General features: G+C 68.1%; 58 protein-coding genes, 1 tRNA gene and 2 pseudogenes (2 of these 61 running past the window's edge). 33 read left to right on the forward strand and 28 right to left on the reverse strand.

The window, feature by feature from the left end:
* Positions 1-14: the end of a sulfatase family protein gene (locus IMZ29_RS09110; protein WP_216182996.1), read on the forward strand. 1,321 nt of this gene lie to the left of the window's left edge; the window shows 14 of its 1,335 coding nt (coding positions 1,322-1,335); its start codon lies off the left edge, out of view; it ends in the stop codon at positions 12-14.
* Between the two features lie 42 nt (positions 15-56).
* Here IMZ29_RS09110 and IMZ29_RS22690 read toward each other — a convergent pair whose 3' ends face one another.
* From IMZ29_RS22690 to IMZ29_RS09130, 5 genes are all read right to left on the reverse strand, one after another.
* On the reverse strand, positions 57-212 hold the full coding sequence (locus IMZ29_RS22690) for a hypothetical protein (RefSeq protein ID WP_253206991.1): 156 nt from the start codon (positions 210-212) through the stop codon (positions 57-59).
* Positions 176-1,426: an APC family permease gene (locus tag IMZ29_RS09115; protein ID WP_253206992.1), complete on the reverse strand. Its 1,251-nt coding sequence runs from the start codon at positions 1,424-1,426 to the stop codon at positions 176-178. The genes IMZ29_RS22690 and IMZ29_RS09115 overlap by 37 nt, the downstream gene beginning before the upstream one ends.
* A gap of 183 nt (positions 1,427-1,609) precedes the next feature.
* A tRNA-Pro gene (locus IMZ29_RS09120) sits at positions 1,610-1,686 on the reverse strand.
* Between the two features lie 104 nt (positions 1,687-1,790).
* Positions 1,791-2,741, reverse strand: a complete 951-nt coding sequence (locus tag IMZ29_RS09125) for an NUDIX hydrolase (RefSeq protein WP_216182997.1) — start codon at positions 2,739-2,741, stop codon at positions 1,791-1,793.
* A 15-nt stretch (positions 2,742-2,756) separates the two neighbouring features.
* Positions 2,757-3,092 carry an STAS domain-containing protein gene (locus IMZ29_RS09130; RefSeq protein ID WP_216182998.1) on the reverse strand — a complete coding sequence of 112 codons (336 nt, stop codon included), beginning with the start codon at positions 3,090-3,092 and terminating at the stop codon, positions 2,757-2,759.
* A 102-nt stretch (positions 3,093-3,194) separates the two neighbouring features.
* On the opposite strand from IMZ29_RS09130, the gene IMZ29_RS09135 reads away from it, so the two are divergent.
* Entirely contained in the window at positions 3,195-4,958 is a 1,764-nt protein-coding gene (locus tag IMZ29_RS09135) for a solute carrier family 23 protein (protein ID WP_216182999.1), read from the forward strand.
* Positions 4,959-4,966: 8 nt separating this feature from the next.
* A complete protein-coding gene (locus IMZ29_RS09140; protein WP_216183000.1) occupies positions 4,967-5,398 on the forward strand; it encodes an ATP-binding protein in 432 nt (143 codons plus the stop codon).
* 48 nt (positions 5,399-5,446) lie between these two features.
* Here the strand turns inward: IMZ29_RS09140 and IMZ29_RS09145 are convergent, their stop codons facing one another.
* Both IMZ29_RS09145 and IMZ29_RS09150 read right to left on the reverse strand, forming a co-directional pair.
* Positions 5,447-6,352, reverse strand: coding sequence for a DMT family transporter (locus IMZ29_RS09145; protein WP_216183001.1), 906 nt, complete (start codon positions 6,350-6,352; stop codon positions 5,447-5,449).
* 97 nt (positions 6,353-6,449) lie between these two features.
* Complete coding sequence (locus IMZ29_RS09150) at positions 6,450-7,415, reverse strand: polyprenyl synthetase family protein (RefSeq protein ID WP_216183002.1); 966 nt, start codon at positions 7,413-7,415, stop codon at positions 6,450-6,452.
* A 201-nt stretch (positions 7,416-7,616) separates the two neighbouring features.
* Here IMZ29_RS09150 and rplU point away from each other — a divergent pair, with 201 nt between their 5' ends.
* The 5 genes from rplU (at position 7,617) to IMZ29_RS09175 (ending at position 11,129) form a co-directional block, all read left to right on the forward strand.
* Positions 7,617-7,928, forward strand: coding sequence for a 50S ribosomal protein L21 (rplU, locus tag IMZ29_RS09155; protein WP_216183003.1), 312 nt, complete (start codon positions 7,617-7,619; stop codon positions 7,926-7,928).
* 15 nt (positions 7,929-7,943) lie between these two features.
* Positions 7,944-8,201 carry a 50S ribosomal protein L27 gene (gene rpmA / locus IMZ29_RS09160; RefSeq protein ID WP_216183004.1) on the forward strand — a complete coding sequence of 86 codons (258 nt, stop codon included), beginning with the start codon at positions 7,944-7,946 and terminating at the stop codon, positions 8,199-8,201.
* 180 nt (positions 8,202-8,381) lie between these two features.
* On the forward strand, positions 8,382-9,503 hold the full coding sequence (gene obgE, locus IMZ29_RS09165; RefSeq protein ID WP_216183005.1) for a GTPase ObgE: 1,122 nt from the start codon (positions 8,382-8,384) through the stop codon (positions 9,501-9,503).
* A gap of 7 nt (positions 9,504-9,510) precedes the next feature.
* Positions 9,511-10,653 (forward strand): glutamate 5-kinase, encoded by a 1,143-nt coding sequence (gene proB, locus IMZ29_RS09170; protein ID WP_216183006.1) that lies wholly within the window; start codon positions 9,511-9,513, stop codon positions 10,651-10,653.
* Positions 10,650-11,129 carry a gamma-glutamylcyclotransferase family protein gene (locus tag IMZ29_RS09175; RefSeq protein WP_216183007.1) on the forward strand — a complete coding sequence of 160 codons (480 nt, stop codon included), beginning with the start codon at positions 10,650-10,652 and terminating at the stop codon, positions 11,127-11,129. Before proB ends, IMZ29_RS09175 begins: the two co-directional genes overlap by 4 nt.
* On the opposite strand, the gene IMZ29_RS09180 is transcribed toward IMZ29_RS09175, so the two are convergent.
* Entirely contained in the window at positions 11,095-12,573 is a 1,479-nt protein-coding gene (locus tag IMZ29_RS09180; RefSeq protein WP_216183008.1) for an aminotransferase-like domain-containing protein, read from the reverse strand. The genes IMZ29_RS09175 and IMZ29_RS09180 overlap by 35 nt on opposite strands.
* A 180-nt stretch (positions 12,574-12,753) precedes the next feature.
* Here IMZ29_RS09180 and IMZ29_RS09185 point away from each other — a divergent pair, with 180 nt between their 5' ends.
* Positions 12,754-13,113, forward strand: a complete 360-nt coding sequence (locus tag IMZ29_RS09185) for a hypothetical protein (RefSeq protein WP_216183009.1) — start codon at positions 12,754-12,756, stop codon at positions 13,111-13,113.
* 154 nt (positions 13,114-13,267) lie between these two features.
* Positions 13,268-13,852 carry a BPSL1445 family SYLF domain-containing lipoprotein gene (locus IMZ29_RS09190; RefSeq protein WP_216183011.1) on the forward strand — a complete coding sequence of 195 codons (585 nt, stop codon included), beginning with the start codon at positions 13,268-13,270 and terminating at the stop codon, positions 13,850-13,852.
* A 191-nt stretch (positions 13,853-14,043) separates the two neighbouring features.
* On the opposite strand, the gene IMZ29_RS09195 is transcribed toward IMZ29_RS09190, so the two are convergent.
* From IMZ29_RS09195 to IMZ29_RS09215, 5 genes are all read right to left on the reverse strand, one after another.
* Complete coding sequence (locus IMZ29_RS09195) at positions 14,044-15,570, reverse strand: tripartite tricarboxylate transporter permease (RefSeq protein ID WP_216183013.1); 1,527 nt, start codon at positions 15,568-15,570, stop codon at positions 14,044-14,046.
* A gap of 6 nt (positions 15,571-15,576) precedes the next feature.
* The gene (locus IMZ29_RS09200; RefSeq protein ID WP_253206993.1) at positions 15,577-16,050 is read right to left on the reverse strand and encodes a tripartite tricarboxylate transporter TctB family protein; all 474 of its coding nucleotides are present in this window, start codon (positions 16,048-16,050) and stop codon (positions 15,577-15,579) included.
* 118 nt (positions 16,051-16,168) lie between these two features.
* Positions 16,169-17,680: a sensor histidine kinase gene (locus tag IMZ29_RS09205; protein WP_216183017.1), complete on the reverse strand. Its 1,512-nt coding sequence runs from the start codon at positions 17,678-17,680 to the stop codon at positions 16,169-16,171.
* A gap of 8 nt (positions 17,681-17,688) precedes the next feature.
* The gene (locus tag IMZ29_RS09210; RefSeq protein ID WP_216183019.1) at positions 17,689-18,399 is read right to left on the reverse strand and encodes a response regulator; all 711 of its coding nucleotides are present in this window, start codon (positions 18,397-18,399) and stop codon (positions 17,689-17,691) included.
* 4 nt (positions 18,400-18,403) lie between these two features.
* Entirely contained in the window at positions 18,404-19,015 is a 612-nt protein-coding gene (locus IMZ29_RS09215) for an RNA pyrophosphohydrolase (protein WP_216183021.1), read from the reverse strand.
* Between the two features lie 107 nt (positions 19,016-19,122).
* Between IMZ29_RS09215 and IMZ29_RS09220 the strand changes: the two genes are divergently transcribed.
* The 4 genes from IMZ29_RS09220 to IMZ29_RS09235 all read left to right on the forward strand — a co-directional run bounded on the left by IMZ29_RS09220 (position 19,123) and on the right by IMZ29_RS09235 (position 23,355).
* On the forward strand, positions 19,123-20,850 hold the full coding sequence (locus IMZ29_RS09220; protein WP_216183096.1) for a proline--tRNA ligase: 1,728 nt from the start codon (positions 19,123-19,125) through the stop codon (positions 20,848-20,850).
* 242 nt (positions 20,851-21,092) lie between these two features.
* Positions 21,093-21,488: a DUF2306 domain-containing protein gene (locus IMZ29_RS09225; protein ID WP_216183022.1), complete on the forward strand. Its 396-nt coding sequence runs from the start codon at positions 21,093-21,095 to the stop codon at positions 21,486-21,488.
* On the forward strand, positions 21,467-22,573 hold the full coding sequence (locus tag IMZ29_RS09230; protein ID WP_216183023.1) for a sensor histidine kinase: 1,107 nt from the start codon (positions 21,467-21,469) through the stop codon (positions 22,571-22,573). The genes IMZ29_RS09225 and IMZ29_RS09230 overlap by 22 nt, the downstream gene beginning before the upstream one ends.
* Positions 22,570-23,355 (forward strand): LytR/AlgR family response regulator transcription factor, encoded by a 786-nt coding sequence (locus tag IMZ29_RS09235; protein WP_216183026.1) that lies wholly within the window; start codon positions 22,570-22,572, stop codon positions 23,353-23,355. Before IMZ29_RS09230 ends, IMZ29_RS09235 begins: the two co-directional genes overlap by 4 nt.
* A gap of 13 nt (positions 23,356-23,368) precedes the next feature.
* Here IMZ29_RS09235 and IMZ29_RS09240 read toward each other — a convergent pair whose 3' ends face one another.
* The 5 genes and pseudogenes from IMZ29_RS09240 to IMZ29_RS22705 form a co-directional block, all read right to left on the reverse strand.
* On the reverse strand, positions 23,369-23,872 hold the full coding sequence (locus tag IMZ29_RS09240; RefSeq protein ID WP_253206994.1) for a hypothetical protein: 504 nt from the start codon (positions 23,870-23,872) through the stop codon (positions 23,369-23,371).
* A complete protein-coding gene (locus IMZ29_RS09245) occupies positions 23,869-24,780 on the reverse strand; it encodes a hydroxymethylglutaryl-CoA lyase (protein WP_216183028.1) in 912 nt (303 codons plus the stop codon). Before IMZ29_RS09245 ends, IMZ29_RS09240 begins: the two co-directional genes overlap by 4 nt.
* Before the next feature lie 148 nt (positions 24,781-24,928).
* Positions 24,929-25,186, reverse strand: coding sequence for a DprA-like winged helix domain-containing protein (locus tag IMZ29_RS22695; protein ID WP_253206995.1), 258 nt, complete (start codon positions 25,184-25,186; stop codon positions 24,929-24,931).
* A gap of 167 nt (positions 25,187-25,353) precedes the next feature.
* Positions 25,354-25,653: pseudogene (locus IMZ29_RS22700) on the reverse strand (DNA-processing protein DprA); the annotation flags it as partial.
* Positions 25,623-26,189 (reverse strand): DNA-processing protein DprA, encoded by a 567-nt coding sequence (locus IMZ29_RS22705; protein ID WP_253206996.1) that lies wholly within the window; start codon positions 26,187-26,189, stop codon positions 25,623-25,625. The pseudogene IMZ29_RS22700 and the gene IMZ29_RS22705, both read right to left, overlap by 31 nt.
* A gap of 228 nt (positions 26,190-26,417) precedes the next feature.
* On the opposite strand from IMZ29_RS22705, the gene def reads away from it, so the two are divergent.
* The 10 genes and pseudogenes from def (at position 26,418) to IMZ29_RS09300 (ending at position 37,672) form a co-directional block, all read left to right on the forward strand.
* The gene (gene def / locus IMZ29_RS09255) at positions 26,418-26,930 is read left to right on the forward strand and encodes a peptide deformylase (protein ID WP_216183031.1); all 513 of its coding nucleotides are present in this window, start codon (positions 26,418-26,420) and stop codon (positions 26,928-26,930) included.
* An 89-nt stretch (positions 26,931-27,019) separates the two neighbouring features.
* Positions 27,020-27,963, forward strand: a pseudogene (fmt, locus tag IMZ29_RS09260) (methionyl-tRNA formyltransferase).
* Entirely contained in the window at positions 27,960-29,279 is a 1,320-nt protein-coding gene (gene rsmB / locus IMZ29_RS09265; protein ID WP_216183033.1) for a 16S rRNA (cytosine(967)-C(5))-methyltransferase RsmB, read from the forward strand. The pseudogene fmt and the gene rsmB overlap by 4 nt, the downstream one beginning before the upstream one ends.
* 4 nt (positions 29,280-29,283) lie before the next feature.
* Entirely contained in the window at positions 29,284-29,865 is a 582-nt protein-coding gene (locus IMZ29_RS09270) for a DUF4390 domain-containing protein (protein WP_216183035.1), read from the forward strand.
* Entirely contained in the window at positions 29,862-32,237 is a 2,376-nt protein-coding gene (locus tag IMZ29_RS09275) for a sensor histidine kinase (RefSeq protein WP_216183037.1), read from the forward strand. Before IMZ29_RS09270 ends, IMZ29_RS09275 begins: the two co-directional genes overlap by 4 nt.
* A gap of 8 nt (positions 32,238-32,245) precedes the next feature.
* Positions 32,246-32,989 (forward strand): response regulator, encoded by a 744-nt coding sequence (locus IMZ29_RS09280; protein ID WP_216183039.1) that lies wholly within the window; start codon positions 32,246-32,248, stop codon positions 32,987-32,989.
* Positions 32,990-33,025: 36 nt separating this feature from the next.
* Positions 33,026-34,405 (forward strand): Trk system potassium transporter TrkA, encoded by a 1,380-nt coding sequence (trkA, locus tag IMZ29_RS09285; RefSeq protein ID WP_216183041.1) that lies wholly within the window; start codon positions 33,026-33,028, stop codon positions 34,403-34,405.
* 5 nt (positions 34,406-34,410) lie between these two features.
* Positions 34,411-35,880, forward strand: coding sequence for a TrkH family potassium uptake protein (locus IMZ29_RS09290; protein ID WP_216183043.1), 1,470 nt, complete (start codon positions 34,411-34,413; stop codon positions 35,878-35,880).
* Positions 35,881-36,061: 181 nt separating this feature from the next.
* A complete protein-coding gene (locus IMZ29_RS09295; RefSeq protein WP_216183045.1) occupies positions 36,062-37,300 on the forward strand; it encodes a YbdK family carboxylate-amine ligase in 1,239 nt (412 codons plus the stop codon).
* A 144-nt stretch (positions 37,301-37,444) separates the two neighbouring features.
* Positions 37,445-37,672, forward strand: a complete 228-nt coding sequence (locus IMZ29_RS09300) for a YMGG-like glycine zipper-containing protein (protein WP_216183046.1) — start codon at positions 37,445-37,447, stop codon at positions 37,670-37,672.
* Between the two features lie 22 nt (positions 37,673-37,694).
* Here the strand turns inward: IMZ29_RS09300 and IMZ29_RS09305 are convergent, their stop codons facing one another.
* Genes IMZ29_RS09305 through IMZ29_RS09325 form a run of 5 tightly spaced genes read right to left on the reverse strand, consistent with a single transcriptional unit; the run spans position 37,695 to position 42,420 of the window.
* Positions 37,695-38,822 carry a VanZ family protein gene (locus IMZ29_RS09305; RefSeq protein ID WP_216183048.1) on the reverse strand — a complete coding sequence of 376 codons (1,128 nt, stop codon included), beginning with the start codon at positions 38,820-38,822 and terminating at the stop codon, positions 37,695-37,697.
* The gene (locus tag IMZ29_RS09310) at positions 38,822-39,490 is read right to left on the reverse strand and encodes an ABC-type transport auxiliary lipoprotein family protein (protein WP_216183050.1); all 669 of its coding nucleotides are present in this window, start codon (positions 39,488-39,490) and stop codon (positions 38,822-38,824) included. Before IMZ29_RS09310 ends, IMZ29_RS09305 begins: the two co-directional genes overlap by 1 nt.
* 44 nt (positions 39,491-39,534) lie before the next feature.
* Positions 39,535-40,482, reverse strand: coding sequence for an MlaD family protein (locus IMZ29_RS09315; protein ID WP_216183052.1), 948 nt, complete (start codon positions 40,480-40,482; stop codon positions 39,535-39,537).
* On the reverse strand, positions 40,469-41,317 hold the full coding sequence (locus tag IMZ29_RS09320) for an ABC transporter ATP-binding protein (RefSeq protein ID WP_216183054.1): 849 nt from the start codon (positions 41,315-41,317) through the stop codon (positions 40,469-40,471). Before IMZ29_RS09320 ends, IMZ29_RS09315 begins: the two co-directional genes overlap by 14 nt.
* Positions 41,314-42,420 (reverse strand): MlaE family ABC transporter permease, encoded by a 1,107-nt coding sequence (locus IMZ29_RS09325; protein ID WP_216183056.1) that lies wholly within the window; start codon positions 42,418-42,420, stop codon positions 41,314-41,316. The genes IMZ29_RS09320 and IMZ29_RS09325 overlap by 4 nt, the downstream gene beginning before the upstream one ends.
* A gap of 89 nt (positions 42,421-42,509) precedes the next feature.
* Here IMZ29_RS09325 and IMZ29_RS09330 point away from each other — a divergent pair, with 89 nt between their 5' ends.
* The 3 genes from IMZ29_RS09330 to IMZ29_RS09340 all read left to right on the forward strand — a co-directional run bounded on the left by IMZ29_RS09330 (position 42,510) and on the right by IMZ29_RS09340 (position 44,324).
* On the forward strand, positions 42,510-43,358 hold the full coding sequence (locus IMZ29_RS09330) for a biotin--[acetyl-CoA-carboxylase] ligase (protein ID WP_216183058.1): 849 nt from the start codon (positions 42,510-42,512) through the stop codon (positions 43,356-43,358).
* Positions 43,359-43,409: 51 nt separating this feature from the next.
* A complete protein-coding gene (locus IMZ29_RS09335; protein ID WP_371820190.1) occupies positions 43,410-44,063 on the forward strand; it encodes a type III pantothenate kinase in 654 nt (217 codons plus the stop codon).
* A 99-nt stretch (positions 44,064-44,162) separates the two neighbouring features.
* Positions 44,163-44,324 carry a hypothetical protein gene (locus tag IMZ29_RS09340; RefSeq protein ID WP_216183060.1) on the forward strand — a complete coding sequence of 54 codons (162 nt, stop codon included), beginning with the start codon at positions 44,163-44,165 and terminating at the stop codon, positions 44,322-44,324.
* On the opposite strand, the gene rfaE2 is transcribed toward IMZ29_RS09340, so the two are convergent.
* Positions 44,314-44,790 (reverse strand): D-glycero-beta-D-manno-heptose 1-phosphate adenylyltransferase, encoded by a 477-nt coding sequence (gene rfaE2 / locus IMZ29_RS09345; RefSeq protein WP_216183062.1) that lies wholly within the window; start codon positions 44,788-44,790, stop codon positions 44,314-44,316. The two genes, IMZ29_RS09340 and rfaE2, sit on opposite strands and share 11 nt — an antisense overlap.
* 108 nt (positions 44,791-44,898) lie before the next feature.
* Between rfaE2 and IMZ29_RS09350 the strand changes: the two genes are divergently transcribed.
* Positions 44,899-45,324 carry a DNA polymerase III subunit chi gene (locus IMZ29_RS09350; RefSeq protein WP_216183064.1) on the forward strand — a complete coding sequence of 142 codons (426 nt, stop codon included), beginning with the start codon at positions 44,899-44,901 and terminating at the stop codon, positions 45,322-45,324.
* A 7-nt stretch (positions 45,325-45,331) separates the two neighbouring features.
* Positions 45,332-45,973: a hypothetical protein gene (locus IMZ29_RS09355; RefSeq protein ID WP_216183066.1), complete on the forward strand. Its 642-nt coding sequence runs from the start codon at positions 45,332-45,334 to the stop codon at positions 45,971-45,973.
* A gap of 19 nt (positions 45,974-45,992) precedes the next feature.
* Here the strand turns inward: IMZ29_RS09355 and IMZ29_RS09360 are convergent, their stop codons facing one another.
* Entirely contained in the window at positions 45,993-47,285 is a 1,293-nt protein-coding gene (locus IMZ29_RS09360; RefSeq protein WP_216183069.1) for an MFS transporter, read from the reverse strand.
* 64 nt (positions 47,286-47,349) lie between these two features.
* Here IMZ29_RS09360 and IMZ29_RS09365 point away from each other — a divergent pair, with 64 nt between their 5' ends.
* The 3 genes from IMZ29_RS09365 to IMZ29_RS09375 all read left to right on the forward strand — a co-directional run bounded on the left by IMZ29_RS09365 (position 47,350) and on the right by IMZ29_RS09375 (position 51,869).
* Positions 47,350-48,180 (forward strand): AraC family transcriptional regulator, encoded by an 831-nt coding sequence (locus IMZ29_RS09365; protein ID WP_216183071.1) that lies wholly within the window; start codon positions 47,350-47,352, stop codon positions 48,178-48,180.
* Positions 48,181-48,217: 37 nt separating this feature from the next.
* On the forward strand, positions 48,218-51,067 hold the full coding sequence (locus IMZ29_RS09370; protein WP_216183073.1) for a valine--tRNA ligase: 2,850 nt from the start codon (positions 48,218-48,220) through the stop codon (positions 51,065-51,067).
* 235 nt (positions 51,068-51,302) lie between these two features.
* Entirely contained in the window at positions 51,303-51,869 is a 567-nt protein-coding gene (locus IMZ29_RS09375) for an antibiotic biosynthesis monooxygenase (RefSeq protein WP_216183075.1), read from the forward strand.
* A 113-nt stretch (positions 51,870-51,982) separates the two neighbouring features.
* Here the strand turns inward: IMZ29_RS09375 and infA are convergent, their stop codons facing one another.
* Positions 51,983-52,240 carry a translation initiation factor IF-1 gene (gene infA / locus IMZ29_RS09380; RefSeq protein WP_216183077.1) on the reverse strand — a complete coding sequence of 86 codons (258 nt, stop codon included), beginning with the start codon at positions 52,238-52,240 and terminating at the stop codon, positions 51,983-51,985.
* 213 nt (positions 52,241-52,453) lie between these two features.
* On the reverse strand, positions 52,454-53,038 hold the full coding sequence (locus IMZ29_RS09385; RefSeq protein ID WP_216183079.1) for a hypothetical protein: 585 nt from the start codon (positions 53,036-53,038) through the stop codon (positions 52,454-52,456).
* Between the two features lie 138 nt (positions 53,039-53,176).
* Here IMZ29_RS09385 and IMZ29_RS09390 point away from each other — a divergent pair, with 138 nt between their 5' ends.
* Positions 53,177-54,109 carry a 2-hydroxyacid dehydrogenase gene (locus IMZ29_RS09390; protein WP_216183080.1) on the forward strand — a complete coding sequence of 311 codons (933 nt, stop codon included), beginning with the start codon at positions 53,177-53,179 and terminating at the stop codon, positions 54,107-54,109.
* A gap of 68 nt (positions 54,110-54,177) precedes the next feature.
* Here IMZ29_RS09390 and IMZ29_RS09395 read toward each other — a convergent pair whose 3' ends face one another.
* Positions 54,178-54,360, reverse strand: the 3' end of a protein-coding gene (locus tag IMZ29_RS09395) for a Bug family tripartite tricarboxylate transporter substrate binding protein (protein WP_216183082.1). 801 nt of this gene lie beyond the right edge of the window; the window shows 183 of its 984 coding nt (coding positions 802-984); its start codon lies beyond the right edge, outside the window — the gene reads right to left on this strand; its stop codon occupies positions 54,178-54,180.

The following is a 54,360-nucleotide window of genomic DNA, read 5'->3' on the forward strand; positions in this document are numbered from 1 at the left end:
TGCCACAGCGCTGAACAGACGGCTAGACCAGAACGCCTAGTCACCGAGCCGGTGCGTCAGTCAGCCCGACGGCGCAGCGGCAGCAGCAGCGCGCCCATCACGAGCACGGCGATGCCGACCAGGGCACCCACGCCGGTGTACATGACGCTGGAGTACAACAGGTACAGGCACACGCCTATGAAGAGCAGCGGGGTGATGGGATAGAGCGGCACGCTGAACGGGCGCGCCGGCCGGGAAAGCGCCGACGCAGCACGAAGAGCGAGATGCCCGTGAGCGTGAAGAAGAGCCAGAACACCGGAGCCGTGTAATCCACCATCGTGGAGAACCCGCTGCGCGTGATCGCGCCCAGCACCACCAGCCCGAGCGAAATGGCGCACAAGGTCATCAAGGCATTGCTCGGGCCATCGTGGCGGGCGTTCCAGCGCCCGAGGAACCGAAACATCGGTTCGTCACGGCCAAAGGCATACACGGTGCGCGCGCTCAGAAGGATGGTGGCATTGGCCGAGGTGAGCGCGGAGACGGCGATCAGCACGCTGATGATCTGCGCGCCGCGCTCGCCCATCAATGCCCGCAGCATGTCGGCAGCCACGGCCTGGCTCGCGCCCGTGCCCTCGAGCCCCAGCACGCGCACGAAGGCGATGTTCACGAGCAGGTAGGCGAGCGTGATGATGGCCAGGCTCCAGAAGAGCGCGCGCGGCAGATTGCGGTTCGGCCCAACCACCTCGGCGGACACATAGGCTGCCTCGTTCCAGCCCCCATAGGTGAGCATGACGAACACCAGCACCAGGCCCCACTGCGTGGCCTCGCGTGCCGCGGTAGGCGCCACCGCCGGGGTCTCTGGCGTCATGAAGAGCCCCGCGCCGATGATGAAGAGCACACCGCCCACTTCGAGCAATGTCAGGACATTCTGCGTCCACTTGCCCGAGCGCAGACCGACCAGATTGATGACGGTGAGGACCACGACCGTGCCGGCCGCATACCAGGCTGACGAGTACTCGCCCAGGCGGTAGATCTGCGTGGCGTAATCACCGAAGACGTAGCCCAGGAGCGCGATTGAGCCCGTCGGGATCACGGTGAGCCGTGCCCAGGCGAAGAGGAAGGAAAGCTTTTCCCCGTAGGCCAGGCGCAGGAAGTGGTAATCGCCCCCGGCGTTGGGATGTGAGGTGGCGAGCTCGGCATAGCAGAGCGCGCCAGCCACCGAGATCAGGCCACCCACCACCCACGCGATCAGCATCTCGTTGACCGAGAAGGCGTTGGCAGCGACGAGCGCAGGGGCGCTGAAGATGCCGGCACCGATCACGATGCCGATGATGAGCGCCATGACATCGAGTGTACTGAGCAGGCGGCGGGGATTCGGATCGGTCTCGACAGACGCCGGATTCGGCGCGGATCCAAGGGCAACGCGGTCCTGCACGGAATCGCTCATCACGTGTCCGATCAAGGAAATGGGAGGGGGAGGAAAGCTCGCGAACGCGACGGTAACTTAAAGTCGTTCCTGAAAAGTTGCAAGAACGACTTGAGGCAGACGCGCGTGGCGAACGCGCGCAAAACAAAAAGCGCACGAGGCCGATGCCAGCGTGCGCTTGATGATTTCGGGAACCGACCAAATTGGTCGGGGCGAGAGGATTCGAACCTCCGACTCCTGCGTCCCGAACGCAGTACTCTACCAGGCTGAGCTACGCCCCGAAGTCTGCTGGCTGCTGACCTGCATGGCAGCCATGTTCCACGTTTTCCGGACCCTGTTTTGCGGCAGGACCGGGAAAGCACGAAATCATATCAGAACTTTCGAATTACACCAAGCGGGCGAAGGGCAGTTTGCTTCCTGAGATGGCGCGCTCCTGCAAGACACCCCGACGAAAGCGCACGAGCTTGGCCGGCCGACCTGCACCGCCCGCCTGCACCTCGCCGGTTTCCTCGACGAGCTCCTGCTGTTCGATCACGCGCCGGAAATTCTGCTTGTGCAGCCGCTGTCCCGCGATCGCCTCCACGGCCTGCTGCAGCTGAAGCAGCGTGAAGGCAGGTGGCATGAGCTCGAACACGACGGGCCGATACTTGATCTTGGCACGCAGGCGCGCCACGCCCGTGGCGAGGATGCGGCGATGATCATGCGCCATCGCGGTCCCGACCGCCGCGTCGGGCAACGCGGGCGCCGCGTGGCCCTCGACACACGCTTCGGGCACCAGAGCGGCCTCGTAGAGGAGCTCATAGCGTTGCAGCACGAGATCTTCGTTCCAGGCATGCCCACCCAGCCCGAACATGATGTCCACGCGCGTCTGGCGCGCCTCGCGCTCGCCCGCGGATGCCACCGCTGCCGCCCAGTCACGCAACGCCGGCTCAAGCGCGCCGGCGATGAGCGCCGGCGGCCCGATGCGCTGGTCTTCCCACGGAAAGTACCGATACCAGGACTGCCACCGCGCATCCGTGTCGTCCGCGGCCTCGCCCTCGCGGGTCAGGCCGAGATAGCTGATGGACATGGTTTGCGCGCCAGCGGCATCGACGCGGTCGCGATCGGCAAACGTGTAGAGCTGCTCGACGTAGCCGAGGGGATGATGCGTCTGTTGCTCCACCCAGGCCCGCAGGCCTGCCTGCAAGGAGCGGTGCGACGGCTGGAACGGGCCGGCGGGCAGCGCGCGGGCATGACGTGTGGCCAGCACCCGGGGCTCGTCTCCGGTCACCGCCACCAGGACGGCGACGAGCTCCGCCGTGATGGGGCGTGAGCCGTCCGGCGCGACACCTGTCATGCGGCGAACGCAGCCTCAGCCGAGCTGGGCGAGCGCCTGCTCGCGGGTATCCGTGACCGTCAGGATGGCAAGGAAACCACTGATCTCGAAGACTTCGCGCACGTGCGGCTGCAAGCCGAACAGCACCAGCTTGCCTTCTGCCTGCTTCAGGCGCTTGGCCAGCACCAGCACCACGCGCAGGCCCGCACTGGAGATGTAGTCGAGCTGGCTGAAATCCAGCGCTACCCGCCGCGTGCCCTGGGCCACGTGCTGGACCAGTTCGGCCTCGGCGGCAGCGGCATTGGTACTGTTGAGCTGCCCCTTGGGGCTGACGATGAGGACATCGCCGGACATTTCAGACGGAATGGTCATGGCTTTTGGGGCTGAAGGCAGTACGATGCGGACAGTCGAGACTGGATGCCAGCATGGAGATGCGGCACCGCGCCCGATATTAACAGCCTGCTCAGCACGCGCATGCCCGTTTCTCGCTTCCCGCGCCTGACCTTGCCGCCTGGCCCGCCGGTGCGCCGGCGCTCGCCGGAACTGACCTATGCATCGGCCGAACACCCGCCCGCGGCCACGGCGCTCACGCTCGGTCTGCAGCACGCCCTGACGGCGCTCACGCTGATCACCTACGTGATCGCCGCCGCCACGCTCGGCAGGCTGGACGTGGCGCAGACCCAGGCGCTGGTGGCGGCCACGGCCCTGGCGATGGGCGTGGGCACGGCGTTCCAGTCCTGGGGCGGCCGGGTCGGGCCGGGCATCCTGCTGGTACACATCCCCAATCCCCTGTTCCTGCTCCTCATGGCCGAAGTCATTGGCCGCTACGGCAGTGGCGGGCTGGTGATGGCCAGCCTGCTCGCCGCCGTCAGCATGCTGCTCGTGAGCGTGCTCCTGCCCTTTCTGCGCACCCTCTTCCCGCCGGCAGTGGCCGGCGTGGTGATCTGCATGAGCGGGCTGTCGCTGGGCGGCTCCTCGCTGGCGCATGCGGTCGGCCTCGATGCGCAAGGCCTCGTCGATGGCCCCAGCCTGCTCATCGCCCTGGTCACGCTGGGCATGATCGTCGGCTGCTCGGTCTGGGGCTCTCGCCAGGTCAAGCTGCTCGGCATGCTCGCGGGCATTGCCGCCGGCCTGCTGGCCGCGCTGCTGGCGGGCCGGCTCACCGGTGCCGAGCAGATCGCCCAGGCGCCGCTCTTCGCGTTGCCCAGCCTGCCGACGCCCGTCTTCGCCATCGATCCCGGACTGGCTGCGGCGATCATGCTGGTCGCGATCATGAGCCAGCTCGACACACTGGGCAGTGTCGTCCTCATGCAGAAGGTGGAGGATGCCGACTGGCGCCGGGCCGACATGAAGACGGCGGGCAAGGCCATGCGCGCCAACGGGCTGGGTGATCTCGTCGGTGCCTGCCTGGGCGCCTACTCCACGGTCACGTCCTCGGCCAACATCGCGCTTGCGCACATCAGCCGCTCCACCTCGCGCATCATCGGCCTGGTCGCCGCCGCCTTGCTGGTGCTGGTGGCCGTGATGCCGCAGCTCACGCTCGCGCTCACCCTGCTGCCAGCACCGATCATCGGTGCCATCGAAATCTATGTCGCGGCCTTTCTCATCGTCGGCGGCATCGAGCTCATCACCCAGCGCGCCCTGGACAGCCGTGGCATCTTCGTCGTGGGCATCTCTCTCACGCTCGGGCTCGGGGTGGAATTGATCCCGGCGCTCGCGCAGAACGTGCCCGCGGCGCTCACCTTCATTGCCGGCAACGGGCTCATCGTGGCGAGCCTGACGGCCATCGGCCTGAATCTGCTGTTCCGCCTTGGCACGTCGCGCTCGGCCACGATCACGCTTGCCGACGCCCCGGATGGCGCCCCCGCGATCACGGACTTCGTCACCCAGCAGGGGGCGGCCTGGGGCGCCCGCCGTGACGTGATCACGCGCGCGGCGCTCGCGGCACTGGAAGCGAGCGAAGCGCTGCAGGCTAGCCCCGGACGCCGCTTGCTTGCTCTGCGCGGCAGCTTCGATGAATACAACCTGGACGTCGAACTGCTGCACGATGGGCCGCCGCTGCCGCTCGGCGCGCCGGTGGCGGCCGACCTGCGCCATCTGCTGGACGACGAGGACGACGCGAGCCTGTCCCACGCGCTGGCCGGCGCCTCCACGGCGCTTCTGCATCACCTGGCCGATCGCCTGCAATCCGGGCACTCGGCCGGTCAGTCCTTCCTGCGCCTGCACTTCGATCACTGAGACGCGTCATGCCGCCTGCCGACACCCTCGATCTCGACCCCAACCCCGATGGCGTGGCCCAGGCGCTGGGCTGGCTGGAGCACCTGGCCGAGCGCGATGGCTGGACGCCGCGCCAGCAGCAAGGCCTCATGCTGGCGCTGGACGAGGCCGTGACCAACGCCCTCATGCATGGCCTGTCAGGGCAGCCCGACCCCCGACTGCGCGTGCACCACGCGGCAGACGCCGACGCCATCCGGGTCGTGCTGGAAGACAATGGCGCGCCGTTCGATCCGACGCAGGTACCGCCGCCGCCGCCCGTGCTGGACCTGGATTCGCTGGCCGTGGGCGGACGCGGCATCCTGCTCATGAAGCGTGTGGTGTCGCACCTGCGCTACACGCGCACGCCCGAGGGCTGGAATCGTCTGACCCTGTCGATCGACCGTCAACCACCCGCGGCGTGAGCACCGACGCATGCCATGCATCCGCCGCCTGCGCGGTGTCGAGACGTCCTAGCGCGAGCGGCTCGGAAAGTTCACCAGGGTGATGCCTGCGAAGATGCAGACGGCACCGGCCGCAAAATTGAGCGCGAACGGATCGTCCAACAACAACACCCCTGCGGCGATGCCGACCACCGGGGTGAGAAAGCTGAAGACGGCCAGGCGCGACGCCAGGTAACGCCGCAGCAGCCAGAACCACACGAGAAAGCTGCCGAAGGTCACGACCACGGACTGAAAAGCCATGCTCGTCCAGGCGATGGGCGTCATCGGACCCACCGTGTGTGCGCCCGTGACCACCGAGAAGGCCAGCAGGCCCGCCGCAGCCGCCAGCAACTGATAGAGCAAGGTGCAGCTCGGCGGCGCCTCGGACAGCGCGCTCGCGCGGATCGCCACGGTGGTCAGGCCCCACAGAAGACCTGCCGTGAGACCGAAGAGATCGCCGATCCAGGCGTTGGGCGGCAAGGCGCCTGCATCCCCGAATCCTTCGGAGAAGGCGATGGCCACGCCCACGAAGGCGAGCCCGACGCCCAGCCATTGCCGGCGATCAAGGCGCTCTCCCGGCACGAGCAGGTACAGACCGAGGGCGGTGAAGATGGGCGACGTGTAAAGGAAGACGGACATGCGGGCCGCCGTCGTGTGGCTCAGCCCCAGCGCGACGAAGAGGAACTCGCCGGCAAAGAGCAGCCCCACCAACACGCCCGGACGCAGGGTGCCTGGCGGGCCTACAACGGACAACCGGCGCACCGCCATCACTGCCAGCAGAAGCAGCGCGGCGATCGCCGAGCGCACGCCCACCTGCATGACGGGTGCAATCACCGGCGCAGCGGCCTTCATGGCCACTTGCTGAAGCCCCCAGGTCAGGCACAGGGCGAGCATCACGCCCGCGGCGAATCCATCCGGTGCTCGACGCTCAGCCATCCACAGCGCTCCCACAGGCGACGCGAGATCGCCACCCGAGAGTTCTCAGCGAGCGTCGGGTAGCGGAAGCGACGCTGCAGCGTGCGACGCGAACGCGTCAGTGTCCTCGCTCGATCGCGAAGTCGGCGAAGGCCAGCATGGCCGCTTTGTACGGGGATTCGGGGAAGGCGGCGAGCGCAGCCGATGCCGCCTGCGCCTCGGCGCGCGCGGATTCGCGCGCATGCTGCAGGGCGTCCGTGGCGTGGATCGCCTCGGCCACGGCCGCGAAATCCCCATGGCCCGCCTCGATGGCGTTGCGGATCAGCTCGCGCTGCTCGGGCGTGCCCACGGCCATCACGCGGATCAGCGGCAACGTGGCCTTGCCTTCGCGCAGGTCATCACCCACGTTCTTGCCGAGCTCGGTGGAATCGCCGCTGTAGTCGAGCACGTCGTCGATGAGCTGAAAGGCAGTGCCCACACGGCGGCCGTACTCCGCGGCTGCCTCGACCACCTCGGGGGCGGCGCCGGCGAGCTCGGCCCCCACCTGGGCGGCCGCTTCGAAAAGACGCGCGGTCTTGAAGCGCACCACCTGCAGGTAGCGCGCTTCAGTCACGTCCGGATCGTGGACGTTGAGCAATTGCAACACTTCGCCTTCGGCGATCACGTTGGTGGCATCCGCCAGGATGCGCATGATCTCGGGCGAGCCCGCGTCCACCATCATCTGGAAGGCGCGGGAATAGAGGAAGTCGCCCACGAGCACACTCGCGGCGTTGCCGAACACGGCATTGGCCGTGCTGCGGCCGCGGCGCAGGTCGGATTCGTCCACGACGTCGTCATGCAGCAACGTGGCGGTGTGGATGAACTCGACCACGGCGGCGAGCTCGTGCTGACGCGGGCTGTCACAGCCCAGCGCGCGCGCCACCATGAGCAGCAGGGCCGGCCGCATGCGCTTGCCGCCCGCCTGCACGATGTAATCGCCGATGGTACGGATGAGCGAGACCTGGGAATCGAGACGGGTACGAATCACCGTATCGACGGCGCGCATGTCCTCGGCGATCGGCGCAAGCAGAGAAGGCAGACTCAAGATGCTTCCAGAAAAATCCGAACGCCCTGGGGGGAGCGCCCACCCGGGGGATTATACGGGTGCGGTTGCCACCGGAAACCTTGCTCAAAAAATATGCAGGTGCTAGAATCGCGGGTTCAGCGCACTCGCATTGGTCATCCCTCGTTTTTGGTGGGGTGCCGTGACCTTGCGCCGAATTCCCTTCTTTAACGAGGTTCCCTCATGTACGCGGTCATAAAAACCGGTGGCAAGCAGTATCGCGTTGCCGCTGGCGAAAAACTGAAAATCGAACAGATACCGGCAGACATCGGGCAGGAAATCGAGATTGATCAAGTCCTCGCCGTGGGCGAAGGCGACCAGCTCAAGCTGGGCGCGCCGCTCGTGACGGGCGCCGTGGTCAAGGCAACGATTCTCTCGCAAGGTCGTCACGACAAGGTGCGCATCTTCAAGATGCGTCGGCGCAAGCACTACCAGAAGCGCCAAGGTCATCGCCAGAACTACACCGAAATCCGCATCGACGCGATCTCGGCGTAATCCAGGAGTCAAGACATGGCACAGAAAAAAGGCGGCGGCTCTACGCGTAACGGTCGTGATTCGGAGTCAAAGCGCCTTGGCGTGAAGGCTTACGGCGGCCAGACCATCCCGGCAGGCTCGATCATCGTGCGTCAGCGCGGTACGCGTTTTCACGCTGGCCCGAACGTTGGCATGGGCAAGGATCACACCTTGTTCGCGCTGGCTGACGGCGTCGTGAAGTTCAGCGTGCGCGGCGCCCTGAACAAGCCCACGGTGTCGATCGTCTCGGCGTGATGACACTCGCGGGGCTTCGGCCCCGCGCCGCGATGCCCCGCGAAAGCCCTGTCGGCCACGGCAGGGCTTTTGCTTTTCGCCCGGCAGGCATTGCCGGGTCACCCGCGATCCGCCAGGCTGGCGATCGACGGGCTTTTGGACCAGCCCCTGTCGGGCAACCGGTCCGCACGGAGTCCACATATGAAATTCGTTGACGAGGCCACCATCGAGGTCACCGCCGGCAAGGGCGGCAATGGCGTGGCGAGCTTTCGCCGCGAGAAATTCATTCCCAAGGGCGGGCCCGACGGCGGCGACGGCGGCCGCGGCGGCTCCATCCTGGCCGTGGCGGACCGCAACATCAATACGCTGATCGACTATCGCTACGCACGCCTGCACCGGGCACGCGGTGGCGAGAACGGCCGCGGCAAGGATCAATTCGGCGCTGCCGCCGACGACATCACGCTGCGCGTGCCGGTCGGCACGATCATCTTCGACGCCGACACCGACGAGATGCTGTTCGACCTGACCAAGCACGGCCAGCGCGTCGTGCTCGCCAAGGGCGGCATCGGCGGCCTGGGCAACCTGCACTTCAAGTCCAGCACGAACCGCACGCCGCGCCAGTTCACCCCTGGCGAGATGGGCGAACAACGTCGCCTGCGCCTGGAACTGAAGGTGTTGGCGGACGTGGGCCTGCTCGGCATGCCCAACGCCGGCAAGTCGACGCTGATCTCCAAGGTGTCCAACGCGCGCCCGAAGATTGCCGACTACCCCTTCACGACGCTGCACCCCAACCTGGGCGTGGTGCGCACGGACGCCGAGCGCAGCTTCGTGATCGCCGACATCCCGGGGCTCATCGAAGGTGCCTCCGATGGCGCCGGGCTGGGCCACCTCTTCCTGCGCCACCTCGCGCGCACGCGCGTGCTGCTGCATCTGGTGGATACCTCGCCGCCGGAGTTCACGGAAGATCCGGTGGCCGCCGCCGCCCAGGCGGCGCGCGCCATCGTCGAAGAGCTGCGCAAGTACGACGAAGATCTCTACAACAAGCCGCGCTGGCTGATCCTGAACAAGCTCGACATGCTGGACGATCCGGATGATTTCCGCGCGCGTCTGTGCGCCGAGCTGCAGTGGGAAGGCCCGGTGTATTCGATCTCCGCACTGACGGGCGAAGGCACGCAGCCGCTCGTCTATGCCCTGCAAGCGGCGCTGGATGAAGCCCGCGCCGCGGAGCACGTGCCGGACGACGACGCGCCCGCCGAGGACGACGACGCCCCGGCGCCGGACATCGATCGACGCGTGGCCGAGGACGACCCCCGCTTCCGCTGAGACTGTCATGAGTCACGAATCCGTCATCGCCCACGCCAGCCGCATCGTCGTCAAGGTGGGTTCTTCGCTGGTCACGAACGAAGGCCGTGGCCTGGACCGCGCGGCCGTCGCCGCGTGGGCCGAACAGATCGCCGCCTTGCGCGGTCTGGGCAAGCAGGTGGTGCTGGTCTCGAGCGGCGCCGTGGCCGAAGGCATGGCGCGGCTGGGCTGGCCCCGACGCCCCAAGAACATGCACCAGTTGCAGGCGGCGGCGGCCGTGGGCCAGATGGGTCTCGTGCAGGCCTATGAGACGGCGTTTGCCGCGCATGGCCTGCCCACCGCACAGATTCTGCTCACGCACGAGGATCTGTCCGACCGCGAACGCTATCTCAATGCCCGCACCACGCTCGTCACGCTGCTCGAGCTGGGCGTGGTGCCCATCGTCAACGAGAACGACACGGTCGTCACCGACGAGATCCGCTTCGGCGACAACGACACGCTCGGCGCCCTCGTCACCAATCTGGTCGAGGCCACGGCGCTCGTCATCCTGACCGACCAGCGCGGCCTCTACGCCGCCGATCCGCGCAAGCACCCGGACGCCGAATTCGTCGCCCACGCCACGGCGGGCGATCCTGCGCTGGAAGCCATGGCGGGCGGCGCCGGCAGCAATGTCGGCACGGGCGGCATGCTCACCAAGATCATTGCGGCCAAGCGTGCTGCGGGCAGCGGCGCGCACACCATCATCGCGTCCGGGCGCGAGCCCGAACTGCTGGTGCGGCTCGCCGAGGGCGAGTCCATCGGCACGAGCCTGCACGCGCGCGTGGCCCCGCTGTCCGCGCGCAAGCGCTGGCTGGTCGATCATCTGCGCCTGCGCGGCCGCCTCGTGCTGGACGACGGCGCGGCGCGCGCGCTCACCGTGGACGGCAAGAGCCTGCTGGCGATTGGCGTGACGGCCGTCGAAGGCGATTTCGAGCGGGGTGACGTGGTGGCCTGCCACGACAGCGAAGGCCGCGAACTCGCGCGCGGGCTCATCAACTATTCGGCAGCCGACGCGCGCCGCATCCAGCGCCAGCCCTCCAGCCGCTTTGCGGAGATCCTCGGCAGCAGCAACGAGCCCGAGCTCATGCACCGCGACAACCTCGTGGTGTTGCGGCCACAGGCGCCGGCATGAGCCTGGCCGGCGACGAGGCACGCGCGGATCGGATCATGACCCGGCCGGCGCATCTCTTTGCCTATGGCATCCTCACACGCGACGACATCGTGCGCGCCGTCACCGGCCGTACTTACCGCATGGACACGGCCGTGCTGCCGGACTATCGGCGCTATGGCCTGCCCCACCCAGGCAACGAGGTCTTCGCCGCCATTGCCCCGGCATCGGGACACACGGTGCCCGGACGTCTGCTGTGGGACGTCACCGACGCCGACCTGGCCGCGTTCGACCGTGTCGAGGAAATCGGCACCGGTTACTACCAGCATGCCGTCGTCCACGTGCGCATCGACGGTCGCGCCGAACCGGTTCGCGCACTTGCCTACGTGTGCGGGGATGCGCGTCGCGCAACGCTGACCGGCGATTGGCAGCCCGAGGCGTTCACCGGCGAGGCAGCCGCCACCTTCATCCGCGACGTGCTCCCCCGCCTGCTGGGCTGATGGGGGCCCGTCCCACGTCGCCCACGATCTTGCCGATGGTGCGCACCGCGGCCTCCACGTCCGGGGTCACGGGCGCACCGCAACTCAGCCGGATGAAGTGATCCGAACGCCCGGCATTCGAAAACAGGGTGCCCGGGCAGAATCGAATCTCCTGCGCCAGGGCTTGCTCGAAGACCTGGTGCGAGGGAATCGCGTCGGGCAGCTCCACCCATAGCAACATCCCGCCCGCCGGCACGCTCAATCGCGTGCCTTGCGGAAAGTGCCGCGCGACCGCCTCGGCGATGCGCTCACGCTGCTGGCGCAATGCGCGACGCAGCGTGGCCAGGTGCCGATCATATCCGCGCGAATCCAGGAACGCCGCCACCGCGATCTGACCGAGAGCTTCGTTGGGCCGGCTACTCGCATACTTCAGCATCTGCGCCCGGTTCTGCCACCGCCCGCCCATCATCCAACCCAGGCGCATGCCGGGGGCGAGGGTCTTGTGCAGGGAGGCGCAATAGATCACGTTGCCGGTCTTGTCCCACGACTTGAGCGTGCGCTGCGGACGCTCGTCATCGGCGAGCAAGCCGTAGGTATCGTCCTCGATCAGCGGCACGCCATGCCGCTCGCACAAGGCCACCAGGCGCTGCTTGTCGGCCTCCGGCATGATGCTGCCCAGCGGGTTCTGCATATTGGGCACGGCCACGACGGCGCGGATGCCCGGCTGCGTGAGGAACGCGAGCTCCAGCGCCTCCACGGACAGCCCGCTCTGCGGGCTGGTGGGCACCTCCAGCGCTCGCAGACCGAGGGTTTCGAGCACCTGCAGCAGCCCATGATAGGTAGGCGATTCCACTGCCACCGTGTCACCGGGCGAGGTGACCGTGCGCAGCGCGATGTTCAGGGCTTCCGTGCACCCGTGCGTGACGATGACGTCATCCGCCGAGGGCGTCATGCCCTGATCGTAGGCGCGGCGTGCCAGTGCCGTGCGCAACGCGATGTGGCCATGCGTGGGCACCGGCGTGCACAGGACGTCCCCATGCAGGCGGGTCGCGCGAACGACCGCCTGGCGCAGTGCGGCCTCCGGGTAATGCTCGGGCGCCGCGACCGCCACGGCCAGATTGACGCCGCCCACGCAGGCGTTCGTGCGTGAGACGAATTCCGAGATGCGCGAGTGGACACCGACGTACGCGGCCGGGTCCAATCGGGCAGGGATGGCGGGCTCGCGTGCTGGCGGCATCTCATGCCGACGCGGCGTGCGGACGAAGTAACCCGAGCGCGGCCGGGCCTCCAGCCAGCCCTCGCCCTCCAGTTCACGGCAGGCCTGCAGCGCCGTGGACAGGCTGACCTGATGGGTGCGCATGAGATTGCGCACGGAAGGCAGACGATCGCCGATGGGCAGGGCACCTTGTTGGATGGCCTGACGGTAATGTCCGGCGAGCTGGCGGTAGAGTGGCGCGGTGTTCATGACGTTAGAGTGCGCCCGTTCAGACGAATAGAACAGACACAGATTCACGCATTGGAACCATAACAGATGGCCGGCAGGGCCCACTGTTGCGGCGCAGAAACCCCGTTGCTGTGCCTGCCGCGTCGCCCGCGAGATACGTAACCTGGAGGCTCTTCTTCAGCCCGTTTGCGGAGCCTCGCCATGCCCCACCCCGCCCTCTCGCCGGACCGCTACGTCGCCGCCGGCAGCGCCTTTGCCGAATACTTTCCGGATGGCACCCTGCTCGTGTGCACCTCGGGCAGCCTCACGCTGCGCCTGCCGGCCATCGACCTGGCCGAGTCGACCCTGCGGCCCACGCTGCGCCTGCACGTGGGCGAGACCTGCCAGCTGGACGCGGCAGGCTGGGTGCAGGCCACCGCCATCGAAGCCGCGCAGCTACGCGTGGTGAGCCCGAGCGCAGCGCCGCTTCTCCTCGTCGGCATCCTGACGCGTCTGACCCGGCGCATGGCCGGCGCCCTGCGCTCGCGCCGCGCCGATACCATCACCCAGCCGCAGGCTTAAGACGCAACGGCGCGGGTCTCGCACTTGCGGCAGACGCAGGAAACCCCGCCCGAACCGGCGGGTTCAGAAACCACGGCACGTATCCTGCTACATCCCGTTGCCGCACCAGACATATTGCTGGCGCGATGCTACCTGCCCCCGATGGGAGAATTCCATGCGCTTGAACCGTCTCGCCCTTACCGCTGCCCTTGCTGCTTCCGCCGTCTTTGCCGGTTGCACCACCACCCTGCCGACCACCGCCAACACGCAGGCGTCGGCCGCCCAGCAGCGTCAATCGATCAACAGCGCCGCCGATGAAACGCTGAACCGCCTGTATCAGCAAGCGCCGGACAGCCGCGCCCTCATCCAGCGCGCGCATGCCGTGCTGGTGTTCCCCGAAGTCCTGAGCGGCGCCTTCGTCGTCGGCTTCGAACACGGCGTGGGCGTGCTGCGCGTCAAGGGCGCCCAGCAGGGTTACTACACCACCACTGGCGGCTCGATCGGCTGGCAGGCCGGCGCCCAGTCCAAGGCCATGGTGCTCGTCTTCACCGACGCAGCCGCCTACGAGAAATTCCGCAACAGCAATGGCTGGACGATCGGCGCCGACGCCACGGTGGCTGTCGCCAACATTGGCGCCAACGGCTCGATCGACACCCAGACCGCGCGTCAGCCGGTCGTGGGCTTCGTCCTGAACAACGGCGGCCTGATGGCCGGCGTGTCCATCGACGGCACCCGCATCGCTCGCGCGAACAACCTGTAAGCCCGCCTGCGGGCCGCAAGGCCCGTACGGCAGTCTGCATGAAGAAGGCCTCCTCGGAGGCCTTTTTCGCGCCCATCGATGGTGCGTCAGACGAAAAAAAACCTCCGCGCCCGAAGGCGGGGAGGTTCGACAAGAGCCGACGTTCAGGGGATGCGAAGGGCGGCCCGTCCGTCGAAAACAGCGTGCGTTGATTAAGCCTGTTGCTGGGCCAGTGCGGCCTTCTTCTTGGCTTTGCCGCGGTAGTACGACCAGACCAGACCTGCGATCAGCAGGGCACCAGCGGCGAGGAAGCTCGCGCTGATCGGACGCTGAACGAAGATCGCCATGTCGCCACGCGAGAGCAACAGGGCACGACGGAAGTTTTCTTCGACCATGGGGCCGAGCACGAAGCCCAGCAGCAGCGGTGCCGCCTCGAAGCGCAAGCGCAGGAAGAGGTAGCCCACGATGCCGAAGAACAGCACCATGACGACGTCGAACAGGTTGTTGTTCGTGCTGTAGACGCCCACGCAGACGAAGAACAATGCCGTGGGATAGAGGAACTTGTAGCGTACCGACAGCAGCTTGATCCACATGCCGATGAGCGGCAGGTTCAGCACGAGCAGCAGGACGTTGCCGACCCAGAAGCTGGCGATCAGGCCCCAGAAGATGTCGCCATGTTCGCTGATGAGCTGCGGACCGGGCTGGATGCCGTGAATGATCAAGGCGCCGAGCATCAGGGCCATCACCGGGTCACCCGGGATACCCAGGCTCATCGTGGGGATGAAGCTCGTCTGGCTGCCGGCATTGCAGGCAGCCTCCGGCGCGGCCACGCCTTCGATGGCGCCACGGCCGAAGCGCTTCGGATCCTTGGCGATCTTCTTTTCGGTCGCGTAGGCAATGAACGAAGCGATCGTGGGGCCCGTGCCCGGCAGCACGCCGAATAGCGAGCCAAACGCCGTGCCGCGCAACACCGCACCGCGCGCCTGCTTGATGTCGCCCGGTTGCGGACGCATGGAACGCATGCTGATCTTGCCCGTGCCTTCGATCTTCACGGCGGAGGTCATCTTGTTCACGTTGCGCAGCACGTCGGCCACACCGAACAAGCCCATGGCCAAGGCCACCAGCGAAATGCCGTCGGACAATTCCATGATGCCGAAGTGGAAGCGCATCACGCCCGAGTTGACGTCGGTACCGACCACGCCCAGCAGCAGACCGAGCACGACCATGGTCACGCCTTTGACCGCAGAGCCCTTGGCCAGGGTAGCGCCGGCCAGCAGGCCAACTGTCATCATCGAAAAGTATTCGGCGGGGCCGAACTTGAACGCGACTTCAGTGAGCAGCGGCGAGAACAGCATCATCACGAGGATGCCCACCGTCGCTCCGCAGAAAGACGAGAACATCAGCATGAAGAGTGCGGAACCTGCCTTGCCCTGTCGGGCCAGCGGATTACCGTCCAGACACGCGACCGCGTGCGAGGCCGTACCCGGCATGTTCAACATGATGGAGGTGATGCCACCGCCGTATTGCGAACCGTAGTAGATGCCGGCCAGCATCACCAGCGCCGCGGTGGGCGTCATGGTGTAGGTGAGCGGCAGCAGGATGGAGATGGTGGCCAGCACGCCCATGCCGGGCAGCACACCGATCAGGTTGCCCATGAAGACGCCGAAGGCGGCCCACATGAGGTTGTAGGGCTGGAAGGCAACCCCGAACCCCATCAGGATGTTATCGAGCAGTTCCATGTGTGATCAGCCCCAGCGGAACAGAGGGAACTGCAACTGCAGGCCCCAGGAGAAGATGAGCGCGCCCACCACAGTCACGCCCAGGGCCAGCGCCACGGCGTGCACGAGCTTCTGGTCACGCTCGCCCATGGCCGAGATCAGCACCAGCGCGAACGTGGCCGGCGCCAGGCCTCCCCAGCGGCCGATGATGATGAAGGCGATCAAACCGAGGATGATCATGCCCCAGCCACGCCAGTCAGCGGGATCGCGGCTGATGTCGTGCTCCAGGTCTTCTTCCGCAACCGGATCTGCATTCAATGCGATGAGAATGCCCAGGCCGATCAGGATCCAGCCCAGTGCAACGGGGAAGAACCCCGGGCCCATGCGGGCCAGTGTGCCAATGGAGTACGTACTCCCTTGGATGACGGCGCCGATCCCGAGGAGCGCGACGAGCGCTCCCCCGATCAGATCAACCTTGCTTCGTTGTCTCAGCCAGCTCAATGGATTTCCCCCTAAGAGTGCTTTCTTCGTCGCGGCCGAACGGCCGGGCACGGGACGACCCCGTTTTTTCTGGAACGAAGAGTGGAGGAGAATACGAGCGCTGACTTTCAGTCGGCTTTCAGGCGCGATGCTGCATCGCAACATCCGCAGGGATGAGGCGAATCACCGCTTTGAGTCCGACACCGCCGAGCCGGTTGGGCTCGCCGTCTTCCAGCCAGATGTCGCCACCATCACGCCGCACGAATGCACGGGCAATGGCGAGGCCGAGCCCCGCGCCATCCGGCGTGCCGACCTCGCCGTTCAAGCGTTCGAACCGCTCGAAGGCCACGCTGCGCAGGGCAGGATCGACACCTGGGCCGTCGTCGACGACGGTGAGGAAGACTTCGGGACCATCACGGCGGCAGGACACGGTGATCGTGCCACCCGCGCGGGAGTACTGCAATGCGTTGTGCACAAGGTTGGATACGGCCTCGCGTATGCCGTCCTCATGACCGCGAACGAGAAGGGTGTCAGGCCCCGCGTCGTCCCAGCCCAGGTCGACGCCCTGCGCCTCTGACAGCGGCAGGTACTCGATCAGGACGTCACGGGCGCAGCCGGCCACGTCAAAGGTAGCCGCCTCCACCCGCGAGGCGTGGCGTGCGAGCGCCAGGTTGAGCAGTTGCTCCGTCAGCCGGCGGGTCTTGCCCAGGCGACGCACCAGGGCCGTCAGGCTCTCGCGCATGTGGACGGGGTCGCGCTCGCGCAGCGCGTACTCGGCTTGGGTGAGCATGATCGTGAGGGGCGTGCGCAGCTGGTGCGAGGCATCGGCCAGGAACTGCGACTGCGAATCCACGATGTTGCGGTGGCGCGCGATGTGGTGGTTGACGGCGTCCACCAGGGGCACCACCTCCTGGGGCACGGCGGAGGCGTCCAGCGGCGTGGCGTCCTCGGGACGGCGGGCGGCGACATCCGCGCGCAGGCGCGCCAGGGGTCGCAGCCCCCAGCTGACGCCGAGCCACAGCAGCAGCACCATGATGGCGAGCGCCCGCAAGTCACGCCAGCTCTCTTGCCGCACAGCAAGTTGCTCAGCACGCATACGCTGGGCGCTGCTCTGCGCGGCCTGCACCAGCACGGGAATGGGTCCCTGACCTGAGGGCACGCGGCGCACCTGGGCGGCCACGCGCACGGGCTGCCCCCCAAGGAATCCGTCATAGAACAGGGGTTCAGGCGCCAGCGCCACCTCCCAGTCCATCGGCAACGGGAAATCATCACGCCCGAACAGCACTTCGCTGCCGCGCACCGCGGCGTCGGGCGCCACCGCAGGGTCGGCCCCCAGGCGCAGAATCTGGAAGTAGATCGGTTCGTCCCAGTCCGGCTCGACGATGCGCTGCACAATCGTGCGGGTGTCGACGTCGAGCTCACCGCCGCTCAAGAGGCGTACGCTGCGCGCCAGTACGTTCACAGGCATGTGCAACGCATTGTCGTAGGCTTGGCGGGTGATGCGGGCGAGCGTCTGATAATCGCTGTAGCTGTCGAGCAGCAGGGATGCCAGCATGCCCGGCAACAGCAGACTCAGGAGCAAGCCCTTCAGGCTCAAGCGCCACCGGCGCTGCCGCGCCGTGCGGCGCCGGAAAAGGCGAGCCAGCGACATACGCGCGGTCAGGCGCTCGGGCCGGGCGATGCCAGCTCGTCGGCACTCCGCTCGTCCCCGGCCTTGAGCAGATACCCCAGGCCACGGACGGTGTGGATCTGCACACCGCTGTCGGCGAGCTTCTTGCGCAGCCGGTGCATGACGACCTCGATGGCGTCCGGGCCCGCATCGCTCTGCAACTCGAACACTTTCTCGAAGAGTTGCGACTTGGTCATGGGCTTGCCGAACCGCTGCACGAGGGCAGCGAGCGCGGCCCGCTCGCGCGGCGTGAGCGAGAGCAGTTCGCCATCGAGCGAGAAGCTGCGGGTTTCGCTGTCGAAGACCAGTCGACCGTACTGCGCACGCGTACTGCGCACGCCGCGGCCACGCCGCCCAAGCGCGCTCAGGCGTGCCTCGAGCTCGGCCAGCGCGAATGGCTTGGTGAGGAAGTCGTCGGCGCCAAGATTCAGGCCCCGCACACGATCGTCCAGCCCGCCCTGCGCCGTGAGCACCAGCACCGGCGTGGCGTTGCCCGCCTCGCGCAGTTCGCGCAACCACACGAGCCCATGCGTATCGGGCAGACGCAGATCGAGCACGATGGCGTCGTACTCAGTCGCGGCCACGGACGCGCGCGCGCTGCGGATATCGGAGACGTGATCCGGCACGAAGCCGCTCTGCGCGAGCGCACGCAGCAGCCAGTTGGCCAGATCCTCCTCGTCCTCCACCACCAGGAGCCGCATCGTGCTAAGCCTGGGGCAGAATGCCGCCCGCCGTCTCCGGCACGAGACGCGGCTCGGCCTTGGGCAGGCCGGGACCGTGACCCTGCGCCTGACGGCCACGCGGGCCGTTCATGTGCTGGCGCAGGAAGCGGGTCTCGTTGCCGCGGCGAAACAGGATGGCCGACAGCTCGTTGAGCGCCTCGGTGTAGACGTCACGCTTGAACTCGATCACCGCGTCGAGCGGGACCCAGTATTCGTTCCAGCGCCACGCATCGAACTCGGGGTGCTTGGTCGCGCGCAGGCAGACATCGGAATCGCGCCCGAGCATGCGCAGGAGGAACCAGATCTGCTTCTGGCCCTTGTAGTGCCCGCGCCATTCACGACGCACGAAGCGGTCAGGCACGGTATAGCGCAGCCAATTGCGCGTGCGTCCCAGGATACGGACGTGCTCGGGCAGGAGCCCGACCTCCTCATGCAGCTCGCGGTACATGGCCTGCGCAGGGCTTTCGCCGTACTTGATGCCGCCCTGCGGAAATTGCCAAGCATGCTCGCGGATTCGCTTACCCCAGAAGACCTCGTTTTTCTGGTTGACGAGGATGATGCCGACGTTGGGACGGTAGCCTTCTCGATCCAGCATGGCCACCTCCAGCAATTTCTATACAATTGAGATCGATTATATCGATGACCTCGCTACCCGGCGAGGTCTTTCCTTTTCCCGACCTGGCAGGCCATCTGCCCGCTCCCATGCGCGCTTCCCGATACCATATCAATACCCTGAAAGAAGCTCCTTCCGACGCGGAAGTGGCGAGCCACCAGCTCATGACGCGCGCGGGCATGATCCGCAAGCTCGCGGGCGGCATCTATACCTACATGCCGCTCGGGCTGCGCGTGATCCGCAAGGTCGAAGCCATCGTGCGCGAAGAGATGACCGCCGCTGGCGCCATCGAACTCCTCATGCCCGTGGTGCAGCCGGCCGAGCTCTGGATGGAATCGGGCCGCTGGGAACAATATGGTGCCGAGCTCCTGCGCATCAAGGACCGCCACCAGCGCGACTTCGTGCTCCAGCCCACGTCCGAAGAAGTCATCACCGACATCGCGCGCGCCGAGATCCACAGCTGGCGCCAGCTGCCGCTGAATTTCTTCCACATCCAGACGAAATTCCGCGACGAGCGCCGGCCGCGCTTCGGCTTGATGCGTGGCCGCGAATTCACGATGAAGGATGCGTACTCCTTCGACCGCGACGAAGCCGGCGCGCAGAAGAGCTACGACATCATGTACCAGGCCTACCTGCGCATCTTCGAGCGCCTGGGCCTCACCTTCCGTGCCGTGGCGGCCGACACCGGCTCCATCGGCGGCACGCGCAGCCATGAATTTCAGGTGATTGCCGACACCGGCGAAGACCTGCTCGTCTACAACCCGGATTCGGATTACGCGGCCAACATCGAACTGGCCGAAGCGGTGTCGCTGATCGCAGAACGCGCAGCCGCGAGCGAATCGCTCACGCGCACGCCCACGCCCGGTGCGGCCAAGTGCGAAGCCGTGGCCGAGCTGCTGTCGCTGCCGCTCGCGCGCACGGTCAAGTCCATCGTGCTGGCCACCGAGACCGACAAGGGTCCGCAGATCTGGTTGCTGCTGCTGCGTGGCGATCACGAGCTCAACGAGGTCAAGACGGGCAAGCTGCCTGGTCTGGACAAGGGCTACCGCTTCGCGACCGAGGCCGAGATCGTCGAGCACTTCGGCTGCGAGCCCGGCTATCTGGGCCCGATCAAGACGGCCAAGCCCGTGCGCGTGATCGCCGACCGTACCGTCGCGCAGATGAGCGACTTCGTCTGCGGCGCCAACGAACGCGACTTTCACTTCACGGGCGCGAACTGGGGCCGTGACCTGCCCGAGCCTGAGCTCGTCGCAGACCTGCGCAACGTCGTAGCGGGCGATCCGGCCCCCGACGGCCAGGGCACGCTTGCCATCCAGCGCGGCATCGAAGTCGGCCACGTGTTCTTCCTCGGCACCAAGTATTCCGAGGCGCTGAAGGCCACGTTCCTCGACGAGACGGGCAAGCCGGCCACGCTGCAAATGGGCTGCTACGGCATCGGCATCACCCGCATCGTGGGTGCCGCCATCGAGCAAGGCCACGACGAGCGCGGCATCATCTGGCCCGCGGCGCTGGCGCCTTTCCAGGTGGTGGTGTGCCCGGTGGGCTGGGGCAAGAGCGAAGCCGTGCGCACTGCCGCCACCGCGCTCTACGACGATCTGATCGCGCAAGGCGTGGATGCCATCCTCGACGACCGCGACCTGCGTCCGGGCAGCATGTTCGCCGACTGGGAGCTCATCGGCGTGCCGGTGCGCGTCACCGTGGGCGACCGGGGCCTGAAGGACGGCGTGCTCGAGGTTCAGAGCCGCCGCGACAGCGAGGCCGAGAAGGTGCCTTCAGGCGAAGCGCTGGGCAACGTGCTCGCGCGTCTGCGCGGCTGATCGCATGACCGTGGCGAGGTCGGCTGTCGACCTCGCCCGTGGCTGGCGGCGCCGGGCGCTGCTCGTCCGCCATCCGACGCACGAGATTCGCTGCGCCTTGCGTCTCACGGCGTGGGATACCGCCGTCCATCGGCCTGGCTGACGCTTCGTCCCCCGCTTCCTGCCGTTCGTCGCAATCGCCTCGACCTGCTCCTGCGGGATCCGCATGCTGTGGTCACGTTCACCGTCACCACGAGGCCGTCATGCTGTCCCTCCCCGCAGGTTTCACGCCGCTCATCCTCATCCATACCGGCGCTGCGCTCGTCGCACTGCTGCTGGGCTTTGCTGTCTTCCTGCGCCGCAAGGGCACGGCGGGTCACCGCCGCCTGGGCCGCGTCTGGGCGCTGCTGATGCTCCTCGTCATCCTGAGTTCGTTCGGCATCCGCGGCTCGGGCAGCTTCTCGTGGCTGCACGGCTTGTCGGTGGGCAGCCTCGTCGCCCTCGTGCTGGCGATCTATCATGCGCGACAGGGCAACTGGCGTGCGCATCGGGGCACCATGATCGGCCTCTTCGTGGGTGGCCTCATCATCGCGGGGTTCTTCACCCTGTTGCCATCGCGTCTGCTGGGAGAGCTGGTATGGCACACCGTGCTGGGTTGATGCGGATGCCGCCGGGATTGACGTCCCTGGCCGGCACGCTCGTCGTGTGCGCGGTGATCGCGCTGCTGCTGGGCACCTATGTGCCGGGCGTGGGCGGCGCGCGTTCGGCCTGGACCTACTCGCTGTGCATTGGACTGCTGGGCTATGCGTGCATCGAGACCGGCCGACGCCTGCTCTGGCCGACCGGTGCACCCCATCCGATCGGTCTCATTGCCCTATGCCTGCTCGGCATGACGGCAGGCTTCGTGGGCGGCGCCTATCTCGCGGCCTGGCTGCTTGGGGACGACGCGGCCTGGCTCACCGGCGCGCGCGGCCCGGAGTTGCTCGCTGCGAGCGTGCTCGCCACGGTCGTGGCCACGGTCATCGTCGCAGGCGCCAGCTGGATGCGCCACTACACGGTTGCGCTGCGTCTGCAGCGCGAGCTCGAGCAAGCTCGGGCCGATGCCGCGCACCGCCTCGCGGACGAAGCCCAGCTGCGTCTGCTGCGCGCCCAGCTGGAACCGCACATGCTCTTCAACACGCTCGCCACCCTGCGGGCGCTGATCGCGCGGGATCCGCCCCGCGCGCAGGCCATGCTCGATCGCCTGGTGTCCTTCCTGCGCGGCACGCTGGCAGGCTCGCAGGCCGAAGCCATCACGTTGCGCGAGGAGTTCGCGCTGCTGACCGATTATCTGGATCTCATGTCCGCCCGCATGGGGCCCCGGCTCACGTATCGTCTGGACCTGCCGCCCGCGCTGGCCGATCTGCGGGTACCGCCGTTGTTGCTGCAGCCGCTGGCAGAGAACGCCATCCGTCATGGTCTGGAGCCGGCGCCGGCCGGCGGGCGCATCGAGGTCACTGCCGACGCGCAGCCGGGCCGTGTCGAGATCACCGTGCACGACACCGGCGTCGGCATGGATGCACTCGTCCTGCCGGAGCCCCGCCCGGGTCATGGCGGCTTTGGCATGGGCGCCGTGCGTGCGCGCCTTGCGGCGGCTTTCGGCCCGGCCGCGACGTTGTCCGTCGTCTCGCCCTGGCCCGCCGAGGCCGACGGCGGGACCCGTCTCATCATCCACATTCCGCAGGAGGCTTTGCCCTCGCCATGACGCGTGCCGTGATCGCCGAAGACGAACCCTTGCTCGCTGACGCCTTGCGCGCCGAATTGGCCAGCGCGTGGCCGGATCTCGCCATCGTCGCCCAGGTGGGCGATGGGGCGAGTGCCCTGCATGCCGCACGCACGCTGCAGCCGGACATCCTGTTCCTGGACATTCGCATGCCGGGACTGAGTGGCTTGGAAGCTGCCCAGGCGCTGGTGGAAGACTGGGACCTGGCCGCACCGCCGCCGCTCGTCGTCTTCGTGACGGCCTACGATGCGCATGCGGTGCAGGCATTCGAGCTCGCCGCCATCGATTACCTGCTCAAGCCCGTCACGGCCGAGCGGCTCGGCCAGACGGTGCAGCGTGCGCGGCAGGCGTTGGCCGCGCGCGGGCCAGACAGCCTGGCCGCGCTCGCCGCGCGACTCGGCCCTTTGCTCGGCCAACTCGAACCGCGTACCGAGGCCGCCCCGTTGCGTCATCTGCAGGCAGGTGTGGGTACGCAGGTACGGCTGATTCCGATCGATGCCGTGTGCTATCTGCAGGCCACTGACAAGTATGTGAACGTGGTCACCGCCGAAGGCGAAGTCTTGCTGCGCAGCAGTCTGGCGAGTCTCATGCCACGGCTCGATGCCACGCGCTTCGTGCGCGTGCATCGCAGCACCGTGGTGAATCTGGACGAGGTGGCGGCCGCCGAGCGCGATGAGGCCGGCCGCACGTGGCTGCGCTTGCGCAGCCGGCCGGAGCGGCTGGCCGTGAGCCGGATCTATGCGGAGCGGTTCAAGGCCATGTGAGCCGGGCCCATGCTCAGCGCCGCTTGTAGACCAGCGCGATGCGCGCGAAGGCCACTTCGATCTCCTGGCAGCCGGCCTGCATGGTCGTGAAGCGTCCGCGATGGAAGATCATGAGCCGCTTGCCCAGCGGATACGGAATGAACTTCACGTAGCGCATGTCGCTCCAGGGCACTTCGCGGCGCATCACCCACGTCTGGCGCAGGCCATGCTCGTCGATGGTGACCACCGAACGCTGCATGGCCGCTGCGATGATCGCGAGACCGATATAGCAAAACGCCAGCGTGCCCGCGAAGACCGAACTCAGATGCTCGGCGGGCAGCCGGATGGCCGCGGACACGATCTGCCAGGTCAGCACGGCGAGCACCACCCAGGCGGCGATCTTCACGCTCGGGCGGTACGCCGGCCCCGAGACGGGCAGATTCAACTCACGCAGCAACTCGGCGTGTTCGGCCGCATCGACGTTGCCCGGCACGGCAAAGCCACGATGCTTCGACGGCGCCCCGGCTGGCGCGCTCATGCGGCCTCCCGGCGTGCCAGCAGGGCGCGGCCGGCCCGGCTGTCATTGGTACGGCCCAGCCGCTCGGAGATCCAGCGACCCGTGTCGGCCATGGCGTCGAGATCGATGCCGGTGCGAATGCCCATGCCATGCAGCAGATACAGGACGTCCTCGCTCGCGACGTTGCCCGTGGCACCGCGCGCATAGGGGCAACCGCCCAGGCCGGCCACGGACGCATGGAAGATCGCCACGCCTTCCTGCATCGCCGCCACGATGTTGGCGAGCGATTGTCCGTAGGTGTCGTGAAAGTGACCGGCCACGCGGGCGATCGGCACCACCTCGCCGACGGCGGCCATGACGCGGGCCACCTGCCCTGCCGTGCCCACGCCGATGGTATCGGCCACGTCGATCTCGGCACAGCCCAGCGCGAGAAAGCGCTCGGCCACGCGGGCCACGGCGGCAGGCGCCACCTCGCCCTCGTACGGGCAGCCGAGCGAGCAGCTGATGCTGCCGCGCAGGCGGATGCCAGCGGCATGCGCGGCCTCGGCCACGGGCGCGAAGCGCTCGAGCGATTCCGCGATCGAGCAATTGATGTTGCGCTGGGAGAAGGACTCGCTCGCCGAGCCGAAGATGAGCACTTCGTCCGCCCCCGCGGCCACGGCCGCCTCGAAGCCCTTGAGATTCGGCGTGAGCACCGAATACAGGGTGCCGGGACGGCGGCTGATGCCTGCCATCACGGCAGCGCTGTCGGCCATCTGCGGCACCCAGCGCGGCGACACGAAGGAGCCGGCCTCGATGTGCGGCACGCCGGCCGCGACCAGGCGCTCGATGAGCTCGATCTTCACCGCCAGCGGGACGTCGCCCTTCTCGTTCTGCAGACCGTCGCGCGGCCCGACTTCCACCAGTTTCACGTATTCGGGATAGGCCATGCGCGTCTCCTCCTGTCTGCCTGGCGTGGGTGGCCCCGCGCCGCTCTGACCCGCAACGATAGCCGAGATTGTCGGTCACCCGCGACCGGTGGCTTGCGCACGCAACGTGCCATGCGGCGTGCGCGGGCGGCCCTGGCATCGTCACGCCCTACGCCGCCCTTTCGAAGCGGCCGCCTGGCACACGGCGCACACGGCCGGCCAACTCCAGGCGCAACAGCGCGGCCTGGATGCTGGCAGCGGGCAGGCCGCTGCGACGCTGGATGTCGTCGACGAGCACCGGGTCGAAACCCACGGCTTGCAGCACGGTGTCGAGCCCCGGGTCGAGGAAGGCCGACGGTACGAGCGCGAGGTCGTCGGCCGGGTCCGCCTGCCCCGGCCCGAGCCCCGGGACAGCCGCCCCCGGCATGGCCTGCCGAGCGCCGAGGGCGCCAACGCCGAAGTCGCAGACGGCTCGCAGGGTGCGGCTACCCGCGGCCGACCCGCTCCGGGCGCGGCGGGCGCCAGGCCGGGCCCGAGCTCGTCGGTGATGTCCGCCACCGTTTCCGTGAGCTTGGCCCCCTGCCGGATCAACGCATGGCAGCCACGCGAGAGCGGCGCGTGAATGGAGCCCGGGATCGCAAACACCTCGCGTCCGAGCTCAGCCGCGAGACGCGCCGTGATGAGCGAGCCGCTCTGCAGCGCGGCCTCCACAACGAGCACGCCCCGCGTCATGCCCGCCACCAGGCGATTGCGTCGCGGAAAGTGCGCGGGGCGTGGCGGCGAGCCGAGCGGCAGCTCCGAGACCAGCGCCCCGCCTGATGCGACGACGGCTGCCGCCAGCGCGCGATGGCGCGCCGGGTAGATCACGTCCGCCCCCGTGCCCAGAACGGCCACGGTGCCGCCGCCCCTCGGGCCCCGCGGCCAGTGCGACCGGCATGGGCCGCCGCATCGATCCCGGACGCCAGCCCGCTGACGATGCTCCAGCCCGCGACCGCCAGGTGCCGGGCAAACGCCTCGGCCGTCTCCCGCCCGCCGGCACTGCCCTGACGCGCGCCCACGATGGCCAGCCCGGGGCGCGACAACGCGGCCCGCTGCCCGACCACGTAGAGCAGCACGGGCGGATCGTGGATGTGCCGCAGCAACGGCGGATAGTCCGGATCGTCCCAGCCCATGCAATGCTGATCGGGCTGTGCGATCCAGGCCTGGACAGCGGTGATCGCGGCTTGCAGTTCCGAATCCGGCGGTGCGGCGAGCTGACGCGCAAGGCGGCTGCCCACGATGGCGGCAAGGCGGGTCGGACTGGCAGCATAGACGCCTGCCGCCGAACCGCATTCGGCCAGCAGCGCGCGGGCGAGCGCGGGCGTGAGGCCGGGCTCCAGACCGAGGCGCAACACGGGCGGACAAGGGGATGGGGTCGAGGGATCTGGCATGGTGTATCGCGAAAGCCTCGGTGTATCACGCAGGCCCCCGTGCCAACCGCGCACTGTGGCGCTTCGCGCGCACCCGAAGGCACGCGTCAATGCCGCCCAAGGCCGCGCCGCCGGACGGCGTCGCTCACCGCATGACAGGACGCCCATAATAGCCAATAACTATTGGCTACAACACATTGATTTAACTATACTTGCGGGATCAGAAAGCATTCGCGAGGGTGCCTCATCATGGCCAAGACCCTACCCATCCTGCATTACCCCGACGCTCGTCTCTTCACCAAGGCCAAACCCGTGGCTGCCGTGGACGAGCGCATTCGCACGCTCGTCCAGGACATGGCCAAGACCATGTACGAAGCCCCCGGTGTCGGCCTGGCCGCCACGCAGGTGGACGTGCACGAGCGCGTCGTCGTGATCGACGTCTCCGAAGCCGCCAACGAGTTGCTCGTGCTGATCAACCCCGAGATCACATGGCGCAGCGACGAGCGCCTGGTGTACGAAGAAGGCTGCCTGTCCGTGCCCGGCATCTACGACAAGGTTGAGCGGGCCGAACGCGTGCGCGTGAAGGCACTGGACGAGCACGGCAAGTCGCGCGAGATCGAGGCCGATGGTCTGTTGGCCATCTGCGTGCAGCACGAGCTCGATCACCTCGATGGCAAGGTCTTCGTCGAGTATCTGTCCCCCCTCAAGCAGAGCCGGATCAAGACGCGCCTGCGCAAGCAGGAACGCCAGGCGGCCGCCTGAGCGCTGGCGCGCCTGCGGGCGCGCGTCCCGTCGTCTCCTTTTCGAATCGTCCGGGCGGCCTTCGCGGGCCGCCCCTACCTGTCGTCCCCATGCGCCTCGTTTTTGCCGGAACGCCCGAGTTCGCCCGTCACGCGTATACCGCGTTGCGTGCGGCCGGGCATGAGATCCCCCTCGTGCTCACTCAGCCAGACCGCCCCGCGGGCGTGGCCTGAAGCTCACACCCAGCCCGGTCAAGCTCGCCGCGCTGGCCGATGGCGCGACGGTCCTGCAGCCGCGCAGCCTGCGCCTGGACGGGCGCTATCCGGACGAGGCGGCAGCCGCACGTGACGCCTTGCTTGCCACCGCCCCGGACGCGATGGTCGTGGCAGCCTACGGTCTGATTCTCCCGACCTGGGTGCTCGAACTGCCCCGGCTCGGTTGCCTGAACATCCACGCCAGCCTGTTGCCGCGCTGGCGCGGCGCCGCCCCTATCCAGCGGGCCATCGAAGCCGGCGATGCCGAGACGGGCATCACCATCATGCAGATGGACGAAGGTCTGGATACGGGCGACATGCTGGCGCGCGCCGCCCTGCCCATCGGGCCCGACACCACCGCCGCCACGTTGCATGACGCGCTCGCCGACCTGGGCGCCCGTCTGATCGTCGACACCCTGCCGTCGCGCGCCGCGGGGGAACTCGCCCCCGAGCCCCAGCCGGACGAGGGCGTGACCTACGCGGCCAAGCTCGACAAGGCTGAATCCCGCCTCGACCTGAGCGCCGATGCGCCCCAGCTTGCGCGCCGCATCGCGGCCTTCAATCCGGTGCCCGGCGCCACGGTGGCGCTGCCCGGCCTCGCCGACCCGGTCAAGGTCTGGCGCGCGCAGGCCCTGCCGGCCGAAAGCGCTGCCGCACCGGGTACGGTGCTGCGTGCCGATGCGCAAGGCATCGATATCGCCACGGGTGCCGGTACCCTGCGTCTGCTCGAATTGCAGAAGGCCGGCGGCAAGCGCCAGACGGTCGACGTTTTCGTGCACGGCTGGACGGTGCCCGCATGACGGCGCCGCGCGAAGCCCCACCGCTCGCCCGTCTGCTGCTGGCCACCGCCCAGGCCTGCGCCGACGTGGCCAATGGCATCTCGCTCACCGAAGCGCTCGCCCGTGTGCCCGCCGATCTGCGCCCCGGCACGCAAGCCCTCGCCTTTCATGCCATGCGACGCCTGGGCTGGGCGCGCGCGGTGCGCAGCCAGTTGCTGGACCGCATCCCACCCCATCCGCTGCTCGACCCCTTGCTGCAGGTCTCGCTCACGTTGCTCGGCGAAGCCGAAGACACCGCCGAGGCAGAGCGCGACGGCACCCCGCGCTACGCCGCCCACACCGTGGTCGATCAGACCGTGCAGGCCGCCGCAGGGCAGCCCGACATGGCGCGCTACAAGGGTCTGCTCAACGCCTGCCTGCGCCGCTACCTGCGCGAGCGCGAGGCGCTGAACGAGACCGCGCGCAGCGGGCCCGAAGGCGCCTGGAACTATCCCGGCTGGTGGGTCACGCAAGTGCGGCGCGACTATCCCCAGACCTGGCAGGACGTGCTGCGGGCAGGCAACCATGCCGGCCCGCTCACGCTGCGCGTCAATCGCCGGCGCGCCACGCCGGCTGCCGTGGCGCAAGCCCTGGCTGACATCGGCATCACCAGCACGCCCCACGGCGACGCGGGTCTGGTGTTGCACACGGCCCGGCCGGTGCAGCAGTTGCCGGGATTCGCCGAGGGCTGGTGGTCCGTGCAGGATGCCGGGGCACAGCTGGCCGCACCGTTGCTCGGCGTGCGCGATGGCATGCGGGTGCTCGACGCCTGCGCCGCGCCTGGCGGCAAGACGGCGCATCTGCTGGAGTTGGCCGACATCGACCTGCTCGCGCTCGATGCCGACGCGAAGCGACTCACGCGTGTGGACGAGACCCTGGCACGTCTCGGTCTGCACGCCACGCTGCGTGCCGCGGCCGCCGAGCGTGTCGACACCTGGTGGGACGGCAAGCCCTTCGACGCCGTGCTGGCCGACGTGCCTTGCACGGCATCGGGCATCGTGCGCCGCCATCCCGACATCCGCTGGCTGCGTCGACACAACGACATCGCGCGCACCGCCGCGCTGCAGGCGCGCATCGTGGACGCGCTCTGGCAGGTCACTGCCCCGGGTGGTAAATTGCTTTACGCCACGTGCTCCCTCTTTCCAGCCGAGGGCGAGCATCAGGCCCAAGCCTTTGCCCGGCGCCATCCGGACGCCCAGCGACGGGACGCCCCCGGGCAATTGATCCCTGCCGTACCCGAGGCTGCGGCGAACGCCCAGCACGACGGCTTCTTCTACGCCCTTTTCGAGAAAGCCTGACTGCATGCTGCGCTGTCTTGTCGCCCGCCTGCTGATCCTGATCCCGCTCTGGGCGACGAGCGCCGCCACGCTGGCGCAGACCACCGCCCCAGTCGTCGAGTCCGTTGCCGTGACGCGGCACGACGACGGCTGGCGACTGGATGCCGACATCGCCGTCGATCTGAACGAGCAGTTGCGCAACGCCGCCGAGCGCGGACTCACGCTGTACTTCTCGGCCGACGTCATCGTGACCCAGCCGCGCTGGTGGTGGTTCGATCAGCAGGTGCTCGCCACGGAGCGGCTCTGGAGCATTTCGTACAACGCGCTCATCCGGCAATGGCGGGTGAGCAGCGGCGGACTCGCCCTGCCGGTGGCCTCGCTCGACGATGCGCTGGCGCTGGTGCGGCACATCCGCGGATGGCAGATCGCGCCCGGCAATGCCTTTGCGCCCGGTGAACGCTACCAAGGCCAGCTGCGGCTGCGGCTGGACGTGACCCAGCTCTCGCGCCCCCTGCAGGTGAACGCCATCAACAGCAGCGCGTGGGCCTTGTCCACGCCCTGGCGCGAATTCACGATCGACGTGCCCGACACAGGTAGTGCCCCATGAGCCGCCTCATGCGCTGGACGCTTGGCGTGGCCATCGCCAGCGCGCTGGCGCTTCTCGGTCTGCTCGCCTGGTCCACCAACAACGCGTCGCAGCTCGACACCTACTATCCGGTCCTGCTCGTGCTCAACACGATTGTGGCGATCGGGCTGGGCGCCTGGGTGATCGTGCTTGCCGTGCGCCTCGTGCGCCAGTTGCGTCGCCATGCCTTTGGCGCACGCCTCACGGCTCGCCTGGCATTTGCCTTTGCCCTGGTCGGCGTGGTGCCTGGCGTCTTCATCTACACGCTGTCCGTCGGCTTCATCTCGCGCTCGATCGAGACGTGGTTCAACGTGCGCGTGAACGCGGCGCTCGATGCCGGCCTGGACCTGGGCCGTGCCGCCCTGGATTCGCGGCTCGTGGACCTGAACAACAAGGCCCGCGCGATGCAGCTGGAGCTGGGCGACCTGCCGGCCGGCCCGGACCCGGACGTGGCCTTGACACTGACCCGGCTGCGCGAGCGCCTGGCCGTGCCCGAAGCCCTCGTCTTCACGGCGAATGGTTCGGTGGTGGCCTTCTCCACGAGCAACTTCGGCACGCTCGCGCCGGATCTGCCACCGCCCACGATCATGCAGCAGGTGCGCACGGCGCGCAGCTACTCCGCCACCGAGGCAGCCACACCCCAGGCAGACGACGGCCGGTTGATCCTGCGGGTGATCGTGCCGCTCGTCTCGCGCGCGGACTACGGCGAGCTGAACGCCTTCCTGCGGCCCGATGCGCGCTATCTGCAACTCGTGCAGCCCGTGCCGGACCTCATCGCCGACGCCGCCAACCAGGTACAGTCAGGCTACCGGGATTACCAGGAACTCTCGCTCTCCCGGCTCGGCCTGCGCAAGCTCTATGGCATCACGCTGACGCTTGCCGTGCTGCTCGCAGCCTTCACGGCCATCGGGGCGGCCTTCGCCTTGTCGTCACGCCTCGTGCGGCCGCTGCTGCGCCTGGCGGCCGGCACGCATGCGGTGAGCGTGGGCGACTATCGCCAGCTGCCCGAGCCACCGACCCGGGACGAAGTCGGCCAACTCACGCGCTCGTTCAACGCCATGACGCGCCAGCTCGCCGAAGCCCGCCGCATGGTCGAGGCCAATCGTCTGCAGCTCGAGCGCTCCAACGCCTATCTCGAGAACGTCCTTGCCACGCTGTCTTCGGGCGTCCTGGTGTTCGACGAGGGCTTTCGCCTCACCACCGTGAACCAGGGCGCGCAGCGCATCCTGGGCGCGGATCTGCGCACGGCGCCCGGCCGCCCGCTCGAGACCGTGCCGCACCTCGCGGGCTTTGCCAGCGCGATTCGCCAGGCCTTTGCCGCGCATGCGGCCACGGCAAGCAGCCGCCACCACTGGCAGCAGCAGATCGAGATCGCCAAGCCCGGCGACGCGGGCCTGTCCGAGCCCGCGCCCGAGCCCTTTCTGCACCAGCGCCGCACGGCCACCTCGCTCATGCTGCTCGTGCGCGGCTCGCACCTGGTGGTCGATGGCGCAGGTGGCTACGTGGTGGTGTTCGACGACATCACCGACGTCATCTCGGCAAGCCGGGTGGTGGCCTGGGGCGAGGTGGCGCGCCGCCTCGCGCACGAGATCAAGAATCCGCTCACGCCAATCCAGCTGTCCGCAGAGCGTCTGCAGGTCAAGCTCGAAGGCAAGCTCGAGGGCCCGGATGCCGCACTCCTGCAGCGCGCCACCACGACCATCGTGAACCAGGTCGCCTCGATGCAGTCCATGGTCAACGACTTCCGCGACTATGCCCGCACGCCCTCGCCCGTGTTGCAGGACACCGACCTGAACGCCCTGGTGGCCGACGTGCTCGCGCTGTATGGCTGGGATCCGCAGCATGCGCCGCACGGCAGCGGCGAAGGCGCGCGCCTGCAGGTGTCGCTGGCCGAGCCCTTGCCGCATGCGCTGTGCGACCCGACGCAACTGCGCCAGATCATCCTGAATCTGGTCTCCAACGCCATGGACGCGGTCGCTGGATCCAAGGATCATCCGCCTCCCGAAACGCCCACGGTGAGCATCGCCACACGCCCGGCCAATGCCCGACTGTCGGATGGCACGAGGCTTGCTGCCGTGCAGCTCACCGTGACCGACAACGGTCCCGGTTTCGCCGACAGCGTGTTGCAGCGGGCCTTCGAGCCCTATGTCACGACCAAGCCTCGTGGTACTGGCCTCGGCCTTGCCATCGTGAAGAAGATCGTCGAAGAGCATGGCGGACGCATCGAACTCACGAACCGGCCCGAGGGTGGGGCTTACGTGTCGATTCTGCTGACCCGTCTTGTCGAGTCTGGCGCGTCAGCGCCCTCCCCCGTGTTACAAGACGGACATGAACCCAAAAGTCTGCATGAGTAAGGTGTCGCATGGCCAAGATTCTTGTCGTCGATGACGAAATCGGCATCCGGGAACTCCTGTCGGAGATCCTGTATGACGAGGGCCATACGGTCGAACTCGCGGAGAACGCGACGCAGGCACGTCAGGCGCGCAATGCCGGCCGTCCCGATCTCGTCCTCCTGGATATCTGGATGCCGGATACCGACGGGGTGAGTCTGCTGAAGGAGTGGTCTTCGCAAGGCCTGCTCACGATGCCGGTGATCATGATGAGTGGTCATGCCACGATCGACACCGCGGTCGAGGCCACGCGTATTGGCGCACTCAATTTCCTGGAAAAGCCCATCACGCTGCAACGCCTGCTCAAGGCCGTGCAAAGCGGCCTGCAGGCGGGCGAGCGCGCGCAGCGCCATGCTCCGGCGGCTGCCGCACCTGCGAGCAACGCCGCAGCGGTGGCAGTGTCGGGTGAACCTGCCCCGGCTGCAGCGGTACCCGCGGCCCAGGCCGCGAGCGAATCCGTGCCGGCCGATGCCGTGGCGCTCTCGGCCCAGGCAGGCGAAGCCAGCCTGGGCAGCATCGCGCTGAATCAGCCACTGCGCGAAGCCCGCGATGCGTTCGAGCGGATCTACTTCGAGCATCATCTGGCCTGCGAGAACGGCAGCATGACGCGCGTGGCCGACAAGACCGGCCTCGAACGCACGCACCTGTATCGCAAGCTCAAGCAGCTCGGTATCGACGTCAACCGCCGCAGCCGGCCCGCCAGCCGCGGCAACTGATCTTTTCCTTCACGCGCCTTCGCCGGAACTGCTGTCGTGAGAATCCTCATCCTCGGGGCTGGGCGCGTGGGCGCGAGCGTGGCCGAGAACCTGGTGTCCGAACAGAACGACATCACGGTCATCGATACCAATGGCGAGTTGCTGCTCGCCCTTCAGGAGCGTCTGGATCTGCGGGTCGTGGCGGGCAATGGTACCCACATTTCGGTGCTGCGCTCGGCAGGCGCCGCCGATGCCGACATGCTCATCGCCTGTACGGCCAGCGACGAGGCCAATCTCGTGGCCTGCAAGGTGGCGCGGCAGATCTTCAATGTCCCGCAGCGCATCGCGCGGATCCGCTCCACGGAATTCGTCGACGAGCCTGATCTCATCGGGCCGGATGGCTTCTGTGTGGATCACCTCATCAGCCCCGAGGCCAGCGTCACCACCTATCTGCACCGGCTGATCGAATTCCCTCAGGCGCTGCAGGTGGTGGACTTCGCCGATGGTCAGGTCACGCTGGTGTTGGTCGTGGTGCCGCGCGAAAGCCCGCTCGTAAACCGTTGTGCGGGGGACATCGCCGCCGATCTGCCGGGCGTGGATGCCCACGTCGTCGCGATCTTTCGCGACGAGCGCGCGATAGAGGTCAATCCCCGCACCGTCGTCCAGGCGGGCGACGAACTGCTCGTGCTCGCGGACGCCCGAACGGCGCGCGGCGCGGTGCGCGAAATGCGCCGGCTCTCGCGTCAGGCACACACGATCATGATCGCCGGCGGCGGCAACATCGGCGCCCGCCTTGCGCGCGAGCTCGCCGAGGAAGGCTATGCCGTCAAGGTGATCGAACACAACCGCGTACGCTGCGAGATGCTGTCGATGACCCTGCCCAGCCGTGTGTTGGTGCTCCAGGGGGATGCAACCGACGAGAACCTGCTCGAGGACGAGAACGTCGAAGGCGTAGACGTCTTCCTCGCACTCACCAACGACGACGAGAACAACATCATGTCCTCGTTGCTCGCCAAGCGCATGGGCGCGCGCCGCGTGATGGCGCTCATCGGCCGTCGCAGCTATGGCGAACTGATGGAAGGCAGTCGCATCGACGTGGCGGTCGCGCCGGACCAGGCGACGATCGGCGAGTTGCTGCGGTATGTCCGACGCGGCGACGTGGTGGCGGTGCACAAGCTGCGCCGGGGTGCCATCGAGGCGCTCGAGGCCATCGCCCATGGTGACGCGAAGTCCTCCAAGGTGGTCGGGCGACGCCTGCGGCAGGTGAAGATGCCGTCAGGCACGAGCATCGTCGCCATCGTGCGCGGCGACACCATCCTGCGTCCCGATCAGGATCCCGTCATCGCGGCCGACGATCACGTCATCGTGCTGGTCACGCGCCGCCGACTGATTCCAAAAGTCGAACAGCTGTTCCAGGTATCGGCCTCGTTCTTCTGACCATCATGAAGCGCCTGCTGCCCATCCTCCACCTGACCGGCTGCGCGATGGTGATCTTCTCGCTCGCCATGCTCATCCCCGTCGGGGTGTCGTTCTACACAGGCGATGGCACGCGCTGGGCGTTCCTTGAAGGCTTCGGGCTGTCGCTGTTGCTCGGGATCCTGCCAATCATCTTCACACGACGGCACCAGCGCGAACTCCAGGCGCGCGACGGCTTTTTGCTCGTCGTGCTGGTCTGGACGCTGCTTCCCCTGCTCGCGACGATCCCGCTCAAGATCTACTTCGATCGGGTGGGCGCGCCAATTCCGCTGACGCACCTGTACTTCGAGACCATGTCGGGGCTCACGACCACCGGCGGCACGGTACTCACCGGACTGGACCTGTTGCCGCCGTCGATCAACGTCTGGCGCGCCACGCTGGTGTGGATCGGGGGCATGGGCATCCTCGTGCTGGCGGTGGCGATTCTGCCCCTGCTGGGCGTGGGTGGCAGCCAAGTGGTGCGCGCAGAGACGCCCGGGCCCATGAAGGAGGAAAAGCTCACGCCGCGCATCGCTGGCACCGCCAAGGCTTTGTATGCCATCTTCCTGACCGTCTCGGTGCTGTGCTGGCTGGCCTACCGAGCTGCAGGACTGGACGGGGTGGATGCCTTCGTGCATATGTGCGCGACCGTGGCACTGGGCGGCTTCTCCACGCTGGACGCGAGCATCGCAGGCTTCGACTCGCTGCGGGTCGAACTCGTGGCCATGGCGTTCATGCTGCTCGGCGCGATCAACTTTGCCACGCACTTCTCGGCCTGGCGTGGCCGCAGTCTGCTGGCTTACCGGCGCTGCCCGGAAGCGTTGTACTTCCTCGCCATCGCGCTTGGCACCGGCATGATCGTGAGCGTGTTCCTCTTCGCCAAGGGTGTCTACCCCGACTTCGGCGAGGCCCTGCGCTACGGGATGTTCAACACGATCTCGGTCATTACCACCACGGGCTTTGCCAACACGGATTACGGCAGCTGGCCGCTCTTTGCCACCGTCCTGATGCTGCTGGTGTCGTGCTTTGCCGCCTCGAGCGGCTCGACAGGAGGCGGCATCAAGCTCATCCGGCTGCTGTTGCTCGTTCGTCAGGCGCGCTACGAACTCCTGCGTCTCGTCCACCCGAAGGCGATTGCGCCCTTGCGGCTGGGCCAGCGCCCCGTCGACAGCCGTGTCCTGCTCGCCGTCGTGGGTTTTCTCGTGCTCTATCTAACCTCGCTCGGCCTGGGCACGCTGCTGCTGCTCGCCTCCGGCCTGGACGGTCTCACCGCCTTTACCGCGACGCTGTCCAGCTTGAACAACACTGGCCCGGGTCTGGGCATGGTCGGGCCCGCGGGCAGCTATGCCGACATGAACGGCTGGCAGATCACGCTGTGCACGTTTGCCATGCTGCTCGGCCGTCTGGAACTGGCCACGGTACTGGTGCTCTTCACCCCCGTGTTCTGGCGCCGCTGAGCGTCTGCATCGGGCACGCCGCCTGCTGTGCGTCTCCCGCACATCGGCCTTCACGGTGTTGTCGCATCCCCTGACTACACTCGTCGACGACGCCCATGGCAGCGCGCTCACGCCCTGCCCCGATGCCGCCCCAAGCGCCCACTGCGACAAAGAACGAGGCGCCCCCCTACCGGAGACCCGCATGGATTCCATCGATTTTGCGCGATCCCGCTACAACACGCTGGGCATCGAACTCGAGCTGCAGCTGCTCGACCCCGACACGCACGATCTCGCCGGCCGGGCCGGCGAACTGCTCGAACAGCTGGCGGATCACCCGGCCGCTGACCGCGTCAAGCCCGAGATGACGCGGGCCATGATCGAACTGAACTCCTCCGTTCACGAACACCCGGCGGGGCTGCTCGCCGAAATGCGCGAACTGCGCACTGCCCTGCTGGGCGCGGCCCAGCGCGTGGGGGTGCGTGTGTCCGGCGGCGGCGCACACCCATTCATGAGCTGGCGCGATTGCGATATCTACGACTCGCCCCGCTTTCGCCGCCTGGCGGATCTGTACGGTTATCTCGCCAGACAATTCACGGTGTTCGGTCAGCACATCCATCTTGGCGTGGCCAACGGCAACGCCGCCTGCGATCTCATCCGTCGCCTCTCGCCCTACGTCCCGCATCTGGTGGCGCTGTCGGCCTCCTCGCCATACCGGGAGGGCGTGGACACGCTCTTTGCCTGCAGCCGTCTGAACGCCGTCCAGGCATTCCCCCTGTCCGGCCACCTCCCCGAAGACGTGCACGACTGGTATCAGTTCGAGGCCTACTACAACCGCATGCGCTCGCTGGGCCTGGTCGAGAGCCTGAAGGACCTGTACTGGGACATCCGGCCCAAGCCGGAACTCGGCACGATCGAGATCCGGGTGTGCGACACGCCCCTCACGCTGGAGAAGGCCTGCCAGCTGGCAGCGTTCGTCCAGGCGCTGGCCGAAGCCGTGCGCCGTGAGCCTGCGCCCAGCGCGCAGATGTGGCTGGCCTACGATACCAACCGCTTCCAGGCGACGCGCTTCGGGCTTCAGGCAGCGTACGTGACGCCAGAGGGCGAACGCGGTCGACTCATCACCCACCTTCGCACTACCTTCGACAAGGTGATGCCGGTGGCTGAGGAGCTCGGCACGGCGGATCTGGTCGGCACCTTGCGTGACGAGGCATTACATGTGGGCAATGATGCACGCTGGCTGCGCAGCCGCTACCACGAGCATCGCGATCTGCGTGCGGTGGTCGCCGCGGCAGCGGACGCGTGGCAGAGCGAGACAGGTACGGCGGGCACGCTGGTCACGACACCGGCGCGTCGCCGCGTTCGCGCGAGCTCGGAACCGATCGCGAGCAGTCTGCCCCTGCTACCTGCGGACATGACGCGCCGACCCGAACGACTGCATTGATGTGCCAGCTCGACCGTTACGCGAACGTACAAGGCTTTACACCTGGTTGAGCTGGCTCGTGCCATAAATGCCGCAAAGGGCAGCGGGTCTGAAATTTGCTCTGCTGTCTCGCACTTTGATTCTTACCACCTCAGGAGTCCAACCATGAAAATCACGTCTTTCGCCAAGATCGCCGCCGTCTCCGTCGTTGCCCTCTCCGCTGCTGGCTGCTCCACGTGGGACAGCATGAGCAGTCGTCAGAAGGGTGCCGTGACCGGCGCTGGCGTGGGTGGCGTGGCCGGTGCGGCCATCACGAACGGCGGCGTGCTGGGCACGGTCGGCGGCGCTGCCATTGGCGGCGTCGTCGGCGATCAGATCGGCAAGCGCCGCTGATCTCGCGACCCAGTCCAGGGGCTCAAGGGCTCGCGGGATGCTGCCGATCGGCAGCATCCCGCGAGCCCTTTCCCATGGCGAGCCAGCCGAGCGCCGCGAGCGGCCACAGCACGGCGATCTCGCGCAGCAAGGCATCCAGATACAGCAGCCCGGTGTAGCCCGTGGCCACAGATGCCTGGAAATAGCGGTCAATCGGAAAGAGATTGACGATCAGGAGCTGGCCCAGGAGGGTCAGGATGGCGACGCGGCGCTGCCAGACGGCAGGCGCGGCCGTCAGCACCGTGGCCGCGACCAATCCGGCGAGCAGGCCACCCCAGGCACCGGGGGTCAGCCAGGCGAACACGTCCGGCCCGCCCGGCGGCGCGAGCGGCTGCGCCGCCGCCTTCACGCTCAGGGCCACGATCACCAGCAGCGGCATGAGAAGCGCCCGCAGCGGCACGGGGCGCAGGCAGTGCATGAGAAGCATGGCCATGCCGGTCACGGCGAAAGCCGTGCATACCTGTTCGGCCCGCACGCGCCACATCGGATCCATGCCGGCTACGCCAGGCCACCACGCCTCTGGCCGAAAGGCGGCCTCTGGCAAGAGCCCGACGATGTCGCCCGTGCCGAAGAGCATGGGCTGCGCCGGAATCTGCGCCAGGATCCAGAGCCCGGCCAGCACGACCGCGGCGTGCGTCCCGGGCCGCAACATCCGGCGGCCCCAGTGCACTTCCCAGGCGGCATCGATGATGCGCCGCGCGGTCAGCACACCTACCACTGCGCCGATGAAAGCGCCCATCGTGTTGGCGAGGAAATCCACGTTGGACGCCACACGACCGGGCAGATAGGTCTGGATCGATTCCACCGTCGCTGACATGGCCGCGCACACCAGGGTGCTGGCCACGACGGCCGCCACCCCGCGCACGGCGGGCCGCAGCGACCACGCGAGCAAGAGCCCCACGGGCAGGTAGGCCAGGACGTTCCACGCGATCTCGGGAAACGTCCAATACCTTGGAAATGGCGCGCCGAGCCAGGCAAAGGGCGAGACCCCGGGATGCGACCATTCCGTGGCCGGAAAGAAGCTGCCGTACACCAGCAGGCAGACCGCGACGAGGAAAGCCAGCCGGGCCGTGGGCGAGCCGGCCCCCGGAGCCGAGCCGTCACCGGCCATCAGCGCACGCCGGGTCGGCCGGTCGCGGCGAGACTGGGCTGCTGGGACAGCCACTCCGCCAGATTGTCGGACACGGCATCGACCGCACTGCGCAAGGCGCGCGCGCCACCCGGCGCATCGCCGCTGGCCGCTGGCACGCTCAGCGCGAGCCGCAATTGATCGAGCACACGGCCATCTTGCGTGAGCACGGCGCGCAGGGCGATGTCGCCCGCGCTCACCGGGGCGCCGCCGACGGCAGCCGCCGGATCGAACACTTGCTCGAAACGCTCGAGCGTGACACGCAGCTCGGGCAGTCCGCCGGTATTGCCCGGCAGCACCGGCCCTTCGGTCGATAGACGCTCACGCAGACGCTGGCCCAGCAACTCGGCAGGGGGCGATGCCCACTGATAGGACGCATAGGCCTGCGGCGAAAGCGAGCCCTTTTCGCGCCAGACCACGCCCTGGCTGCGCAACAAGGGTGCTGCCTCGACCGCGGGCACCGCCAGTGGTGCCCGAGGCGGCAACGGCACACGCGGCGTCTGGGTCGTGCCCACGTCGAGCACCTGCGGCTGTGGGGCGACCTGGCCCAGGCTGCCGCAGCCAGCCAGCACGATGGCGCAGCCGGCCGCGAGAAGCCAGCGGGTGGCTGAGCGTGCGTGTTGCGCGTTGCGTGCGAATCCCTGCGTCATGGTCCTTCCTCTCGTTGCCTAGCGGATGCCGTGGGCGGCATCCCTCATTGTCCCTGGAATCCCTCAAATCCGGGCTCGCCTGGCCCGGGGCGCACGGGCGCCGGGCCAAAGAGCAGCGACTGCGGCGCACGCTCCACCTGCTGCAGGGTGCGGCTGGCCGAGCGTGCGGCCTGGCCCACCTCGCCCACCGCCCCCGATACCTGCGGCACCACGCCTGCCAGCTGGGCAGCCGCGCGGCGCAGGTCCGCCACGCTCTGGCCGGCCTGCTCAACCATCCCGCCAGGCCCGGTGATCGTCGCGAGCGAGCGGCGCGCGTCGGTGGCCAGCCCGGCGATCTCGCGCACGGCTGTGTTGGCCTCGCCTGCGGCCTGCTTGAAGCTGCGCATCATCGGCACGGCCTCGGCCACCGCCGGCTGCAGGTTGGCGAGCAGCGAGTCCATCTGCGCCGTCGCATCCGCCACGTTCTCCAGCGCCGTGTGCAGCGCGCGCTGGTTCTCGGGCCCCAGCATCGCCACCACCTGGTCGCCTGCGGTCTGCAGACGATCCATGAGCTCACCGGCCTGGTCCATCAGCCGCTCGGTCAAGCCAGGCTGCATGTCCATGCGCGCCACCTTGGACGCGGAGGACGGCAGGGGCTGGCCGAGCCGGCCGTCGTCGTTCAGGTCCACATACGCCACGCCCGTCACACCCTTCATCTCGATCGTCGCCTTCAACGCGTCGGTCATCGGCGTGCCATCCTGCACGCCGATGCGTATGAGCATCACGCCCTGGCCATCCGGCTCGAATCCAATGGACTGTACCTTGCCCACGAGCAGCCCGCGATAGCGAACGTCGGCCTGCGGCGTGAGGCCACGCACCGAGCCGACCGTCACGAGATCGTAGGGCACGAGATCGCGGTTGTCACGGTTGAGCCAGACAATCACCAGCGCCGTCGCCGCCGCCAGCAGGATCGTGAATAGGCCCGCGATCAGGGCATGGCTACGGTTTTCCATCGTCGGGATGCTCCTGCTCGCGTGCAGCGTTCAATTCCCGGGCGCGCTGACCGCGCTCCCCGAGAAAGAAGGTCTTGATGAAGGGATGATCGAAGTCGAGGACGGCCTCGACGGTGTCGCACACGATGACTTTCTTTTCCGCCAGCACCGCCACGCGCTCGGACAGCGCGAAGAGCGTGTCCAGATCGTGCGTGATCATCACGACGGTGAAGCCAAGCTGACGATGCAGCCGGCGGATCAGGGTCACGAATTCGTCGGAACGCGTCGGATCCAGCCCCGCGGTGGGCTCGTCCAGGAAGACGAGCTCCGGATCGAGGGCCAGCGCGCGCGCGAGTGCCACGCGCTTGACCATGCCGCCGGACAGATCCGCCGGCGCCTTGTTGGCATCGTCGCCCGTGAGGCCTACGAGGGAAAGCCGCGTCGTGACCACGTCGCGCACCACCGATTCCGGCAGCGAGCGAAGTTCGCGCAGCGGCAGCGCCACGTTGTCGAACACCGAGAGCGCCGAGAAGAGCGCCCCCGACTGGAACAGCACGCCCCAGCGCTGACGCAGGGCAAAGCGTTGGCGCGCGTTGCCGCTGCGCGGGCCCTGACCGAACACGCGGATGCTGCCCGCCGCCGGCGCGGTCAGGCCGAGGATCTGACGCAAGAGCACGGTCTTGCCCGTGCCCGAGCCGCCCACGATCGTGAGGATCTCGCCCCGGCGCACGGTGAGTGAGAGATTCTCGTGCACGACATGCTGGCCGAAGGCCGTGCGCAGGCCGTCGATCTCGATGACTGGCTCGCCTGCCCCGGCGCGATCCGGCTGCGTGGCGGCGACCACGGCGGCGCTCAAAAGCCCACCTCGCTGAAGATGATCGCGCAGATGGCATCGGCCAGGATCACCGCGGTGATCGACGTCACCACAGACGCCGTGGTGCCGCGGCCCAGGCTTTCGGTGTTGGGCTCGATGCGCAGGCCGTAATGGCAGGCGATCAGCGCGATGAGGGCGCCAAAGAGGAAGCCCTTGCCAAAGCCGATCCAGAAGTTGGCAAGCGAGATCGCATCGCGCAGCGACAGCAGGAACCAGGTGGGTGAAAGGTCCAACGTGATGGCCGCGACCATCATCCCGCCCAGCAAGGCCATGGCGTCCGTCCACAGGATCACGAGCGGCATGGCGATGGACAGCGCGATGACGCGCGGCAGCACGAGCCGCTGCCCGTGCGAGATGCCCATGACCTGCATGGCGTCGAGTTCCTCGGTGACGCGCATGACGCCGATCTGTGCGGTAATCGCCGAGCCGGAGCGCCCCGCGACGAGGATGGCGGCAAGCACCGGGCCGAGTTCGCGCACCACGGCCACGCCGAGCAGATCCACGATGTAGACCGAGGCGCCGAAGAGGGCGAGCTGCTGCGCGGAAAGATAGGAGAGCACGACCCCGATGAGAAACCCCACCAGCGCGGTGATCACGAGCGCCTGTGCGCCGGCCTGGTAGATCTGGGCGGAGATCTCGCGCCAGGGCCCGCGCAGAGGGCGCATGACGAAGGCACCCGTGTCGAGCAACAGCTGGCCGAGCAGCGTGAGCATCTCCCGGCCATGCACATACGTGCCGTAGACCCCGTCACCGACGTGACGGATGGCCGCGAAGGACTCGCGGTGCGGCTTGGGCGGCGGCTCGTGGCCATGCTCCTCAAGCATGTCGAAAGTGTCGCTCGCCGTGTCCGACAAGGTGAGCTCGGCCGGCAGCTTGCGCCCCCAGGCCTGCCAGAGCAATTGGGCGCCCACCGCGTCGAGACTCTGCACCTCGCTCAGATCCCAGCGGTCCTTCGCGCTCGCGCGTGCGAGCGCCTGCTGGCGGCGCGCCACCTCGCGCCGACGGCGCAAGGCCTGCACGGTCCAGTCCCCGCGCACGTGCACCGCGCCATCGGCGCGTTCGACGGTGGCGTCAGCGCTGGCCATGGGCGCGTGCCCGGCCGCCGACGAACGGTCCGGACGACCTGAATACAATATCGAACATCCTGTGGGCCCTTGCCCCGTTCCGTTGCCGCATGCCTGTGCCAGCTCCTTCCGACCTGCCTCTTCCCGACGTTCTGGCGCATCGACTGCGACAGCTGCTTCCCGATTGGGCTCACGTGGCGTGGCTCCCGGTGTCGGGATCCACCAATACCGACCTGCTCGCGCAGGCGCGCGCGGGCGAACCCATGCCGCGCCTGCTGGGCACGCACGCGCAAACTGCCGGGCGCGGCAGGGCCAATCGCAACTTTCGTACCGACCCCGGCGACGCGCTCATGTTCTCGTGCGCGTTCGAGACGGCGCTGCCCATGGCGGCCCTGCCGACGCTCTCCGTGCGTCTCGGGTTGGCGGCCTGCGAAGCCCTGGATTCCCTGCTCGCGCCGGGCCACCGATTGTACCTGAAGTGGCCCAACGATCTGCAATGGGGTGAGGCCAAGCTCGCCGGGATTCTGATGGAGAGTGCCGGCAGCGCGACGCCTGGCCGCACGCGGCTCGTGATCGGCCTGGGCATGAATCTGCGCGGTGCGGATGCGCTGAGCGACGCGCTGGGCCGGGCTGTGGCGGACTGGCGCATGGCCGACTGCGCCCATCCGCCAGATCTCGTCTGCGCCACCATCGCCGGACGCTGGGCGCTGGCGCTGCGCGAAGCCGAATCGAACTGGCAACCGGGCTACGGCCTGTCTGACCTGCCTGCCGCCTTTGCCCGTCACGACGCACTCGCCGGGCGCGCCGTCAACGTGCTGGACAACGGCGTGGTCCAGCGACAGGGCGTGGCATGCGGCGTGGCGCCGGACGGCCAACTGCGATTACGCGGCGAGCACGGCGAGTTCCATGTCAACGTGGGCGACATCTCGGTTCGAGCCGATACGGTGGCCACGCCATGAAACTGCTGATGGATGTCGGCAACTCCCGCGTGAAGCTGGGCTGGCTGGCTGATGACGCTCGCGCGAGCGGCCGCCGTCGCCCTCACCCGCGATGGTCTGGCAGACCAACTGACCGCCTGGCTGCAGGCATTGCCCCGCAGCCCGGTGCAGGCGTTGGGCGTGAACGTCGGGGGCGAGGCGGTCGCTCGCACGCTGGCCGACGCGTTGCATGCCGTGGGGTGCCCCGTGCAGTGGCACACCGCCCAGGCCCGCACGCTGGGCCTCGTGAACGGCTATCGCGAGCCGCGCCGATTGGGCGCGGATCGCTGGCTGTCGCTGGTCGGATTGTGGGCCCACCCTCGTCATCGCGCCGTGCCCGGCGCGTTGCCCGGCACGCGCATTCTTGCCACCTTCGGCACCGCAACCACCGTGGATACGCTCACGGCAGACGGCCGTTTCGCCGGCGGGCTCATCCTGCCCGGGGTGCAGATGATGCTGGATTCCTTGGCGCGGGGCACGGCGCAGCTGCCCCTGGCGGGCGGTGCCGCAGCGGATTTTCCCGACCATACCGACGCGGCGATCATGTCCGGCGTCCTCGCGGCGCAGACGGGCGCGTGGTGCGCCAGTGCCGTCTGGCGCTCGAACACTTCCCGGATCTGCCGGTGCACGTGGCCGTGGCCGGCGGCGCCTGGCCGACCATCGGCCCGGAGCTTGCGCGGGCGTTGACCGGGCTTGCCCTGGCGGGCGCGCCTCAAGTACTGGATAATCCGGTGCTCGATGGCCTGGCCATGCTGGCTGGCGCCTCACCCGACGTGCCCCGTCCCCATGCGTAATTTCTTCTTCCTGGCGCTGCTCGCCAACTTCCTGCTCTATGCCTTTGGCACGGGCGCCTTCGGGCCCCCGCCTCAGGAGCAGGGTCGCGAGCCCTTGCGCATGAACCAGCAGATCCGTGCCGACTCGCTCAGCACGCGCCCGCTCAGCCCCTGATCTTGCGCACCAGCGCGGTTGTCGAGCGCTGGAACTCGAACGGAATCGCCACCGCACGGCCGCCCCAGGATTCGACCAGGGCGGTCTCGGCAAGCGTGCGCATGTCGTAATCGCCCCCTTTCACGATGATGTCCGGCCGCAGGGCCGCGATCAGCGCCTCGGGCGTGTCCTCCTCGAAGAAGGTCACGCCATCCACGCACGCGAGCGCGGCCAGCAGCGCCGCCCGGTCGGCCTCGCCATTGAGCGGCCGATCCTCGCCCTTGCCCAGGCGCCGCGCGGAGGCATCCGTGTTGATCGCCACGATCAGGCTCGCCCCGAGCTGCGCGGCCTCGTCGAGATAGGTCACGTGGCCGCGATGCAGGATGTCGAAGACGCCGTTGGTGAAGACCAGCGGACGCGGCAGCGCGCGCACGGCGGCCTCGACGTCGGCGCGGGAATGGATCTTGAGTTCGAAGCGCGCAGCCATGGCGGTCTCCAGGACAGGGGGGAATCGATGCCGGGCAGGCCACGGCGACAGCCGGCGATTGTAGAGCGCGCGCCCCGACGCCTGCCGGTTCGCGGTATCGTTGCGGCCATGGCCGACGTTCACTTCACCTTCAACGCCCCCGACCGCCTGCTGGCGGCCTGCCGTCTGGCCGAGGCCAGCTATCGGTCCGGCGAGCGCCTGGCTGTCTATTGCCGCGACAAGCGCCGCCTGCACGCCTTCAACCGCCTGCTGTGGGAATACGAGCGCACGTCCTTCGTGCCTCATCTGCCCGCTGCGGATCCGCTCTCGGCCCAGACACCCGTCGTCCTCACGGACACGGCGCCCGGCGAAGGCTTCGCCGCCGTGTTGAACCTGGACGATGACTGCGTGCCGCCCACGGCCGGCGTCGCCCGCATCCTGGAAGTGGTCTCCACCGATGCTGGGGAGCGCACCCAGGCGCGGGATCGCTGGCGCGCCTACCAGGCAGCCGGCCACACCCTGCAGCGCCACGACCTGTCCCAAGCCACTGCCTGAGATCGCCATGACGCACCTGCCGCCCTTCCGGACCCGGCAATCCGCCGCGCCCCCCGAGCCTGACGATGACTTCGACGACGAACTGCCCCTGCTGGGCGAGGACGCGATCCTGGAACGCGGAGCGCCCGAGCCCGCGCCAGCCGACAACCCGCCATGGGACATCGACGACGAGGATGAGGTGAAGCCGGCAGGGCGGGCGCATCCGGAGCCCGAGGACGAAGCCGTCACCGAACTGCTGCGCGACCTGAACGACGTGGTGCCTGCCGCGACGCTGGCGGGTGCGTGGTCGGCGCAGTATGAATCGTCGCAACGCGGCAAGGGCGGCTACGAGGCCGAGGGCGCGCCACCGGTGCTGACCGACGTTCTCATGGAAGCGCCGCTGGCCCCGCTGCCGGAAATGCCTGCCAGCTCGCCCCGTGCCTCGATCGCACCGGAGGCAGCGGCCACACCACAACCCGCCGAAGCGCCATTGCTGCTCGCCCGGGCGGACGCAGACGAGGGCCTGGAAGCTGCCGGCCTCACGGCGGCCGACGAAGCCTTGGCCGAACGGATCGCCGACAGCGTGCTGGCCGCGCTGCAGCCCACACTGCGCGACACGGTACTCGACGCCGTCCGCGACACGCTGGCCGCGGCCCGCCGCCAGCCCTGAGCCGGCGCGGCGGCGCGCCTCAGCGCTCGCCGCCCGCAGCCGCCTCGCGCACGGCACGATCCGATGGCAGCCACAGCACCACCGCGGCCGTGCAGAGCGCAATGCCGGCCATGAGCAGGAAGAGCGTGGTGAAGCCCGAGACCTTCACCACCGGCCCGAGCAGCCACACGGCCGCCGAACTGATGCCGAACGACACCGCGAGCCGCATGCCGGCCACCCGCGAGCGCACCCGATCGTCCACATATTTCACGATCATCGCATCGGTAAAGGGGATCGCGCCGAAGATGCACACCATGGCGCCGGTCAGCGCGACGAAGAGCCACCAGCCCTGGCCCACCGCTGCCAGGAGCAGCCAGGGAATCTGCGCGAGGATGATGCCCAGGTACAGCCGCTTGAGCGGCACGCGGTCGATGAGCCGGCCCACCACCACCTGGGCCAGCGAGGCGACGGCGTAGACGGCGGCGAGCAGCAGGCCGATCAGCGCGGGATCCTCGATGACGCCGGCAAAGCGCTCCACCATGAACTGCGTGTTGCCGTTGGTGGTGAAATTGAAGAGCAGGCTGCCCGTGACCGCGGCGGCGCTCATGACTGTCAGGGCGCGCATCAGCAGCGCGCGCGGCAACACGACGGCCGGCGGCTTGCGCGAGCGCCCCGGCGGCTCGCCCTGCGGCGGGCACAGCCGGGCAAAGGCCACGCCGCACGCGATCGACGCGAGACCCGGCACCACGAAGGCCGCACGCCAGCCAAGCCACTGTACGAGAAAGCCCGTCAGCAGCGCGGCACCGGCCACGCCCAGGTTGCCCGCCAGCCCGTTCAGGCCGATGACCGCACCCGGCTGACGCGCGCGCTGCACCAGCATCGGAATGCCCACAGGGTGGTAGATGGCGGCAAAGGCACCGATCAACGTGAGCCCGGCCGCGAGCTGCCACGGCCCCTGTGCGAGCGACGTCACCAACGCCGCCACACCCAGACCAAAGAAGAACACCAGCATCATGGGGCGGCGCCCCCAGAGATCGCCCAGGCGGCCCGCCGGCACGGAGCCCAGGCCGAACAGGAAGAAGGCACCGACGCCGTAGGGCATCAGGTCCTCCCAGCGTGCAAAGCCGAATTCGGCCGCGATGCTGCCGACGGCCGTCGCGAAGATCAGGATGAAGAGGTGATCGAGCGCGTGGCCGATGTTGAGCAGGCGCACGACGGCACGGGGGTGGTCGTCCGCCGTGGCCGTGTTCACGGGCAGCGGCTGCGGGGCGAGAACGGCCTCGGCCGCGGCGGCAGGCGCCTGGGCAAGGCTCGGGGAGCGGTCAGGAGTCATGCCGCGCAGTGTGCGCGCAGTATCATCGGCTGTCTTTCGAGGTTTTGCAGGGAACCATCGCGATATGGACACACTGCTGCTCTTGCCGCCGTCGGAACGCGTGCCCGAGGATCTGCCGCCCGCCGACGCGGGGCCCATGCTGATCGCGCGCTGCCGATCGTTTGCCCCCGGGCACCGGATTCCGGCGCATCGGCATGCTCGCGGACAGTTCCTGTACTCGGTGGCCGGCACCATGGGCGTGCGCACGCCAGGCCAGGTCTGGCTCGTGCCGCCCAGCCGCGCCCTGTGGCTGCCCGCAGGCACCGAGCACGTCGTGCACGCCCACGGCGACGTGCACATGCGCACGCTCTACCTCGACGCGACCAGCGCGGCCCGACTGCCGGCGCGGTGTGCCGCGCTGGACGTCACGCCCCTGCTGCGCGAACTCATCGTGCGCCTGACCACCCCCGTGGACCCGGCCGAGACCGAGGACACGCGGGATCTGGCAGCCCGGCTGGCCGTGGCCGAGATCGGCCAGTTGCCGGCCTGCGCGCTCGCGCTGCCGCTCCCGCAGAGCGCAGACCTGGCAGCCTGGTGCGAGGGCTGGCTGCGCGAGATCGGCGGCGTGCCCGGCGATGCGCTGTCGGCCGCGCCGACCAGCATGAGCCCACGCACGCTCTACCGGCGCTTCCAGCAGGAGACCGGCATCAGCTTCGTGCGCTGGCGCCAGCAGGCGTGTCTTCTCGAAGCCGTGCGCCGGCTCGCGGCGGGTGTGGCCGTCACCCGCGTGGCGCTCGATCTGGGCTATGACAGCCCGAGCGCTTTCACCGCCATGTTCCGCCGCGCGTTGGGCGCCTCGCCGCGCGCCTTCTTCGCCAGGGGCGCCAACGGCTCGACGGCGGGCGACTTCGCCTAAAATGCCCGGTTAACCGTCCATTTTGCGAAGCCGCCCCATGCCGCAGTCCAACGCCCCCGCCCACGCGAATCAAGCATCGTCCCAGAGCCAGGAACTCGCCAAGAGCTTCGAGCCCCAGGCCATCGAGGCGCGCTGGTACCCGGTATGGGAGCAACGCGGCTACTTCAAGGGTGGTGAGCACGTCGCACCGCAGGGCGAGGCACCTGCTCCCTTCTCGATCCAGCTGCCGCCGCCCAACGTGACCGGCACGCTACACATGGGCCACGCGTTCAACCAGACCATCATGGATGGCCTGACGCGCTACTACCGCATGCGCGGCGCGGATACCGCCTGGATCCCCGGCACGGACCACGCCGGCATCGCCACGCAGATCGTGGTCGAGCGCCGCCTGGACGCCGAGAAGATCTCGCGCCACGACCTGGGCCGCGAGGCCTTCGTCGAGAAGGTCTGGGAATGGAAGCACTACTCTGGCGGCACCATCACCGGCCAGATGCGCCGCCTGGGCGCCTCGCCGGATTGGGACCGCGAATACTTCACCATGGACGAGCGCATGTCGCGTGGCGTGGTCGAAGTCTTCGTGCGCCTCTTCGAACAAGGCCTGATCTACCGTGGCAAGCGCCTGGTCAACTGGGATCCCAAGCTCCTTACCGCCGTGAGCGACCTGGAGGTGGTGAGCGAGGAAGAAGACGGCCACCTGTGGCTGATCCGCTACCCCATGGCCGAGGGTGATGAATCCATCACCGTGGCCACCACCCGCCCCGAGACCATGCTGGGCGACGTTGCCGTCATGGTCCACCCCGAGGACGAGCGCTACGCGCACCTCGTGGGCAAGCAGGTTCGCCTGCCGCTTACGGACCGCCTGATCCCGGTCATCGCCGACGACTACGTGGACCGCGAGTTCGGCACGGGTGCGGTCAAGGTCACGCCCGCGCACGACTTCAACGACTATGCCGTCGGCCAGCGCCACGGCATCGCACCGATCTCCATCCTCACGCTGGACGCCCGCGTGAACGAGGCGGCCCCGGCCAAGTACCAGGGCCTCGACCGCTTCGACGCCCGCAAGGCCGTGGTGGCCGATCTGGAAGCCGCCGGCCTGCTCGTGGAGACGCGCAAGCACAAGCTGATGGTGCCGCGCGGAGACCGTACCAACGCGGTGATCGAGCCCATGCTCACGGATCAGTGGTTCATGGCCATGAGCAAGCCCGCCCCGGAAGGCACGCACAACCCGGGCAAGTCGATCACGCAGGTGGCGCTGGACGCCGTGGCCGATGGCCGCGTGAAGTTCCATCCCGAGAACTGGACCACCACCTACAACCAGTGGCTGGACAACATCCAGGACTGGTGCATCTCGCGCCAGCTCTGGTGGGGTCACCAGATCCCGGCCTGGTATGCCGAGGATGGACAGGTCTTCGTCGCGCGCACCGAAGCCGAGGCCCGCGAGAAGGCTGAGGCCGCCGGCGTGACCGGTGCCCTCACCCGCGACGCGGACGTGCTCGACACCTGGTTCTCGTCGGGCATCGTGCCCTTCACGACGCTGGGCTGGCCCGAACAGACGCCGGACATGTCGCGCTACCTGCCCACCAGCGTGCTGGTGACGGGCTTTGACATCATCTTCTTCTGGGTGGCCCGGATGATCATGATGACGACGCACTTCACCGGCCAGGTGCCGTTCCGCGACGTCTACATGCACGGCCTCATCCGCGACGCGGAAGGCCAGAAGATGAGCAAGTCCAAGGGCAACACCCTGGACCCGGTCGATCTCATCGACGGCATCGATCTGGACGCGCTCATCGCCAAGCGCACAACCGGCCTCATGAACCCGAAGCAGGCCGAGTCGATCACCAAGAAGACCAAGCGTGAGTTCCCGGACGGCATCCCGGCCTACGGCGCGGACGCGCTGCGCTTCACGATGGCAGCCTTCGCCACGCTGGGCCGCAACATCAACTTCGACCTGAAGCGCTGCGAGGGCTACCGCAACTTCTGCAACAAGCTCTGGAACGCCACGCGCTTCGTGCTGATGAACACCGAGGGCAAGCCGCTGGATGGCGAGGCCGAGCTGTCCTTCGCGGACCGCTGGATCATCAGCCAGCTGCAACGCACCGAGGCCGAGATCGCCAAGGGCTTTGCCGACTACCGCTTCGACAACATCGCCAACGCGCTCTACCGCTTCGTGTGGGACGAGTACTGCGACTGGTACGTCGAGCTCGCCAAGGTGCAGATCCAGCAAGGCACGCCCGCACAGCAGTGCGGCACGCGCCGCACGCTGATCCGCGTGCTCGAAGCCGTGCTGCGCCTGGCCCACCCGGTGATCCCCTTCATCACCGAAGAGCTCTGGCAGACGGTGTCGCTGGTGGCCGGTACGCGCAAGCCCGACAGCGAGACCTCCGTGAGCGTGCAGCCCTACCCGGTGGCCGACGAGAGCCGCATCGACCCCGCCGCCGAAGCCGACGTGGCCGTGCTCAAGGCCCAGATCGACGCCGTGCGCGCCTTGCGCGGCGAGATGAGCCTGGCGCCCTCGGTGCGCGTGCCGCTCAACGCCAGCGGCGACCAGGCGGTGTTGACGCGCAACGCGCCCTACCTGGCCGCGCTCGCCCGCCTGTCCGAAGTCAACGTCGTCGACGCCCTGCCCGATCTGGGCGCGCCCGTGCAGGTGGTGGGCGACGCCCGCCTGATGCTGCACGTGGAGATCGATGTCGAGGCCGAGAAGGCCCGCCTGGACAAGGAGATCGCCCGCCTCGAGGGCGAGATCGCCAAGGCCAACAACAAGCTCGGCAACCCGAGCTTCGTCGAGCGTGCGCCGGCCGCCGTGGTCGAACAGGAGAAGGCCCGCATCGCCCAGTTCGGCCAGACGCTCACCCAGGTCCGCGAGCAGCGCGCGCGCCTGTAAGCGTCCAGCGTCGGGTTGCCTCGCCAATGGCGCAGGCGGCCCGACGCCCGTGCCGGCAGCGTGAACCACGCGGCCTGGGACTGCCCCCTGTGTCTGTCGCGCGTCACGCCGCAGATCAGGGTTTTCCCTGAGAAACGATTTCCCTATAATCCGCCCATCGACTCTCGACCCGAGAGGCGTTCGCGCATGATCCGCCTGCCATCCTGGGCATGTCGTGTGCTTTGGACGGACCACCATGGCAAGCGCCCTACCCCCCGCAGCTCCCGTCACCCTGCTCATCACCCGCCGCGTTGCCGCGGGTCGATACGATGACTTCCTTGCCTGGATCCGCCGCGGCGAATCCCTGGCACAGACTTATGCCGGCCATCTGGGCTCGGGCGTGCTGTCGCCCCCGCCAGGCGGCGACGATTACCAGATCGTGTTTCGCTTCATCGACGACGCCAGCCTGACGGCCTGGGCCGGCTCGGCCGAGCGCCAGCAATGGCTCGCCGAAGGCGCAGACCTCGTCCACGAGGCGCGGGTGGCCCGTGCAAGCGGCCTGGAAGGCTGGTTCGGCACGAGCGCGCCGCCGCGCTGGAAGCAGGCCATCACGATCTGGCTGGTGTTCTTTCCCGTGTCGCTGCTCTTCACGACCTTCGTGGGAGGCTACCTCGAAGGCCTGCCCGTCGTCTTGCGCGTGCTGGCCAGTACGGCCCTGCTCACGCCGGTCATGGTGTTCGTCTTCATCCCGCTCGCCACACGCCTCTTGCGACGCTGGCTCGTGCCGGCGCCCCGCGTGCCGACGCGCGGCGTGCCGGGCTAGGATCCGGGACGCACCAACACCAAAAGCCCGGTCAGAGCCGGGCTTTCGATGACACGATACGACAAGCTCGCTGCGCGGCACGTGCCGCGTAGCGACGCGCCCGTCAGGCGCTATCAGCCGCGCGGGCGGCGCGGGGCGGCCTGCGGACGGCCCGGCAGGTGCCGGAACGTGATACGACCCTTGGTCAGGTCGTACGGAGACAACTCGAGCGAGACTTTGTCACCCGCGAGAATGCGGATGTGGTTCTTGCGCATCTTGCCGGACGAATACGCGGTGAGCGAGTGACCGTTCTCCAGCGTAATGCGGTAGCGCGAGTCGGGCAGGACTTCGTCAACCGTCCCGTTCATCTCAATGAGTTCTTCTCTGGCCAATACGTAACCTCTTAGGTGGGATCGAGAACAAGCGCTCGGTTGCCTGGCGCATGCACATGCTTATCTTGTAGCGACGTACATGCGCGACACGGCATCCACCCTCGATACGACGAGGGCCAACCAACGCTTGGGAGATAACCCTAAATTTTACGCCAAAGATGCGTCAAAGTCTCGCACAAAGTCCGAACGTGTGATAACGAACAACATCGCTTGTCAGACGACGAGCGGCGGCGGCGTCATCGGCGCGGGTACGGGATGCCGCAACGCGGCCTCCTGATCCAGGACGAGCCGCATCTTGTCGATGCGCCCGCCCCGCGCCTCCGCAGCGCTGCGGCGCAGATCGCCAATGGAGAACGGATCTGAGCGGTCGCTCCAGACCCAGCGCATGACGCACAGCGTGGACGGGCAGAGCTGGTTCGTCAGGGCATGCAGGGTCTCGCCCGGCACGGGCACCGCGCGCTCCTGCACCACCGCATCGGACCAGGCGGCCTTGAGCCAGAAGAACACGATCAGGCCAAGGATTGCCACCAGCCCCCACCAGAGGTAGGGATTGATGCGCGTGAGAAAGCTGACCGCGGCCGCGTCAGGCGTGCCGAGCGCACTGTAAGTGACGGTGCGGCCGTAACTCAGGATGAGGTTGGCCACCACGACATACACGGCCACCACGATCACCACCAGCGCCACCCGGCGCAAGAGGTAGGGCATGCCCAGCCGCGCGGCCGTGCGTCGCATGAGTCGGCAATCCGCGCGCACGCGCTCGGGTTGGGCTTCGGGCACTGCGGCGATCACATCCGTCACGGTCAAGCTCCTGAATTCAGCGCGCGGGCTAACGCAAGCATTGTGCCATCGCCCCCTGCACCTGCGCGCCTCCCGTGGCGCCCGGCCAACGCCGGTTTGCTATCGTTGCCTCTTTTCGCCTTACCGCCAGGAATCCCCATGCACCTTCTCCTTGCCATCACCGGCGACCCCAAGGCCCAGCGCTGGATCGAGGCCTTCCAGCGCCAGTTGCCCGACGCCCGCATCAGCGTCTGGTCGGATGACGCCGAGCCCGTGGACGCGGACTACGCCGTCGTCTGGCATCCGCCGGCCGCGCTCTTCACGCGCGAGACCCGCCTGCGCGCGGTGTTCAACATCGGCGCCGGGGTGGATGGCCTGCTGTCCGTGCCCACGCTGCCGGCGGACCTGCCCGTGATCCGTCTGGAAGATGCCGGCATGTCGGTGCAGATGGCCGAGTACGTGCTGCACGCGCTGTGGGAAGTCTCGCGCGATTTCGCGGCCTACCGCCGTCAGGAGCCCGAGGGCAACTGGAAGGTGCTGCCCGTGACGCGACGCGAGCAATGGACGGTGGGCGTGCTGGGCCTGGGCCAGGTCGGCCGGCGCGTGGCCGAGGCCACGGCCAGCTTCGGCTACCCGACGGCGGGATGGTCGCGCACGCCGCGCGAGATTGCCGGCATCGAGACCTTCGCAGGCTCAGACGCGCTGCCCGCGTTCCTCGCCCGCACGCGCGTGCTCGTGAACGTGCTGCCGCTGACCGACGACACGCGCGACATCCTCGCGGCGCCGCTCTTCGCGCAGCTGCCGCAGGGCGCCCACGTCATCAACGTCGGCCGTGGCCAGCACCTGGTGGAGGACGATCTCCTCGCCGCCCTGGAGAGCGGCCAGCTGGCCGGCGCAACGCTGGACGTGTTCCGCACGGAACCCCTGCCGGCCGAGCACGCGTTCTGGCGTCACCCGGCCATCACCGTGACCCCGCACACCGCCGCCCGCACGCTGCGCGCCGAATCGGTCGCGCAGATCGCCGGGAAGATCCGGCGTCTGGAGTCCGGCGAAGACGCTGGCGGCCAGGTCGAACGCGGCCGGGGGTACTGAGCCAGCCCCACCGGACTCAGACAGGCAGCGGCCAGCGGCCGAGTGCCTGTCTGATCCGATCAGGGCCCTTACTGCGCGTCCAGCTTGATGCCGCGCGACCGGATGATCTCGGCCCAGCGCGCATGGTCCTCTGCCATGTAAGTGACCACCTGCGACTCGGGCATGGGATCCTTGACCAGATAGCCCAGCTCACTCAGCGACTGCCGCAGCTTGGGATCCTGCAGTGCCGCATCCGTGGCGGCCTTCAGGCG

The sequence above is a fragment of the Verticiella alkaliphila genome, assembly GCF_018904615.1.
GTDB classification, from domain to species: domain Bacteria; phylum Pseudomonadota; class Gammaproteobacteria; order Burkholderiales; family Burkholderiaceae_B; genus Verticiella; species Verticiella alkaliphila.

Excerpts from the sequence above, each read along its gene's own strand:
- IMZ29_RS09115 (WP_253206992.1), bottom strand. The coding sequence starts at position 1,426 with ATGAGCGATTCCGTGCAGGACCGCGTTGCCCTTGGATCCGCGCCGAAT.
- IMZ29_RS09125 (WP_216182997.1), bottom strand. The coding sequence starts at position 2,741 with ATGACAGGTGTCGCGCCGGACGGCTCACGCCCCATCACGGCGGAGCTC.
- IMZ29_RS09130 (WP_216182998.1), bottom strand. The coding sequence starts at position 3,092 with ATGACCATTCCGTCTGAAATGTCCGGCGATGTCCTCATCGTCAGCCCC.
- IMZ29_RS09135 (WP_216182999.1), top strand. The coding sequence starts at position 3,195 with ATGCCCGTTTCTCGCTTCCCGCGCCTGACCTTGCCGCCTGGCCCGCCG.
- IMZ29_RS09140 (WP_216183000.1), top strand. The coding sequence starts at position 4,967 with ATGCCGCCTGCCGACACCCTCGATCTCGACCCCAACCCCGATGGCGTG.
- IMZ29_RS09145 (WP_216183001.1), bottom strand. The coding sequence starts at position 6,352 with ATGGCTGAGCGTCGAGCACCGGATGGATTCGCCGCGGGCGTGATGCTC.
- rplU (WP_216183003.1), top strand. The coding sequence starts at position 7,617 with ATGTACGCGGTCATAAAAACCGGTGGCAAGCAGTATCGCGTTGCCGCT.
- rpmA (WP_216183004.1), top strand. The coding sequence starts at position 7,944 with ATGGCACAGAAAAAAGGCGGCGGCTCTACGCGTAACGGTCGTGATTCG.
- obgE (WP_216183005.1), top strand. The coding sequence starts at position 8,382 with ATGAAATTCGTTGACGAGGCCACCATCGAGGTCACCGCCGGCAAGGGC.
- proB (WP_216183006.1), top strand. The coding sequence starts at position 9,511 with ATGAGTCACGAATCCGTCATCGCCCACGCCAGCCGCATCGTCGTCAAG.
- IMZ29_RS09175 (WP_216183007.1), top strand. The coding sequence starts at position 10,650 with ATGAGCCTGGCCGGCGACGAGGCACGCGCGGATCGGATCATGACCCGG.
- IMZ29_RS09180 (WP_216183008.1), bottom strand. The coding sequence starts at position 12,573 with ATGAACACCGCGCCACTCTACCGCCAGCTCGCCGGACATTACCGTCAG.
- IMZ29_RS09185 (WP_216183009.1), top strand. The coding sequence starts at position 12,754 with ATGCCCCACCCCGCCCTCTCGCCGGACCGCTACGTCGCCGCCGGCAGC.
- IMZ29_RS09190 (WP_216183011.1), top strand. The coding sequence starts at position 13,268 with ATGCGCTTGAACCGTCTCGCCCTTACCGCTGCCCTTGCTGCTTCCGCC.
- IMZ29_RS09195 (WP_216183013.1), bottom strand. The coding sequence starts at position 15,570 with ATGGAACTGCTCGATAACATCCTGATGGGGTTCGGGGTTGCCTTCCAG.
- IMZ29_RS09205 (WP_216183017.1), bottom strand. The coding sequence starts at position 17,680 with ATGTCGCTGGCTCGCCTTTTCCGGCGCCGCACGGCGCGGCAGCGCCGG.
- IMZ29_RS09210 (WP_216183019.1), bottom strand. The coding sequence starts at position 18,399 with ATGCGGCTCCTGGTGGTGGAGGACGAGGAGGATCTGGCCAACTGGCTG.
- IMZ29_RS09215 (WP_216183021.1), bottom strand. The coding sequence starts at position 19,015 with ATGCTGGATCGAGAAGGCTACCGTCCCAACGTCGGCATCATCCTCGTC.
- IMZ29_RS09220 (WP_216183096.1), top strand. The coding sequence starts at position 19,123 with ATGCGCGCTTCCCGATACCATATCAATACCCTGAAAGAAGCTCCTTCC.
- IMZ29_RS09225 (WP_216183022.1), top strand. The coding sequence starts at position 21,093 with ATGCTGTCCCTCCCCGCAGGTTTCACGCCGCTCATCCTCATCCATACC.
- IMZ29_RS09230 (WP_216183023.1), top strand. The coding sequence starts at position 21,467 with ATGGCACACCGTGCTGGGTTGATGCGGATGCCGCCGGGATTGACGTCC.
- IMZ29_RS09235 (WP_216183026.1), top strand. The coding sequence starts at position 22,570 with ATGACGCGTGCCGTGATCGCCGAAGACGAACCCTTGCTCGCTGACGCC.
- IMZ29_RS09240 (WP_253206994.1), bottom strand. The coding sequence starts at position 23,872 with ATGAGCGCGCCAGCCGGGGCGCCGTCGAAGCATCGTGGCTTTGCCGTG.
- IMZ29_RS09245 (WP_216183028.1), bottom strand. The coding sequence starts at position 24,780 with ATGGCCTATCCCGAATACGTGAAACTGGTGGAAGTCGGGCCGCGCGAC.
- IMZ29_RS22695 (WP_253206995.1), bottom strand. The coding sequence starts at position 25,186 with ATGCCGGGGGCGGCTGTCCCGGGGCTCGGGCCGGGGCAGGCGGACCCG.
- IMZ29_RS22705 (WP_253206996.1), bottom strand. The coding sequence starts at position 26,189 with ATGCCAGATCCCTCGACCCCATCCCCTTGTCCGCCCGTGTTGCGCCTC.
- def (WP_216183031.1), top strand. The coding sequence starts at position 26,418 with ATGGCCAAGACCCTACCCATCCTGCATTACCCCGACGCTCGTCTCTTC.
- rsmB (WP_216183033.1), top strand. The coding sequence starts at position 27,960 with ATGACGGCGCCGCGCGAAGCCCCACCGCTCGCCCGTCTGCTGCTGGCC.
- IMZ29_RS09270 (WP_216183035.1), top strand. The coding sequence starts at position 29,284 with ATGCTGCGCTGTCTTGTCGCCCGCCTGCTGATCCTGATCCCGCTCTGG.
- IMZ29_RS09275 (WP_216183037.1), top strand. The coding sequence starts at position 29,862 with ATGAGCCGCCTCATGCGCTGGACGCTTGGCGTGGCCATCGCCAGCGCG.
- IMZ29_RS09280 (WP_216183039.1), top strand. The coding sequence starts at position 32,246 with ATGGCCAAGATTCTTGTCGTCGATGACGAAATCGGCATCCGGGAACTC.
- IMZ29_RS09290 (WP_216183043.1), top strand. The coding sequence starts at position 34,411 with ATGAAGCGCCTGCTGCCCATCCTCCACCTGACCGGCTGCGCGATGGTG.
- IMZ29_RS09295 (WP_216183045.1), top strand. The coding sequence starts at position 36,062 with ATGGATTCCATCGATTTTGCGCGATCCCGCTACAACACGCTGGGCATC.
- IMZ29_RS09300 (WP_216183046.1), top strand. The coding sequence starts at position 37,445 with ATGAAAATCACGTCTTTCGCCAAGATCGCCGCCGTCTCCGTCGTTGCC.
- IMZ29_RS09305 (WP_216183048.1), bottom strand. The coding sequence starts at position 38,822 with ATGGCCGGTGACGGCTCGGCTCCGGGGGCCGGCTCGCCCACGGCCCGG.
- IMZ29_RS09310 (WP_216183050.1), bottom strand. The coding sequence starts at position 39,490 with ATGACGCAGGGATTCGCACGCAACGCGCAACACGCACGCTCAGCCACC.
- IMZ29_RS09315 (WP_216183052.1), bottom strand. The coding sequence starts at position 40,482 with ATGGAAAACCGTAGCCATGCCCTGATCGCGGGCCTATTCACGATCCTG.
- IMZ29_RS09325 (WP_216183056.1), bottom strand. The coding sequence starts at position 42,420 with ATGGCCAGCGCTGACGCCACCGTCGAACGCGCCGATGGCGCGGTGCAC.
- IMZ29_RS09330 (WP_216183058.1), top strand. The coding sequence starts at position 42,510 with ATGCCTGTGCCAGCTCCTTCCGACCTGCCTCTTCCCGACGTTCTGGCG.
- IMZ29_RS09335 (WP_371820190.1), top strand. The coding sequence starts at position 43,410 with ATGACGCTCGCGCGAGCGGCCGCCGTCGCCCTCACCCGCGATGGTCTG.
- IMZ29_RS09340 (WP_216183060.1), top strand. The coding sequence starts at position 44,163 with ATGCGTAATTTCTTCTTCCTGGCGCTGCTCGCCAACTTCCTGCTCTAT.
- rfaE2 (WP_216183062.1), bottom strand. The coding sequence starts at position 44,790 with ATGGCTGCGCGCTTCGAACTCAAGATCCATTCCCGCGCCGACGTCGAG.
- IMZ29_RS09350 (WP_216183064.1), top strand. The coding sequence starts at position 44,899 with ATGGCCGACGTTCACTTCACCTTCAACGCCCCCGACCGCCTGCTGGCG.
- IMZ29_RS09355 (WP_216183066.1), top strand. The coding sequence starts at position 45,332 with ATGACGCACCTGCCGCCCTTCCGGACCCGGCAATCCGCCGCGCCCCCC.
- IMZ29_RS09360 (WP_216183069.1), bottom strand. The coding sequence starts at position 47,285 with ATGACTCCTGACCGCTCCCCGAGCCTTGCCCAGGCGCCTGCCGCCGCG.
- IMZ29_RS09365 (WP_216183071.1), top strand. The coding sequence starts at position 47,350 with ATGGACACACTGCTGCTCTTGCCGCCGTCGGAACGCGTGCCCGAGGAT.
- IMZ29_RS09370 (WP_216183073.1), top strand. The coding sequence starts at position 48,218 with ATGCCGCAGTCCAACGCCCCCGCCCACGCGAATCAAGCATCGTCCCAG.
- IMZ29_RS09375 (WP_216183075.1), top strand. The coding sequence starts at position 51,303 with ATGGCAAGCGCCCTACCCCCCGCAGCTCCCGTCACCCTGCTCATCACC.
- IMZ29_RS09390 (WP_216183080.1), top strand. The coding sequence starts at position 53,177 with ATGCACCTTCTCCTTGCCATCACCGGCGACCCCAAGGCCCAGCGCTGG.